The sequence below is a fragment of the Curtobacterium sp. SGAir0471 genome (assembly GCF_005490985.1).
In the GTDB taxonomy this organism is placed as follows: Bacteria; Actinomycetota; Actinomycetes; order Actinomycetales; family Microbacteriaceae; genus Curtobacterium.
Window position 1 is genome coordinate 2967282 of record NZ_CP027869.1, and the last position, 56130, is coordinate 3023411.

The 56130-nt window shown below is 70.8% G+C and carries 54 protein-coding genes and 2 pseudogenes (2 of these 56 running past the window's edge); 27 read left to right on the top strand and 29 right to left on the bottom strand.

The genetic code is table 11. The features are described from left to right. Both C1N91_RS13765 and C1N91_RS13770 read left to right on the top strand, forming a co-directional pair. On the top strand, positions 1 to 1431 hold the 3' portion of the coding sequence (locus tag C1N91_RS13765) for an ABC transporter ATP-binding protein (protein ID WP_137768183.1). Its footprint begins 483 nt before the window's first position; only the last 1431 of its 1914 coding nucleotides appear in the window; the start codon falls outside the window, past its left edge; it ends in the stop codon at positions 1429 to 1431. Between the two features lie 98 nt (positions 1432 to 1529). Next, complete coding sequence (locus C1N91_RS13770) at positions 1530 to 2297, top strand: SDR family NAD(P)-dependent oxidoreductase (RefSeq protein ID WP_137768184.1); 768 nt, start codon at positions 1530 to 1532, stop codon at positions 2295 to 2297. Positions 2298 to 2310: 13 nt separating this feature from the next. On the opposite strand, the gene C1N91_RS13775 is transcribed toward C1N91_RS13770, so the two are convergent. Beyond that, the gene (locus C1N91_RS13775) at positions 2311 to 3276 is read right to left on the bottom strand and encodes a hypothetical protein (protein ID WP_137768185.1); all 966 of its coding nucleotides are present in this window, start codon (positions 3274 to 3276) and stop codon (positions 2311 to 2313) included. Between the two features lie 308 nt (positions 3277 to 3584). Here C1N91_RS13775 and C1N91_RS13780 point away from each other — a divergent pair, with 308 nt between their 5' ends. Next, a complete protein-coding gene (locus C1N91_RS13780) occupies positions 3585 to 4781 on the top strand; it encodes an FAD-binding domain-containing protein (protein ID WP_137768186.1) in 1197 nt (398 codons plus the stop codon). Between the two features lie 123 nt (positions 4782 to 4904). Here C1N91_RS13780 and C1N91_RS13785 read toward each other — a convergent pair whose 3' ends face one another. From C1N91_RS13785 to C1N91_RS13805, 5 genes are all read right to left on the bottom strand, one after another. Further along, the gene (locus tag C1N91_RS13785) at positions 4905 to 7004 is read right to left on the bottom strand and encodes a beta-galactosidase (RefSeq protein WP_137768187.1); all 2100 of its coding nucleotides are present in this window, start codon (positions 7002 to 7004) and stop codon (positions 4905 to 4907) included. A 77-nt stretch (positions 7005 to 7081) separates the two neighbouring features. Continuing rightward, positions 7082 to 7981, bottom strand: a complete 900-nt coding sequence (locus C1N91_RS13790) for a carbohydrate ABC transporter permease (RefSeq protein ID WP_137768188.1) — start codon at positions 7979 to 7981, stop codon at positions 7082 to 7084. Continuing rightward, the gene (locus tag C1N91_RS13795) at positions 7978 to 8928 is read right to left on the bottom strand and encodes a carbohydrate ABC transporter permease (RefSeq protein WP_254678263.1); all 951 of its coding nucleotides are present in this window, start codon (positions 8926 to 8928) and stop codon (positions 7978 to 7980) included. Before C1N91_RS13795 ends, C1N91_RS13790 begins: the two co-directional genes overlap by 4 nt. Positions 8929 to 8939: 11 nt before the next feature. Then, positions 8940 to 10289, bottom strand: a complete 1350-nt coding sequence (locus C1N91_RS13800; protein ID WP_137768189.1) for an ABC transporter substrate-binding protein — start codon at positions 10287 to 10289, stop codon at positions 8940 to 8942. 145 nt (positions 10290 to 10434) lie between these two features. Further along, entirely contained in the window at positions 10435 to 11496 is a 1062-nt protein-coding gene (locus C1N91_RS13805; RefSeq protein WP_137768190.1) for a LacI family DNA-binding transcriptional regulator, read from the bottom strand. Between the two features lie 189 nt (positions 11497 to 11685). Here C1N91_RS13805 and C1N91_RS13810 point away from each other — a divergent pair, with 189 nt between their 5' ends. Continuing rightward, positions 11686 to 11898 carry a hypothetical protein gene (locus C1N91_RS13810; RefSeq protein ID WP_137768191.1) on the top strand — a complete coding sequence of 71 codons (213 nt, stop codon included), beginning with the start codon at positions 11686 to 11688 and terminating at the stop codon, positions 11896 to 11898. Between the two features lie 19 nt (positions 11899 to 11917). Here the strand turns inward: C1N91_RS13810 and C1N91_RS13815 are convergent, their stop codons facing one another. Beyond that, complete coding sequence (locus tag C1N91_RS13815; RefSeq protein WP_137768192.1) at positions 11918 to 12859, bottom strand: LysR family transcriptional regulator; 942 nt, start codon at positions 12857 to 12859, stop codon at positions 11918 to 11920. 119 nt (positions 12860 to 12978) lie between these two features. Between C1N91_RS13815 and C1N91_RS13820 the strand changes: the two genes are divergently transcribed. Together C1N91_RS13820 and C1N91_RS13825 are read left to right on the top strand one after the other, a co-directional pair. Further along, positions 12979 to 13974 carry a putative oxygenase MesX gene (locus C1N91_RS13820; protein WP_137768193.1) on the top strand — a complete coding sequence of 332 codons (996 nt, stop codon included), beginning with the start codon at positions 12979 to 12981 and terminating at the stop codon, positions 13972 to 13974. A gap of 20 nt (positions 13975 to 13994) precedes the next feature. Next, the gene (locus C1N91_RS13825) at positions 13995 to 15044 is read left to right on the top strand and encodes a methionine synthase (RefSeq protein ID WP_137768194.1); all 1050 of its coding nucleotides are present in this window, start codon (positions 13995 to 13997) and stop codon (positions 15042 to 15044) included. A gap of 112 nt (positions 15045 to 15156) precedes the next feature. On the opposite strand, the gene C1N91_RS13830 is transcribed toward C1N91_RS13825, so the two are convergent. Then, positions 15157 to 15654 (bottom strand): hypothetical protein, encoded by a 498-nt coding sequence (locus C1N91_RS13830; protein ID WP_137768195.1) that lies wholly within the window; start codon positions 15652 to 15654, stop codon positions 15157 to 15159. A gap of 90 nt (positions 15655 to 15744) precedes the next feature. Between C1N91_RS13830 and C1N91_RS13835 the strand changes: the two genes are divergently transcribed. From C1N91_RS13835 to C1N91_RS13870, 8 genes and pseudogenes are all read left to right on the top strand, one after another. Continuing rightward, positions 15745 to 16173 carry a hypothetical protein gene (locus tag C1N91_RS13835; RefSeq protein WP_137768196.1) on the top strand — a complete coding sequence of 143 codons (429 nt, stop codon included), beginning with the start codon at positions 15745 to 15747 and terminating at the stop codon, positions 16171 to 16173. Positions 16174 to 16532: 359 nt separating this feature from the next. After that, the gene (locus C1N91_RS13840) at positions 16533 to 16691 is read left to right on the top strand and encodes a hypothetical protein (protein WP_368074223.1); all 159 of its coding nucleotides are present in this window, start codon (positions 16533 to 16535) and stop codon (positions 16689 to 16691) included. A 132-nt stretch (positions 16692 to 16823) separates the two neighbouring features. Next, positions 16824 to 17351 (top strand): hypothetical protein, encoded by a 528-nt coding sequence (locus C1N91_RS13845; protein ID WP_137768197.1) that lies wholly within the window; start codon positions 16824 to 16826, stop codon positions 17349 to 17351. Between the two features lie 385 nt (positions 17352 to 17736). Beyond that, positions 17737 to 18264, top strand: a complete 528-nt coding sequence (locus C1N91_RS13850) for a histidine phosphatase family protein (protein ID WP_217496438.1) — start codon at positions 17737 to 17739, stop codon at positions 18262 to 18264. Positions 18265 to 18346: 82 nt separating this feature from the next. Continuing rightward, positions 18347 to 18673, top strand: coding sequence for a hypothetical protein (locus tag C1N91_RS13855; protein WP_137768199.1), 327 nt, complete (start codon positions 18347 to 18349; stop codon positions 18671 to 18673). A gap of 12 nt (positions 18674 to 18685) precedes the next feature. Next, positions 18686 to 19036, top strand: coding sequence for a hypothetical protein (locus C1N91_RS13860; RefSeq protein WP_137768200.1), 351 nt, complete (start codon positions 18686 to 18688; stop codon positions 19034 to 19036). 177 nt (positions 19037 to 19213) lie between these two features. Beyond that, positions 19214 to 19528: pseudogene (locus C1N91_RS13865) on the top strand (DUF1345 domain-containing protein); the annotation flags it as partial. 124 nt (positions 19529 to 19652) lie between these two features. After that, positions 19653 to 19748, top strand: a pseudogene (locus tag C1N91_RS13870) (SDR family oxidoreductase); the annotation flags it as partial. Between the two features lie 31 nt (positions 19749 to 19779). On the opposite strand, the gene C1N91_RS13875 reads toward C1N91_RS13870, so the two are convergent. Continuing rightward, complete coding sequence (locus tag C1N91_RS13875) at positions 19780 to 20949, bottom strand: hypothetical protein (protein WP_137768202.1); 1170 nt, start codon at positions 20947 to 20949, stop codon at positions 19780 to 19782. 79 nt (positions 20950 to 21028) lie between these two features. Between C1N91_RS13875 and C1N91_RS13880 the strand changes: the two genes are divergently transcribed. Beyond that, positions 21029 to 21469 carry a hypothetical protein gene (locus C1N91_RS13880; protein ID WP_137768203.1) on the top strand — a complete coding sequence of 147 codons (441 nt, stop codon included), beginning with the start codon at positions 21029 to 21031 and terminating at the stop codon, positions 21467 to 21469. A 184-nt stretch (positions 21470 to 21653) separates the two neighbouring features. Here C1N91_RS13880 and C1N91_RS13885 read toward each other — a convergent pair whose 3' ends face one another. Further along, positions 21654 to 22031: a hypothetical protein gene (locus tag C1N91_RS13885; protein ID WP_137768204.1), complete on the bottom strand. Its 378-nt coding sequence runs from the start codon at positions 22029 to 22031 to the stop codon at positions 21654 to 21656. Positions 22032 to 22077: 46 nt separating this feature from the next. On the opposite strand from C1N91_RS13885, the gene C1N91_RS13890 reads away from it, so the two are divergent. Next, the gene (locus C1N91_RS13890) at positions 22078 to 22485 is read left to right on the top strand and encodes a hypothetical protein (RefSeq protein ID WP_137768205.1); all 408 of its coding nucleotides are present in this window, start codon (positions 22078 to 22080) and stop codon (positions 22483 to 22485) included. Positions 22486 to 22547: 62 nt separating this feature from the next. Here the strand turns inward: C1N91_RS13890 and C1N91_RS13895 are convergent, their stop codons facing one another. From C1N91_RS13895 to nrdH, 5 genes are all read right to left on the bottom strand, one after another. Next, entirely contained in the window at positions 22548 to 23372 is an 825-nt protein-coding gene (locus C1N91_RS13895; RefSeq protein ID WP_137768206.1) for a hypothetical protein, read from the bottom strand. Positions 23373 to 23690: 318 nt separating this feature from the next. After that, positions 23691 to 24692 (bottom strand): class 1b ribonucleoside-diphosphate reductase subunit beta, encoded by a 1002-nt coding sequence (gene nrdF / locus C1N91_RS13900; RefSeq protein WP_058727722.1) that lies wholly within the window; start codon positions 24690 to 24692, stop codon positions 23691 to 23693. Between the two features lie 97 nt (positions 24693 to 24789). Then, positions 24790 to 26895, bottom strand: coding sequence for a class 1b ribonucleoside-diphosphate reductase subunit alpha (nrdE, locus tag C1N91_RS13905; RefSeq protein ID WP_137768207.1), 2106 nt, complete (start codon positions 26893 to 26895; stop codon positions 24790 to 24792). Between the two features lie 17 nt (positions 26896 to 26912). Then, positions 26913 to 27329 carry a class Ib ribonucleoside-diphosphate reductase assembly flavoprotein NrdI gene (gene nrdI / locus C1N91_RS13910; protein WP_137768208.1) on the bottom strand — a complete coding sequence of 139 codons (417 nt, stop codon included), beginning with the start codon at positions 27327 to 27329 and terminating at the stop codon, positions 26913 to 26915. Between the two features lie 110 nt (positions 27330 to 27439). Further along, entirely contained in the window at positions 27440 to 27673 is a 234-nt protein-coding gene (nrdH, locus tag C1N91_RS13915) for a glutaredoxin-like protein NrdH (protein ID WP_058727719.1), read from the bottom strand. Between the two features lie 412 nt (positions 27674 to 28085). Between nrdH and C1N91_RS13920 the strand changes: the two genes are divergently transcribed. Beyond that, positions 28086 to 29291: an MFS transporter gene (locus C1N91_RS13920; RefSeq protein WP_137768209.1), complete on the top strand. Its 1206-nt coding sequence runs from the start codon at positions 28086 to 28088 to the stop codon at positions 29289 to 29291. A 55-nt stretch (positions 29292 to 29346) separates the two neighbouring features. Here the strand turns inward: C1N91_RS13920 and C1N91_RS13925 are convergent, their stop codons facing one another. Then, a complete protein-coding gene (locus C1N91_RS13925) occupies positions 29347 to 29790 on the bottom strand; it encodes a hypothetical protein (RefSeq protein WP_137768210.1) in 444 nt (147 codons plus the stop codon). 139 nt (positions 29791 to 29929) lie between these two features. Between C1N91_RS13925 and C1N91_RS13930 the strand changes: the two genes are divergently transcribed. Together C1N91_RS13930 and C1N91_RS17130 are read left to right on the top strand one after the other, a co-directional pair. After that, positions 29930 to 30748, top strand: coding sequence for an aldo/keto reductase (locus C1N91_RS13930; RefSeq protein WP_137768211.1), 819 nt, complete (start codon positions 29930 to 29932; stop codon positions 30746 to 30748). Positions 30749 to 30865: 117 nt separating this feature from the next. After that, positions 30866 to 33265 carry a hypothetical protein gene (locus tag C1N91_RS17130; protein ID WP_217496439.1) on the top strand — a complete coding sequence of 800 codons (2400 nt, stop codon included), beginning with the start codon at positions 30866 to 30868 and terminating at the stop codon, positions 33263 to 33265. Between the two features lie 58 nt (positions 33266 to 33323). Here the strand turns inward: C1N91_RS17130 and C1N91_RS13940 are convergent, their stop codons facing one another. Continuing rightward, a complete protein-coding gene (locus C1N91_RS13940; protein WP_137768212.1) occupies positions 33324 to 33662 on the bottom strand; it encodes a hypothetical protein in 339 nt (112 codons plus the stop codon). Positions 33663 to 33762: 100 nt separating this feature from the next. Here C1N91_RS13940 and C1N91_RS13945 point away from each other — a divergent pair, with 100 nt between their 5' ends. Both C1N91_RS13945 and C1N91_RS13950 read left to right on the top strand, forming a co-directional pair. Then, the gene (locus C1N91_RS13945) at positions 33763 to 34626 is read left to right on the top strand and encodes a LysM peptidoglycan-binding domain-containing protein (RefSeq protein ID WP_137768213.1); all 864 of its coding nucleotides are present in this window, start codon (positions 33763 to 33765) and stop codon (positions 34624 to 34626) included. A gap of 66 nt (positions 34627 to 34692) precedes the next feature. Beyond that, the gene (locus C1N91_RS13950; RefSeq protein WP_137768214.1) at positions 34693 to 35214 is read left to right on the top strand and encodes a ribonuclease H family protein; all 522 of its coding nucleotides are present in this window, start codon (positions 34693 to 34695) and stop codon (positions 35212 to 35214) included. A gap of 118 nt (positions 35215 to 35332) precedes the next feature. On the opposite strand, the gene C1N91_RS13955 is transcribed toward C1N91_RS13950, so the two are convergent. Together C1N91_RS13955 and C1N91_RS13960 are read right to left on the bottom strand one after the other, a co-directional pair. Further along, the gene (locus C1N91_RS13955; protein ID WP_058727711.1) at positions 35333 to 35584 is read right to left on the bottom strand and encodes a DUF6458 family protein; all 252 of its coding nucleotides are present in this window, start codon (positions 35582 to 35584) and stop codon (positions 35333 to 35335) included. Between the two features lie 199 nt (positions 35585 to 35783). Continuing rightward, the gene (locus tag C1N91_RS13960) at positions 35784 to 38360 is read right to left on the bottom strand and encodes a DEAD/DEAH box helicase (protein WP_137768215.1); all 2577 of its coding nucleotides are present in this window, start codon (positions 38358 to 38360) and stop codon (positions 35784 to 35786) included. Between the two features lie 172 nt (positions 38361 to 38532). On the opposite strand from C1N91_RS13960, the gene C1N91_RS13965 reads away from it, so the two are divergent. Then, positions 38533 to 39555, top strand: coding sequence for an LLM class flavin-dependent oxidoreductase (locus C1N91_RS13965; RefSeq protein ID WP_137768216.1), 1023 nt, complete (start codon positions 38533 to 38535; stop codon positions 39553 to 39555). Positions 39556 to 40003: 448 nt separating this feature from the next. On the opposite strand, the gene C1N91_RS13970 is transcribed toward C1N91_RS13965, so the two are convergent. Beyond that, positions 40004 to 42490, bottom strand: coding sequence for a beta-glucosidase family protein (locus C1N91_RS13970; RefSeq protein WP_137768217.1), 2487 nt, complete (start codon positions 42488 to 42490; stop codon positions 40004 to 40006). 139 nt (positions 42491 to 42629) lie between these two features. Here C1N91_RS13970 and C1N91_RS13975 point away from each other — a divergent pair, with 139 nt between their 5' ends. Continuing rightward, positions 42630 to 43232 (top strand): TetR/AcrR family transcriptional regulator, encoded by a 603-nt coding sequence (locus C1N91_RS13975; protein ID WP_137768218.1) that lies wholly within the window; start codon positions 42630 to 42632, stop codon positions 43230 to 43232. 137 nt (positions 43233 to 43369) lie between these two features. Further along, the gene (locus tag C1N91_RS13980; protein ID WP_137768219.1) at positions 43370 to 44236 is read left to right on the top strand and encodes an NAD-dependent epimerase/dehydratase family protein; all 867 of its coding nucleotides are present in this window, start codon (positions 43370 to 43372) and stop codon (positions 44234 to 44236) included. Positions 44237 to 44255: 19 nt separating this feature from the next. Here the strand turns inward: C1N91_RS13980 and C1N91_RS13985 are convergent, their stop codons facing one another. Further along, positions 44256 to 45899: a DUF7059 domain-containing protein gene (locus C1N91_RS13985; RefSeq protein WP_254678265.1), complete on the bottom strand. Its 1644-nt coding sequence runs from the start codon at positions 45897 to 45899 to the stop codon at positions 44256 to 44258. Beyond that, positions 45896 to 46273: an ArsR/SmtB family transcription factor gene (locus C1N91_RS13990; RefSeq protein ID WP_137768220.1), complete on the bottom strand. Its 378-nt coding sequence runs from the start codon at positions 46271 to 46273 to the stop codon at positions 45896 to 45898. The genes C1N91_RS13985 and C1N91_RS13990 overlap by 4 nt, the downstream gene beginning before the upstream one ends. 105 nt (positions 46274 to 46378) lie before the next feature. On the opposite strand from C1N91_RS13990, the gene C1N91_RS13995 reads away from it, so the two are divergent. After that, positions 46379 to 47629 (top strand): MFS transporter, encoded by a 1251-nt coding sequence (locus C1N91_RS13995; protein ID WP_137768221.1) that lies wholly within the window; start codon positions 46379 to 46381, stop codon positions 47627 to 47629. A gap of 27 nt (positions 47630 to 47656) precedes the next feature. On the opposite strand, the gene C1N91_RS14000 is transcribed toward C1N91_RS13995, so the two are convergent. Both C1N91_RS14000 and C1N91_RS14005 read right to left on the bottom strand, forming a co-directional pair. Beyond that, entirely contained in the window at positions 47657 to 48124 is a 468-nt protein-coding gene (locus C1N91_RS14000; protein ID WP_137768222.1) for a TIGR02611 family protein, read from the bottom strand. 239 nt (positions 48125 to 48363) lie between these two features. Further along, positions 48364 to 48696 carry a TraR/DksA family transcriptional regulator gene (locus C1N91_RS14005; RefSeq protein ID WP_137768223.1) on the bottom strand — a complete coding sequence of 111 codons (333 nt, stop codon included), beginning with the start codon at positions 48694 to 48696 and terminating at the stop codon, positions 48364 to 48366. 50 nt (positions 48697 to 48746) lie between these two features. Here C1N91_RS14005 and C1N91_RS14010 point away from each other — a divergent pair, with 50 nt between their 5' ends. Further along, the gene (locus C1N91_RS14010) at positions 48747 to 49784 is read left to right on the top strand and encodes an LLM class flavin-dependent oxidoreductase (protein ID WP_137768224.1); all 1038 of its coding nucleotides are present in this window, start codon (positions 48747 to 48749) and stop codon (positions 49782 to 49784) included. 15 nt (positions 49785 to 49799) lie between these two features. Here the strand turns inward: C1N91_RS14010 and C1N91_RS14015 are convergent, their stop codons facing one another. Next, entirely contained in the window at positions 49800 to 50279 is a 480-nt protein-coding gene (locus C1N91_RS14015) for an ASCH domain-containing protein (RefSeq protein WP_254678425.1), read from the bottom strand. Positions 50280 to 50406: 127 nt separating this feature from the next. On the opposite strand from C1N91_RS14015, the gene C1N91_RS14020 reads away from it, so the two are divergent. Further along, a complete protein-coding gene (locus C1N91_RS14020) occupies positions 50407 to 50850 on the top strand; it encodes a DUF2510 domain-containing protein (protein WP_175416037.1) in 444 nt (147 codons plus the stop codon). 16 nt (positions 50851 to 50866) lie between these two features. Here C1N91_RS14020 and C1N91_RS14025 read toward each other — a convergent pair whose 3' ends face one another. From C1N91_RS14025 to recN, 4 genes are all read right to left on the bottom strand, one after another. Then, on the bottom strand, positions 50867 to 51862 hold the full coding sequence (locus tag C1N91_RS14025; protein ID WP_137768227.1) for a site-specific tyrosine recombinase XerD: 996 nt from the start codon (positions 51860 to 51862) through the stop codon (positions 50867 to 50869). Between the two features lie 26 nt (positions 51863 to 51888). Beyond that, positions 51889 to 52518: an NUDIX domain-containing protein gene (locus tag C1N91_RS14030; protein WP_137768228.1), complete on the bottom strand. Its 630-nt coding sequence runs from the start codon at positions 52516 to 52518 to the stop codon at positions 51889 to 51891. A gap of 166 nt (positions 52519 to 52684) precedes the next feature. Beyond that, on the bottom strand, positions 52685 to 54406 hold the full coding sequence (locus C1N91_RS14035) for a CTP synthase (protein ID WP_137768229.1): 1722 nt from the start codon (positions 54404 to 54406) through the stop codon (positions 52685 to 52687). 256 nt (positions 54407 to 54662) lie between these two features. Next, positions 54663 to 56130, bottom strand: the 3' portion of a protein-coding gene (recN, locus tag C1N91_RS14040; RefSeq protein ID WP_137768230.1) for a DNA repair protein RecN. The gene runs 227 nt beyond the window's last position; the window shows 1468 of its 1695 coding nt (coding positions 228-1695); its start codon lies off the right edge, out of view — the gene reads right to left on this strand; its stop codon occupies positions 54663 to 54665.

The following is a 56130-nucleotide window of genomic DNA, read 5'->3' on the forward strand; positions in this document are numbered from 1 at the left end:
GTCGTCACGAACATCGTCGCGCTCGTGCTGACGCTGGTCGTCATGCTCAGCACCTCGTGGCTGGTGACGGTCATCGCCGTCGTCATGCTGCCGGTCTTCCTCGTCCCCGCGCGCCGGATGGGCAGCCGTCTCGCCGCCCTCCGCCGCGAGGCCGCCGACCACAACTCCGCGATGAGCACGCAGATGACCGAGCGGTTCTCCGCGCCGGGCGCCACGCTCGTCAAGCTGTTCGGCCGCCCCGACGACGAGGCCGAGGAGTTCCGGATCCGCGCCGCCCGCGTGCGTGACATCGGCGTCCGCACGGCGATGCTGCAGTTCGTCTTCGTCACCGCGCTCATGCTCGTCTCGGCGCTCGCCCTCGCACTCGTCTACGGCCTCGGCGGCACGCTCGCCCTCGGCGGGCAGCTGAACACCGGTGACGTCGTGACCCTCGCGCTCCTGCTCACCCGCCTCTACGCGCCGCTCACCAGCCTGGCGAACGCCCGGGTGGAGATCATGAGCGCCGTCGTGAGCTTCGAGCGCGTCTTCGAGGTGCTCGACCTGCGACCGCTCATCCAGGAGAAGCCGGACGCGGTCACCCTGCCCGACGGCCCCGTCGCGGTCGAGTTCGACGACGTCCGGTTCGCGTACCCGTCCGCCGACAAGGTCTCGCTGGCCTCGTTGGAAGAGGTCTCCACGCTCGACACCCGCGGTGGCGACGAGGTGCTGCACGGTGTCTCGTTCCGGATCGAGCCCGGGCAGACCGTGGCCCTGGTCGGGTCCTCCGGCGCCGGCAAGTCCACGATCGCGCAGCTGCTCTCCCGCCTGTACGACGTCGACAGCGGTGCGGTCCGTCTCGCGGGCACGGACGTCCGCGACGTCACCTTCGAGTCGCTCCGGCACACGATGGGCATGGTCACCCAGGACGGGCACCTGTTCCACGAGACGATCGGCGCCAACCTGCGCCTGGCACGGCCCGAGGCCACCGACGACGAGGTCTGGGACGCCGTGCGCCGTGCTCGCCTCGAGCCGCTCATCCGGTCGCTGCCCGACCAGCTCGACACCATGGTCGGTGAGCGCGGCTACCGGCTGTCCGGCGGCGAGCGCCAGCGCATGACGATCGCGCGGCTCCTGCTCGCGCAGCCCCGGGTCGTGATCCTCGACGAGGCGACCGCGGCGCTCGACTCGACGTCCGAGGCCGCCGTGCAGGCCGCGCTGAGCGAGGCGCTCGACGGGCGGACGGCGATGGTGATCGCGCACCGGCTCTCGACCATCCGGAGCGCGGACCTCATCCTGGTGGTCGAGGACGGCTCGGTCGTCGAGCGCGGCACGCACGAGGAGCTCCTCACGGCCGGCGGTCGCTACGAGGAGCTGCACCGGACCCAGTTCGCGGTGCAGGCGGACCAGGCACCCGACCCCGCGCCCCTGCACGGGAGCAGCGTCCCCTCCTGACAGCACTCCGGACACCTGCACGAGGCCTCAGTCGATCCGCCGGACCACCGGAGCGACATCGGAGCACCGTGGGCAGCACCGGACCCACAGGAGGAACCATGCTGCTCGAGGGCAAGACCATCGTCGTCACCGGCGGGAACAGCGGGATCGGTGAGCAGATCTGCCTCGCCGCGGCCGCCGAGGGCGCGAACATCGTCATCGACTACGTCGCGCACCCCAAGGCGACGGACCGGCTGATCCACCGCATCGAGGAGGCCGGCGGGCACGCGGTCGGGGTCGACGCCGACATCACCAGCGCGTCCGACCTGCACGCGATGGTGCAGAAGGCCGTCGACGCGTTCGGCTCGCTCGACGTCCTCGTCAACAACGCCGGGATCGAGGACCGCAAGTCGCTGCTCGAGGAGACCGAGGACGGCTACGACGAGGTCATGGCCGTGAACGTGAAGAGCGCGTTCTTCGGTACCCAGGCGGCAGCGAAGCAGTTCATCGCGCAGGGGAACGGCGGCCTGGTGCTCAACATCTCGAGCGTGCACGAGGACTGGCCGATGCCCGGCAACCTGGCCTACTGCGTCTCGAAGGGCGGGATGCGGATGCTCGCCCGGAGCGGCGGCGTGGAGCTCGGGCCGCACGGGGTCCGGATCGTGAACATCGCTCCCGGCGCGGTCGACACCCCGATCAACACGGCGACGACCTCGGACCCCGACAAGCTGCGACAGCTCGACGACGCGATCCCGCTCGGCCGCCCGGCGAAGCCGCACGAGATCGCCGAGGTCGTCGTGTTCCTGGCGTCGGGCAAGGCCGCCTACATGACGAGCACCACCGTCACGATCGACGGCGGGATCTCGCAGGGCAGCGTCGGGCTCTGAGCCCGGACGTCGATCAGTCCCCGTCGATGTCGTCGTAGCGCTTCGACGGGTCCCAGAAGCGACGCTCGAGGCGTCCGTCCTGTGCTTCGGACGGATGCCGGTAGGCGATCTCGTCGATGAACTCGTCGAGCCCGCCGAGCGGATCCCCGTTCTCGGTGAACCGCCGTCGGACGTCCGCGACGGTCATGCGACACCGCTCGCCGGTGCAGGAGTCGACGACCTCCGCTGCCCGACCGGTCCGGAGGATCCGGAGCGCCTGCGCATCGCCACGGTCGACCGCCACCCAGTGCGTGTCGCGCGGGTCCACGAGACGTCCGAACGCGGGGTGCGGCAGGAGCCCCTGCACCTCGATGGCGTCGAGCACCCGCGCCGCGTCCTGCTGTCGCAGGTGCGTGAACTCGATCTGCCACTCGGGCTCGTCGTCGACCGCCGTCGGCCGGAAGTTCGTTGCTCGCCCGACCCACTCGGGGAACGCGGCCACGAGTGCCGGCGCCCGGTCGGGCGTCGTCCGCACGTGCGCGCCGTCCTCGTCCGCCGTGTAGACCCAGGACGCGCTCTCGGGGAAGACCGTGAAGGACGCCCGGTCGTCCACGGACAACGGGATGACGGCAGCCAGGGCCGGATCGTCGACCGACAGCTCGGTCACGAACGTGTGCTGGAAGTGGGGTTCCTCATCCGGTCCGGCCCAGGTGTCGTCGGGCTCCGAGTGCCACAGCGTCGCCGGGAGGTACCGCTCGACCCACGGGTCGCGCGGCGCCGGAGTCGGCCCCTCCGACCACGACATCGTCGCGACGAACACCCGCTCGGACGGGGTGCTCGCGCTCAGGGCGCGCAGGAGGTGCAGCGCTCGGAAGACGTGCTCCGCGTACTCCACAGCCAGCTCCGCGTGCCGGTGCAGACCAGGAAGGCGCTCGAACTCGAGCAGGACACCAGCACCGAACTCGTGGCTGTCCCGTGCCCCCGGGAGCGCGGGCGTCACAGGGCCTCCCACGCAGCGGCGACGGTTCGGAGGGTCTCGGAGGACGGGCGCTCGGTCACGTGGTCAGCCTAGGAGACCACTCGTCCGGAGATCGCGTCCGTGTCGATCCCGGTACGCGTTCCTCGGCATCAGCGCACCAGGATCGTCATCACGGCGCCGAGACGCGGCCTTTGGCAGACGGGCGCCTGCACAGGGTCGCCTACGAACCGTCGCCAGCACACGGTCGCCGGGATGCGGCCACCGGAGTGCAGGCGACGGTCGGGAGGGGCTCCCGGCTCGCTCGGGGCGACCAGGCGCAGGATGGCGCGGTGTTCATCTCCACGCGCGACGCCGGCCTCGACGCCCTCCACGAGTTCGTGCCGCACGCCGGCGCGGACTACCGGCGCGACCGCAACCACGACCAGGGACCGTCGCGGACGAACGTCTCCGGCCTGTCCCCGTACATCCGGCACCGGCTGGTGACCGAGCAGGAGGTCGTCGACGCCGTCCTCCAGCGCCACAGCCTGCACGCCGCCGAGAAGTTCGTGCAGGAGGTGTTCTGGCGGACCTACTGGAAGGGGTGGCTCGAGCAGCAGCCCGAGGTGTGGCGGCGGTACCGACACGAGGTGCGCGAGATGTTCGCCGGCGACCTGCCCGCCGGGTACACCGACGCGGTCTCCGGCCGGAGCGGCATCGAGGCGATGGACGCCTGGGCCCGGGAGCTGGTCGAGACCGGGTACCTGCACAACCACGTGCGGATGTGGTTCGCGAGCATCTGGGTGTTCACGCTCGGCCTCCCGTGGCAGCTCGGCGCGGACTTCTTCCACCGGCACCTGCTCGACGGGGACGCGGCGTCGAACACCCTGTCCTGGCGGTGGGTCGCCGGGCTGCAGACTCGGGGCAAGACCTACCTGGCGACGACCGAGAACATCGCGCGGTACACGGACGGGCGGTTCGCGCCGACGGGGCTCGCCACGACGGCGCGGGCACTCGACGAGGAGCCGTTCCCGCCTGCGACCCCCGTCGCCCCCGCCGACGACGTCGCCGCTGCGGTCGGGTCCCGCGTAGGACTGCTGCTGCACGAGGAGGACCTCGAGCCGGTGTCGCTGCTCGCGCCGCTCGGTGGAACGATCCCGGCGCTCGTGGCGACCGCGGTGAGCGCCGACGCGGAGTCGCGCTCCCCCGGGGCGGTGTCCCCGCTCGTCGAGGACTTCACCGCCGGAGCCGCGGCGGACGCTGCCGCACGGACGGTCGACGCCGACGGTCGCGCCGCGACGCTGCTCGGCGGCGATCGCGCAGCCGTCGTCGACTGGGCGCTCGGTGAGCGGCTCGACACCGTCCTCGTGCCGGTCGCCCCGGTCGGCCCCGTGCAGGAGCGGCTCGACGCACTCCGGCCTGTGCTCGCCGAGCACGACGTCGCACTGGTGGCTGTCCGACGTCCGTGGGAGAGCAGGGCGTGGCCGCACGCATCGCGCGGGTTCTTCCCGTTCCGGGAGAAGATCCCGCGGCTGCTGCGCGCGCGCTGAGCCCACAGCGGCCGCGGCGGCAGCGACCGCCGAGCCGGGACCACGAGCACGTCAGGACCACGGGACGGACGGGAGGCGCGGCACCAGCCGGCACCGCGCCTCCCGTCCGTCCCGTGGCCGCGTCTACCGGACGGCCACCACCCGCACGTCCCAGGCCCCGAGCGACAGCTGGGATCCCGCCGTGAGCGCCGTGCCGTCGAGGACGTCGTCCGCGTCGACCGGCAGCGTGAACGTGCTGGGTGTCCACGACCAGTTGTGGACGACGTGCACGGTCTCGCCCCGGGCGTTGTCGGCGGTCTGGACCGACTGCGTCTCCGTCTGCGGCAGCCAGGCCGTCGTGCCGTTCCCGTGCTCGACCGCCCAGGTCACGACTGCGGCGGCGAGCGTCGGGTCCGGCACCGTCCCGACGTAGGTCACCCGTCCGGCACCGTGCGCACGGGTGGTCACGGCGGCGAACCGGCCGTGGTGCGGGTGGTCGTAGCCGACGAGCACGTCGGCGTCGTCGACGAGCAGCCCGTCCGCCCAGCGCGTCGCCGTCGCTCCGGTCGGCACCGTGAAGCCGTGGTCAGCGGCGGCGGCACCCGCGGACACCGGCACACGCCGGCCGAGGTTGCTGAACTCGTCGTAGTGCACCCCGGCGGCGATGTCGAGGAAGGCCGGCTTGCGCTCGAGCCGGGCGCGGGCCTCCTCGTCCTCGTACCCGGTGCGGATGCCGACGACGAGGTGTCCGCCGGCCTCGGCGTAGTCCGCGAGCCACCGCAGCTGGGCGTCCGTCGCGATGGTGAACGCCGCTGCCACGAGCACCGGGCGCTCCGCGGCGACCGTGGCGGGATCGCGGTGGAACACCTGCGACGGGTGCACGGTGTTCGCCTGCAGACCGGCCTCGAACACGCCGCGGGCGAACGCGTCGTACACGGTCTGCCACGAGCGGCGGTCGGGCTCCGCACCGTCGCCGAGCGCGGGGTGCTCGTTCAGCGCCCACTTGGACTCGTTCGAGAACAGCAGGGCGACGTCGGCGTGCGGCCGGAGCCCGGCGACCCGGTCTCCAGCGTGCCGGAACTCGGCGCCGATGCGGGCGATCTCCTCGTAGGTGCGCCCCGGCTGCTGCGAGTGCGGCAGGATCCCGCCCCAGTAGGTCTCGACGCCGAAGTGCAGCGTGTGCCAGTGCCAGTACTCGATCATCGATGCGCCGCGTGAGACCAGCGCCCAGGCCGCCTGCCGCCACTGGCCCTCGTAGGCGGGTTCGTTCATCCACGAGAAGCCGATCGCCTGCGCGTTCGTCTCGGTCACCAGGAAGGGGGCCTGCTTCGACCCGTACATCCGGTCACCGGTCGCGACGACCGACCACGCGCCGGAGGACGTCCAGTACTGCGGCGCCTCGTCGGTGTTCGGCAGCTCGAGGGCGTCCTGCATCCGGTAGTACGGGTTGCCCGCCGTGACGTCGAGTGCCCGGGTGAGAGCGTCGTCCTCGACGGTCGGTCGCTCGTACGAGATACAGGTGGTGACGAACTGGTCCTCACGGGCGTACTCGCGCACGATCTCCGCCTGCCACGCGATGAAGTCGGTGGTGAGCGAGGCCTGGAACCGACGCCAGGCCAGGTCGTACTGCGGTTGCACGTTGCCGTCCGGCGTCCAGAGGTCCGCCCAGGTCGACAGGCGGTGGGACCAGTAGGTCAGCCCCCACTCCTCGTTGATCCGCTCGACGCTGCCGTAGGTGTGGCGGAGGTGGTCGACGAAGCGCTGGAACACCTCGGGGTTGGCGATGAGCTCGTTGCCGGGCTCGTTGTCGACCTGGTACCCGATGACGGCCGGGTGCTCGGCGTACCGGGCGGCGATCTTCCGGATGACCCGCTCGGCGTGGAACAGGAAGGCGGGGTGGGCGTGGTCGATCTCCTGGCGAGCGCCCCAACCCATCGGCTCCCCCGCGGTCCGGCGTCGCACGTTCACCTCGGGCACGATGCGGGCGAGCCACATCGGCAGCGCGTAGGTCGGCGTGCCGAGGATCACGCCGATGCCGTGTTCGTGGGCCGCGTCGAGCACGGGCGCGAGCCACTCGAGCTCGAACCGGCCGTTCTCCGGCTCCCAGGTGCTCCAGACGGACTCGCCCACCCGGATCACCGTGAAGCCGGCCTCCTGCATGAGGCGCATGTCCTCGTCGAGCCGAGGGGTGGGCTGGTACTCCTGGTAGTACGCGGCGCCGAAGAGGACGCGGTCGTGCTGCATGGTGCGAGGTGCTCCGTTCGTGGTGGTCGTGCGGTCGGTGGCGGTGCCGTGATCGATCCGTCCGGGCTCGGAGCCGCTCATCCCTTGACCGCCCCCGCGGTCAGGCCGTCGAGCAGCTGCTTCCGGAGGAGCAGGAACACGAGGATGGTCGGCACGCTCGCCAGCACGGCACCGGCGAGCACGAGGTCGTACGACCGGTTCTCGGATGCGAAGATCGCGTTCAGCCCGAGCGGCAGCGTGTACTGGTCGGAGTTCGAGACGAGCACGAGCGGCCAGAGGAACGAGTTGTAGCTCTGCAGGAAGCTCCAGACTGCGAGCGCCCCGAGCGACGGCCGGAGCAGCGGGAGCACCACGCGGCGGAAGGTCCCGAACTCCGAGTTGCCGTCGATGCGGGCGGCCTCGATGATCTCGTCGGGGATCGACTGGGTGATGAACTGCTGCATCATGAAGATCCCGAACGCCGGCGCGACCCACGGCACGATCAGCGAGAACCAGGGGTTCGCGAGCCCCGACTTCACCACGAGGATGAAGAGCGGCACGAGGATGACCGCGAACGGGACCGACAGCGACGAGAACATCACCGCGAACAGGACCCGCTTGCCGCGGAACCGGAACTTCGCGAACCCGTACCCGGCCATCGCGCACACGAAGACCGACACGACGGTGGCGATCACGGCGGTACCGACGCTGATGCCGAACCAGGCCCAGAACGGCTGTGTGGTGAGCAGGTTGACGTAGTTCTCGCCGGTCGCCGGGCTCGGGATGAGCGTGGGCGGTGTCGAGAAGATGTCGCCGCGGCGCTTGAACGAGCCGGACAGCGCCCAGAGCAGCGGGAACACGAACACGAGCAGCAGCACGACGAGCGTGGCGTAGAGCAGGCCGCGGCGGGCGATCCACCCGGGCGTGCGCGGCGGGCCGGACCGGGGGCGTCGTGCGCTGCCCCTGGTGGTCACGGCCTCGGTGACGGTGGCGTTCATGCGTCCCTCCCGATGGCGAGTGCGCGGTTGAGGATCTGGCTGACGCCGAAGACGACGACGAACAGGACGACGCCGGCCGCGGCCGCGTAGCCGAACTGCTGCCGCTCGAATGCGGCGCGGTAGATGAACATGGCGACGGAGAGCGTCGCTTCGCCCGGGCCGCCCTTCGTGAGCAGGTAGGGCTCGTCGAACAGCTGCGCGGCACTGATGAACGACGTCACGACGACGAACGCGGTGACCGGGCGGATCGCCGGCAGGGTGACGTTCGTGAACTTCCGGACGGTGCCGGCCCCGTCGAGCGAGGCAGCCTCGTACTGCTCCGGCGAGACGTTCTGCAGCGCGGCGAGGAAGAAGATCGTCAGGTACCCGACGGTGCGCCAGAGGAGCACGAAGCCGATAGCGACCTTGGCGAGCACGGGGTCGCCCAGCCAATCGGTGTCGGGCAGCCCGAACAGCGCCTTGAGCGTGGCGTTCAGCAGGCCGTAGTTCGTGTCGAACACCAGGCTGTAGATGAGCGCGATGACGATCGGCGACAGCACCATCGGGATGAAGAACGTCACGCGGAACAGGTCACGCGCTCGGAGCCCCTTGGCGTTGAGCGCCTGCGCGACGAGCAGCGAGACGGGCACGATGACGAACACGGCGACGAGCGTGTAGATCAGCGAGTTCACCAGAGCCGTGCCGAAGCTCGTGTCCCGGAACAGGTTCGCGTAGTTCCGGAACCCGATCCAGTTCGGCGTCCCGAGGCCCACCCACTCGGTGAGCGACAGGTACACGGCAGCGAGGACCGGCACGATCATGAACAGGGCGTACAGCACGTAGAACGGCGCGATGAACAGGTACGGGGCACTGCCGCCGTTCGTGTTGAGGCGGCGCCGCCTGCCCGGTGGGTCGGCTGCTGCGGGCGAGGCGGACACCGGGATACCGGTGGCGGTGGATGTGGACAAGGTCGTCCTCCTCAGGCGCGGGTCTGACCGCGGAAGTCGGCCGCAGCGGCGTCGAGCGCCTGCTTCGGGGAGATCTGGCCCTTGTAGGCCTTGATGAGGTAGCCGCTCAGCACGGTCTGCAGGATCGCGGCGTTCGCGCTCTGGTGCTGCGAGGGCACCTCGTCGACGACCGACTTGTAGACGCCGAACAGCTGCTGCCCGCCGAAGTACGGGTCGCTCAGTGCCGCGAGCCTCGGGTCGTCGTACACGGAGCGGAGCGTCGGCAGGTACCCGAGGTCCTCGTACCGCTTCACCTGCTGGTCGGGGTCGAGGTAGGCGGCGAGCACGAGGTCGATGCCGGCCTGCGTGAGGGGCTTGTCGCGGAGCACCGCGAAGCCGGTCCCGCCGCCGACGCTCGTCGTGCTCCCGCCGCCGGCGAACCGCGGCAGGTTGCGGACCCGCCACTTCCCCGCTTGCTCGGGCACGTTCGGCTTGATGCCGTAGCTCGCGTACCAGGAGGGCATGTCGACGGCCAGGATCGTCCCGCCCTTGAGCCCGGACTGCAGGCTCGGCCCGTACATGTCGGCGACCGTGGCGATCGCTCCGGACTGCACGCCGTCGACCAGGAACTGCAGGGTGCGCTCGGCCTCGGGCGTCTGGATCGCGATGTCGCCGGACTCGTCGTACAGGTCGCCGCCGCGCTGGAGCAGCAGGATCTGGTAGCTCTGCAGCGTGCCGCCGGGGTCGGTGACGGCGACCGCGTGCAGCGAGACGCCCTTGCTCTCGTGCAGCTTCGCACCGACCGACATCGTCTCCTCCCACGTCGCAAGGTCGTCGGGGATCCCGAGCTCGCGGAAGCGGTCGGCGCGGTGGTAGTAGACGCACAGCGGGGTGTCCGAGTCGAGTGCGTACAGCCGCCCGTCCTTCGAGAACGGCGTCAGACGGGCGCTGATCAGGTCGTTCCGCTTCGACGCGACCGAGGACGACAGGTCGCTCAGGAGCTCCTTCGCAATGTCGCCGCGGAGCATGCGGCAGAACGCGCCGATCTCGAGGCCGGCCACGTCCGGCGTCCCCGTCCCCGCGACCGCCTGCGCGATGAGCTTCGTCGGGATGTCCGCCGCCGCGATGGTGGTGATGTCGAGGGCGTAGTCAAAGCGGGACCTCCGGTCGGCGACCGGGAGCGCCTGGGTGAAGAACTTCTCGTAGCCGGGGTCGTGGGTCCAGAAGGACAGGTCGGCCCGGCCCGAGCGGACCGCGGCGGTGGACTGCGGTGAGCAGGCGGCGAGCAGCCCGCTCAGTGCGAAGGCACCGCCGGCGGCTGCACCCCAGCGGAGCAGGTCGCGTCGGCTGGGTGCTCGGTGGCCGCCACGGCCGGGAGGCACGGCCTCCGCCGTTCCGGGAGGTCGCGTTGGTACTGGGGTCACGTGTTGACTCCTGACGTCGTCGTCGGGTGGCCGGTGGGTGGGTGGCGAGCGCGTGTGAGCGCTCACGCACGGGACGGACGCGAGCCGCGCCTCCCGTCCGGGGTCAGTCGGTGGGGCGGAGGTGACGCCGCATCGGAGACGGCGGCGCGCTGGTGGCGCGCGTGATCAGCTGTCCCGGGAGCATCCGGTGCCGCTCGGCGGGCGGGTGGCCGTCGAGGGTGCGGAAGAGGCGGTGCATCGCGAGTCGGGTCGACTCGGCGAAGTCCTGACGGATGGTGGTCAGCGGCGTCGGGAGGAACGCGGCGATCGGCATGTCGTCGAAGCCGACGATGCTGACGTCCTGCGGCACCGAGAGACCAGCCTGCTGGATGGCGTGCATCGCGCCGACCGCCATCTGGTCGTTCGCGACGAAGACCGCGGTGACGTCCGGGCGGGTGAGCAGCGCACGCATCGCGTCGTGGCCGCTCTGCGGCGACCAGTCCCCCTCGACGGGCGCGTGCTCGGCGACCCCGGCGTCCCGCAGGGCGGCGCGCCAGCCCTGCTCCCGGCGGACACTCGAGGTCCAGTTCGCCGGGCCGGCGATGTGCCACACGGTCTCGTGCCCGAGCGCCAGCAGGTGGTCCGTCGCGGCGAACGCGGCCCCGCTCTCGTCGAGCCCGACGGCCAGGGTGTTCTCGCGGTCGGCGACGTCGGGCGGGCCGAGCGTCAGGATCGTGGCACCCGGGGGCATCCGGAGCTGGTCCATCTGGTTCTCCACCGGCTCGGAGAGCACGATCGCCTCGACGCCCTGCTCGACGAGGGAGTCGACCGCGGGCTGGAGCTCGGCTGCGGACGCCGTCACCGTGCGCACGATCGACAGGGCGTAGCCGTTCGAGCGGCAGGCGTGCTCGACGCCGGTCAGCATCGCCGTCGGGCCGTAGAGGTCGGTGCCGATCGTGATGAGGCCGACGCGGCGGGAGCGCTGGGACTTCAGTGACCGTGCGGCGGCGTTCGGGCGGAAGCCGAGCTCGGCGATGGCGGCCTCGACCCTGGTGCGGACGGCGTCGGTGACGTGGGGTTCGCCGTTGACCACGCGGGAGACGGTCTTCTGCGAGACGCCGGCGAGGGCAGCGACGTCGGTCATCGACGCGGGGCGGAGGCGGCGCACGGGGGCGGTGTCACTCATGCGCCAGCTCCTTCGCTGCGTCGGGTCGGCACCCGTCGAGCGGGTGTGGGAGCAAGACAACCACGATCGTGACTACGTAGTCAAGAGGCGCTCTGCCTCCGTGCTCGGGGGCACGGCCGGCCGCGGTACGCTCGGCCGACGGGTGACGAACCGAGGACGGAGACCGATCCGATGCGCACGCTCCACGTGGTGAGCACCGCTCTGTTGGCTGGTGGCTTCGTGCTCCTCGTCGTGGGGTCGCACCAGCTGCTCGAGCCGACGCCGGGCGACTTCGACTTCGGCGCCGCAGGGGCGTTCGTCCTCGGGCAGCTGCTCGGGGCCGCGGGGGTGGTGCTGGGCGCGATCGCGTTGGTCGGCCACGTAGTGCGGCGGCGACGACGGTCGAGCCGAGGGGCGCGCTGACCACGCCGGCCGCGCGGGTTCAGCCCAGCGGCTCGACCCCGTAGCTGACGACGACCGCCCGCAACTCCTCCAGGTACGTCTGCGCCTGCTCGGTCAGGGGCACCGACGAATGCGCGATCCACCCGATCTCGATCTGCTCGTCGACGTCGAGCGGGATGGCGACGATCTCCGGGTCGAGGTCGTCGCTGATGAGCCCGGTCGAGATCGTGTACCCGCCCAGACCGATCATCAGGTTGAAGATCGTCGCCCGGTCCGACACCCGGATCTCCCGCTTGCTCGACATCGTCGACAGGATCTCCTCGGCCAGGTAGAAGGAGTTGTTCGCGCCCTGGTCGAACGTCAGCCGCGGCAGCTCGGCGAGGTCGTCGAGCGTCGCCCGATCCTGGGAGGCCAGCGGGTTCCGCCGGGCGACGAAGACGTGCGGCTGCGCGACGAACAGCGGCGTGAACACCACTCCGGCGTCCCGCATCAGCTTGCCGAGGACCTGTCGGTTGAAGTCGTTGCGGTACAGGATCCCGAGCTCGCTCCGCAGCGTCCGGACGTCCTCGATGATGTCCCACGTGCGGGTCTCGCGGAGTGAGAACTCGTACTGGTCGGCGTCGGCGCCCTCGACCATCCGGACGAAGGCCTCGACCGCGAACGAGTAGTGCTGCGCGGACACCCCGAGCAGCCGACGCGACGCCTGCCGTCCGACGTACCGCTGCTCCAACAGCGAGACCTGTTCGACGACCTGCCGGGCGTACCCGAGGAACTCGACCCCGTCGACGGTGAGCACGACCCCACGCGCCGAGCGGGTGAAGAGGGGCCGGCCGATGCGTGCCTCCAGGTCCTTCATCGCGGCCGACATGGTCGGCTGCGAGACGTAGAGCAGATCCGCCGCCGCGCTGATCGACCCTTCGGAGGCGACCTCGATGAAGTACCGCAGCTGCTGCAGGGTGATGTCGTTCGCGACGCGAGCCATAGGTACAGGCTATGCAACTGCATAGCGTCTCGGTATTACCTGATGACCCGCGCCTCCCGTCATGATCGGAGGACTCTTCCCACAGTGCCCGCGGGCGCTCGACGACCGGACTGCGGACCATGGCGAACGACATCACCTTCAGCATCAGCAGGACGCGCTTCGACGAGGACTACTCCCCCGCCGAGAGCTCCCGCCTGACGACGAACTTCGCGAACCTGGCGCGTGGTGAGCACCGCCAGCAGAACCTCCGGAACGCCCTTGCGCTGATCGACGGCCGCTGCAACGACCTCGCCGGAGACCCGGACGGTGACCGCTGGCGGGTCGAGCTCGACATCGTGTCGGTCACGATGCAGTTCGAGGACGGCGGACGGGTCGAGCGCTTCCCGCTGATCGAGGTCCTCGACGTCACGATCGTCGATCAGCACTCCGGCGAGCGCCACCAGGGCATCGTCGGCAACAACTTCTCGTCGTACCTCCGCGACCACGACTTCGCCGTCCGGCTGCCGTCGGCACCCTCGCTCCCCGCTGACTTCGGGGAATTGCACGGGCAGCTCTTCCAGCACTTCCTGCGGTCCGACGCCTTCCGGGCGCAGTTCGACGCGGAACCCGTCGTCTGCATCAGCGTCTCGACGAGCCAGACCTACCGGCAGACCGGCTTCGTCCACCCCGTCCTCGGCGCGGAGTACGCGCACGAGCACTCCTCGCTCACCGACGACTACTTCGGCCGGATGGGCATGCAGGTCCGGTACTTCATGCCGCTCGGGTCGAAGGCACCCCTCGCCTTCTACTCGCGAGGCGACGTCGTGAACGACTACTCGGACCTCCAGCTGGTCGGCACGATCAGCACGATGGAGACGTTCCAGAAGATCTACCGCCCGGAGATCTACAACGCGGACGCGACCGCGTCGAGCACGTTCCGCCCGACGCTCGAGCACGACGACTGGTCGTCGACCGGCATCGCCTACGACCGCGAGGAGCGCAGCCGTCTCGGCGTGACGCAGGGCCGCTGGACCGAGGAGCACCTCGTCACACCGCACCGCGACTTCCTCGACCGCTGGCTCGCCGAGCAGACTGCCTTCGCCGACCAGGCCGCACCCGCCGCCCTCACCCACTGACCGACTGGACCTCCACGCACATGAGCACGCTCCTCCCCACCTCGATCGTCGGCAGCCTGCCGAAGCCCTCCTGGCTCGCCGAGCCCGAGCGACTCTGGTCGCCGTGGCTGCTCGAGGGTGACGCGCTGGTCGAGGGCAAGCAGGACGCCCTCCGCTCCGCCGTCCACGAGCAGGAGCGCCACGGCATCGACATCGTGAGCGACGGCGAGCAGACCCGCCAGCACTTCGTCACGACCTTCATCGAGCACCTCGACGGCATCGACCAGGAGCGCAAGGAGACCGTGCGCATCCGCGACCGCTACGACGCCGCGGTCCCGACCGTCGTCGGCGCGGTGAGCCGCCCGAGGTCGGTGTTCGTCGAGGACGCGAAGTTCCTCCGTGCCCAGACCGATCGGCCGATCAAGTGGGCGCTCCCTGGCCCGATGACCATGATCGACACCCTGTCCGACCAGCACTACAAGAGCCGCGAGAAGCTGGCGTGGGAGTTCGCCACGATCCTCAACCAGGAGGCCCTCGAGCTGCAGGACGCCGGCGTCGACGTCATCCAGTTCGACGAGCCCGCGTTCACCGTCTTCCACGACGAGGTGCAGGACTGGGGCGTCGCCGCACTCGAGCGCGCTGCCGAGGGCCTGCGCGCCGAGACCGTCGTGCACATCTGCTACGGCTACGGCATCGAGGCGAACAACAGGTGGAAGGAGACCCTCGGCGCCGAGTGGCGGCAGTACGAGCAGTCCTTCCCACTCCTGCAGCAGTCGTCGATCGACATCGTCTCCCTCGAGTGCATCCACTCCCACGTGCCGCTCGAGCTCGTCGAGCTCATCCGCGGCAAGAAGGTCATGCTCGGGGCGATCGACGTCGCAACCGAGCAGGTCGAGACGCCGGAGGAGGTCGCCGAGGTGCTGCGCCGGGCGCTCGAGCACGTCGATGCGGACAAGCTCATCCCGAGCACGAACTGCGGCATGGCGCCGCTGGCGCGCGGGGCGGCCCTGCAGAAGCTCGGCGCGCTGTCCGCCGGAGCGGACATCGTGCGGGCCGAGCTCGCGCACGTCGCGGTGCCGGCAGCGCGGTAGACCCCCGCCACGACGGACGGCTCGCCTCGGCCACGGGGCGCGCCGTCCGTCCGGTGCTCATCTCGGTCCGGCCTGGAGGCGCGGGTCGATCCCGGCGATCAGGTCGCCAAAGTCATTCCTGGCCCTCGAGGCTCATCTTGTCGAAGGCACCCGGGACGCACAGCGAGCTGCCGTCGATCGTGTAGCCGCGAGGATCGGCGCGGAAGTCGGACGACTCCACCGGGCCGCCCCTGCCCCGAACGCCGAGGATCGGGTCCTCGCCGCCGGTCTGGTACCGCTCGGTCGTCACCCCGAGGTCTTTCCAGTGCCGCTCCACCACCGCGACGTCGGCCTTTGGATCAGCGCTTGCAGAGCGGACCTTCGCGTAGACGTACTGCACGCCCCCTTGTCCCAGGCCGACTCCGCACTTCCCGAGCCGAGGGCCCTCACCGATCTCCCAGCCGTCCCCCACCACGTCGGTCGACCCCTCGACGAACGTCACGACGGACTGCTTCGCCTGCTCCGGGCTCTTCCCGATGCCGCCACTGCAGCCGGTGAGGACGGCCACAGCGAACAACACCGCTCCTGCCGACCGCAGGACGGTGACGACCTTCCGCCGAGCGAGTCCCATGCGACAGTCCCCCAGATCGATGTCCCGCGACCACCTTCCCACGATCGTCGCTCTCGTGCAGCGCTCCAGAGCGGGGCGTTGACTGCACCCATGATCACCAAGAACAAGATCCACGAGGTCGAGAACGCGACCGTCAAGGACCGCGACGGCGCTACCGCCGGCAAGGTCGCGCAGGTGTTCCCCTCCGCCGAGGACGGCAGTGCTGCGTTCGTCAGCGTCGCGACAGGGCTCCTCGGCAGTCACACCGCGCTCGTTCCGGTCGAGGACGCCACCTTCGACGGCACCGACCTGCACGTCGGCTACACGAAGAGCGCGATCAAGGCGGCGCCCTCCCCCGCCGCGGCGGGGAACTCCTTGACCGCCACCGAGGCGAACGCCGTCCGCAAGCACTTCGGATTGTCACCTGCGGGCAAGGTGACCGGCGACATGGGCGACCCGCACGAGAACCTCGACCAGGCCGGTACCGGCCCTGCCGGTGCGGACGACACCGAGGGCGCGGGAACGACGCCGCCGGCGTGAGCAGCGCCAGGATGTTGTCCTGAGCGACGACCGAGACATCTTCGCGCCGCAGGTGCGCGGCACCTTCTTCCGCGCGGTGGACCCACGCTTCCGCGCGTTCGCCATCACAGGATCACGAGCCGCAGGCCAGTACTCACGCGCGGATGAGCCCACGCTGTACCTCAGCTCGTCCGTCGAAGGCGTGGAGGCAGCGCTGGTGGCGCACTCGGACACGCGCTCAACGGAGCCGGTGATCGTCGAGGTCGACGTAGTGACTTCTCGGATCTTCGGCCTTCGTGACGCGGCCGCTCGTTCGGCGGCCGGGGTCGACCTCGAGGACGCGACGGGCCCCCTGGCAGCAGGTCGTCGCCGACGGCAGTGTGCCGACCTCGTGGCTCGTTCGAGACCGCCTCGTGGCGCTCGGCGCCGACGGACTGATCGACCCGTCGAGGAAGCGCCCGGGCCTCTGGCACCTCGTGCTGTTCCGTTGGAACACCGCGGACGTGCCCCACGGGAACCTCCGTACGGCGGTCAGCTGAGGCCGTTGACGCGTTCGACGTCACGCTCCTGATTCATGACAGATGTCCGGTATACCACGTTTGATCTTCAGAGCCCGGTCGGGCACGCTGATCAGACCTCGGCGAGGGGCGCCGAGGACGAAAGGCAAGACAGTGACGACCTTCACCAACAAGACCACCATCACGCTCTCCCTCACGCTGACGATCGCGGCAGGGCTGTGCGCGACCATGCTCGCTGCGCCTCCGGCGAACGCTACGGAAAAGAGCACGGTCTCGGGAGCAATCACCCGCACGCAGGAACTCGACATCCAGGCAGCCGACCTCGAGCAAGGCCTCGCCCTGATCGAGCAGATCCCAGATTCCGTCCTTGCCGCAGGGGACGCGGCGACCCACGAGTGGCTCCGCGAGAACCACCCCGAACTACTCTCCGGCAGTCGTGCGGACATCCTCGGCTGCGCCGGAGCCATCGCGTGGCTGATCGCGTCGACTGCGATCCCCGCGGCCAAGATCCTCAAGATCAAGCGACTGATCAACAGCCTCGGCGGCGTCTCCAAGGCAGTGCAGTTGTTCTGGGGAGCAACCTTCAAGTGGGAGAAGATCCAGGCACTCGGAGGTGCCGCGGCTGCACTCGGAGCCGAGCTCCTCGGAATCGCCGCTGTGAAGCAGAAGTGCTTCTCATGACGACGAGGACCCGCGCTCTCGTGACCGTCGCAGGAGTACTTGCGGCACTGGGTGCCTTCGCGATGTTCGGCGTCGCCACAGCTGGAATGCTGGCGCTTGCAACTTTGTGGTTCGCAGCGTCCGGTCCCAGCACCCTCGGCGCCGTCTCCGTCGACCTCCGCGGCGTTGACCTCGATGCGCGCGACGTTCGTCGGTATCGCGAGGACCACCCGGGTGCGACCATCATCGAGGGCGCGTCGGCAGTCGCTCGGCGCTGATGATCTGATGGTTCGGTGGCTCCGGCGGCGGAGTCACCGAACCACCCTTGGCTCCCCGATGCGTGTCCGACCACCAAGGGTGTCGGTACGGTCGAACGATGCTGTGCACGTGGGTGTCCCATCCCGAGGTGACCGTCGAACCGGCCGTCCGCATCCAGGACTGGGGTCTGTCGGCGGTCGGACGTGGCCGTGCGGCTCGCATCGCGGCGCTGCTCCCCCAGCCCCTCCGCGTCGTCAGCAGCAGCGAGCGGAAGGCCCTGGACACCGCGGAGGTCATCGCCGGGCAGTGGAGCACGGCGTACGAGGTCGACGAGGACCTCGGCGAGATGGACCGCAGCGCGACCGGCTACCTCGACCCGAGCGAGTTCGAACCGACCGTCGATGCGTTCTTCGCCGAACCGCATCGGTCGATCCGTGGCTGGGAACGAGCGGTCGATGCCCAGAGCCGCGTCGAGCGCGCGGTCCGACGCATCGCGGCAGAGACCCCCGATCGGAGCGTCGCGTTCATCGCCCACGGCGGGGTCGGCGCCCTCCTGCTGGCGAGCCTCCAAGGCGAGCGCATCAGCCGCGCACTCGATCAACCCGCGATGGGGAGTTCCTTCACCTTCGACCCACAGGACTGGACGGCGCTGTCGTCGTGGGAGCACGTCCGCTGAAGCGAGCGCTCGATGGAGCAGCACGGACCGGACAGTGGTTCGTCCGCTCGGCGACGGTAGCCTGATCTGCAGGGGGAACCAGATGAGCGACGACGTTCGGGAACGATCGACGGCTTGGCAGCTGGGGTGGCTCGCCGTGTCCGGACCAGCCACGATCGTCGTCAGCGTGGCCCTGTACGTCCTGCTGCAGGCCGCTTTCATGGCGTACGTGGCGCTGATGCTGCAGCTATGGGTCCTCGCCGCCGTCGTCTTCGCCATCTGCGCCGTCGTCACCGGCGTCCGTGACCGGAAGCGACAGCGGCGGGATGCCACGAGCGGTGCCGCGATAGGCATCGCCGGTGCCGTCCTGAGCGTCGCCGAACTCGTCGCCTTCGGCTCCCTCGTCGCCCTCCTCACCGGGCAGTACTGACCGAGGACATCCATGGACGACCAGCGCACCATCGCCCAGATGAACAGCCCCCGGAAGGCCTTCCGCATCGTCGCGAGGACCGGCTTCGTCGTCGCACCGGCGATGTTCCTCCTCTCGCTTGCCGAAGCACTGCTCGTCGGAGGGTGGAACTTCCTCCCGATCGTCAGCATGACGGCAGCATGGGCCGTGCTGGTGTCTGCGTCGTCGTTCGCCGCGATGGCAGCCACGAAGCCGGGCGGACACCCCTGGGTGCACCAGCTGTGGGCTGTCCCCGTCGCGATCATCGCGATGGTCCCCGGCGCCGTGATCGCACTCCTGCTGTACGGGTGGCTCGCGTCGGCGGCCCACCACGCGACCACCTGACGGGCGGGCGCCGTCGCGCCCGCGGGATGCGCGCCTCCAGACCCGGAGTGGAGGCGCGGCCGCCGCCCGTCCCACCGCTCGCGTCGTCGCGGGGTCACCCCGGTACATCGGCCGGACTGTGGGACAGACTTCCGTCCCACGTCGACCACGCCTCCTCCCCGGCTCTCGACGGCGGCAGCGATCCTCGCGGTCGTCGGGGTCGTGGGCGCCTGGGCACTCGTCAACACGGTCTACGCCTTCGAGTACGCGCGGATGTACTACCTCGACGACCGGCACCGTTTCGACTTCGACCAGGACGAGGACCCCGCGTCCAGCGACTTCGCGTTCACGGCCTTCTCCATCGGGATGTCCTACAGCGCGAGCAGCATCACGAAGTCTTCGACCCCCTCGCGTCGCGTCGCGATGGGGCACGCGCTGCTGTCCTACTTCTTCGGCACCTTCGTGGTCGCGGTGGCCATCAACCTGGTCACGAGCCTGACCCAGTGCGGGTGAGGCTCCAGGAGCAACCGGGGACGCGCGCCACAGCCGTCGTTCGGTCTGCACGGGGCAACGCGAAGGCGACGATCGCGGAGCTGATCCGAGCGCGGGCGGCCGAGCTCGCTCCGCGCGGCATCCGGAGGAGGTCGCCGTAACGGTGCTCTTCCTCGTGCCCGACCAGAGCTCGGGGATGACCGGCAGCGAGCTCCTCGTCGACGGCGGCAGCATCGTCTGATCCACGCGTCGGCCTGGCTTGGTGTCGACGGTCAGGACGACGACGGATTCGCCACGTCTTCGGTCAGTCCGATGTACTCGACGGCGATTCGCTCGATCGCTCGACGAAACGACGGACCGACCGCGATGTGTCGATGGTCGAGCTCGTCGAGCTCGTCGAGCTCGTCGTCGACCAGTGCGAGCTGTTGTGCCGCCTCAGGCCCTTCGTGGCCGATCTCGCGGTGCACCCAGGACGAGAAGGTGCGGAGCGTCCAGTACCCGAGGAGGAAGCGGTGACACGCGACACGCAGCGCGAGGAGCGGCACCTCGTTACCCGTGAGGCCCACTGGCCGCACACCGGCTTCGACGAGTGCCGCCCGACCGAGGTCGAGGGCGTCGGCAGTGGCGGCCCCGGAGTACAGGGAAGCGAGTGCGACGAGCGACTCACCGTCGTGTCCCGCTGCCAGGAGCTCGGCCGCGAGTGCACTCACCTCGTCGGTCGAGACCATCCCGAACGCGAGGGCTGCACTCGCTTCCCGCAGGCTCGAGATCGTCGGACGGAAGAACCCGCCGGTGCTCGACGCCACGGACCCTCCCCGATCGACCGGCGGTCCGTCGCTCAGAGAGGTCCGCGCGGACGCTGACCGAGGCTCGACCAGTGCGCGAGGGACCCGCGCGAAGCAGACCGTCGCACCCGGGGGCGTCTGCCCGTGGTCGTGCTCGTACGCGCACTCGCTGCACATCGTCAGCGATTCGTCCGGGTCGATCGAGTGTTCGGACCACGGGTGCCCGCACTCCGGACAGGTCGTGGTCCGCAGCCGCTCGACGACGGCCCGGTGGTCGAGGACCACCGGTGCGCCCGTCTCCCAGGACCGCCAGCGCCCCCAGCGACGCACCGCGATCGGTGTCGACCCCACCTCGAGCAGCGCCTGGCTCTGCACCGACGTCGTCACGACGACCCGGGCGGGGACGACGCCGACGAGCGTCACGGTCGTCGGGGTCACCTCGACGCGGTCGAGCACGAGGTCCCCGGTGCCGCCCGCGAGGTCCACGGTGACGTCGACCGCGTCGGGGACCGTGAGCGTGACGGGCAGACGGGCCGTCCCGACGCTCGTGCCGCGTTCGACCACCGACCCGTGCAGGACGACGCACCCGTCGGTCACCCGCACGTCGGAGATGTCGAACGTCGCGTCGTCGAGCATCGCGAGATCACGGAGGGGCACGGCGCGATCCTCCCATCCCGGAGCCGGTCTCAACAGGCCGATGACGCGTACGCCTCCAGCCGGCGGCTACGGTGTGCGCATGGTGTTCCGGCCGCACAAGGAGTCCCCGCCTCCGCTGCCGACGCGCGTCGAAGCGGGTCTCTACCTGCTGCACCTGCCGGATCACCCGGGCGATCTCGCGGGGTACCTGTCCGTCCGCCCCGACCACGCGTACGACGTGGAGGGGCCGTGGTGGAACCAGCGCTGGGTCCGTCCCCGTCTCGTCGGCGAGTGGCACGTCGACTTCTGGGACTTCGACACGCTGCGGGCCTGGCCCGACGGCTCGCTCTCGTACGGCATCAGCGACGGGATGCCGTTCGGAGCCGAGACGTTCGACGAGCTCACGGCGGGGACGTTCCTGCTGCACGGGGTCGTGTTCGCCGTCGAGCGGGTCGACCCGACGGATCGTCCGAACGAGTTCGGCGCGCACTTCCACTTCCTGGACGGAGCGGCTTGGAGGCGCAGCAGGAGCCGCAGGTAGTCGTCTGACCCGCTCACCCGCTCGGAGCCGGGGCACCGGCGGGGGCGACACGACGTGCTCGATCCGGCGGCACGGGACGCGACCTCAGGAACGACGGGAGCCGTCGAACCCGCGGGTTGCGAGCCTCCAGGCCGGTCTGGAGGCGCGGCAGCGGCCCGCCCCGCAGCCAGCGGTGGCGCGGTCCTCACCGCCGGCCGGTCAGCGCTCCCCACGCACGAGCAAACGCGTTCTTCCGACGCTGCCAGCCGTGATCGGCGAGGACCCGCTTCATCGGGTCGGCCACCCATGAGGAACGGAACGTGGCGTAGCCACCACCTTCCGGCCAGTTCTTCGAACTCATCGACGCCTTGTACAGGCCTCCGTCGAGGAGCGTGACGTGCCAGTTCCAGGTCGCGTTGCCGAGGAGGGTGATGCCGCCGTCGCCGGTGGGTTGCCCGGACAGGTTCATCGACCAGGTACCGGTGATGCGGTCGCCCTCTGCGGTGACGACGATGGGGTGCTCCCCCTTCCCGGTCAGGTCGAGGAGCGCTGCGGTGACGACGGCTTTCGGCGTGGGCTGCACGGAGCCCAATCTGCTCGCGCCCACCAGCAGAGCCTAGGATTGACACATGCTCACCAGGGTCGGGAAGCTCGCGATCGCGGCGGCGCTCGGCGTCGGGGCCTCAGTGCTCGCGGGCTGCTCGATCACGCCGGACTCGGTCTGCGCTGACTACGACCAGCCGAACGCCGTCTCGATCCACGTCCCGGAGTCGTCCGGCGAGGTGCACGCCGTCGCACTGTGCTCGGGGGTTGCATGCACCCCAACGTTCGGCGCATCGACGAGGACGCGGAGCGGTGATTCCTGGGTGGCGGAACTCGACGGCACACCCGACGGTCCGGGACGGGTCGCGCTGTTCGACGCAGCCGGGATCCGGCTGCACGAAGAACCCGTCGACCTGCAGTGGACCGACGTCCGCTTCGGAGCCGATCTGCAGTGCCGGTCCGGAGGGCGTGCGGACGTGTGGGTGGAGGGCTGACCCCTGCGACACGGCAGCGCCCGCGAGCAGGGCGCTGGCCGAGCGTGCGGTCAAGGCTCCGGCTAGGGCTTCGCCCCGTTCCCGAACGACCCGTGCAGCGTCGTCTCGGCGAACGCGGTCTCGTCGATCACACCGTGCACCCGCGCGAGCGTGGCGCCGTCCGCCGGGGAGACCCCGATCGTCAGCGAGCCGTAGTCGACGCGCATCGTCTGCGGGATGCTCGCCTCGAGTCCGGTGACGCCCGGCGTGGCGGCGAGCGTGGCCAGTCCGGACGCGACACCGAGGGCGGTCTCGTCAGGGATCCACTGGTCGAAGGTGCCCGAGTAGGTGACGGTGGAGCGGACATGTTCCGGCCCCGCCGGCACCTGCAGCGTGAGGGTGACCCCGGTCCAGGCGATCTGCTCCGCCATCGCGACCGGGACGGCCGCCGCTTCTGACGGGGTTGCGTCCGCGTCCATCATGACCACGAAGGCGCTCGAGAACGAGTGTGACTCGGTCGCGCCGGCCGGCGGTGCGGGACGAGCCGAGGGCGTGGGCATCGGAGGGACCGCGGGGTCGTCCGGAGAGACAGCGCCGATCGGGGGCGGCGCGGCCGGCCCGGCGTCGCGGTTGTTCCACGCGTCGAGCCCAGGGGGTGTGACGTCCGTCCCGTCCAGGGCGGTGTAGCGCTGGTGCAGCTCGATCCGGTTCGTCGCGCTCGCGACACCGGGGCTCGCCCGCACGATGCGGAGCGCGTCGTCGAGCGTGGACGCGACCTGCGGGTCCAGCTGCGGGACCGCCGCCGTATCGGCGGAGGAGGCTGCGCCTCCCGGCCCGGCCGCACACCCGGTGACCGAGACGAGCGTGATCAGGAGGGCCGCGGTGACGACGGCGGTTCGCTGGAGCATCTCCCGACCGTACGGGGCGACGACGTTCCGGTGCATCGACCGTTCGGCACAGTCCCGCGAGGCCATGCCTGACGACCACGCATCGCCTTGATCGACGATCGGCTACCGGGACGGCGTCGATGGGCGCCTCGAAGTACTCAGCGCGACGCTCACCGCCAGTCGCGCTCCGTCGGGCACGAGATGTACCCCGTCGAGGGCGGTGACGGCGACCCAGCTGGGGTCGTACTCGTTGGAGTCCGATGCCCGGTGGAGCCGTCGACGAACGAGAACGCCCCGCGGGCCGGAGCCAGCGGGGCGTTCCCGTGAGTCAGACCAGGATCAGAAGTCCCAGTCCTCGTCCTCCGTCACGACGGCCTTGCCGATGACGTACGACGAGCCCGACCCCGAGAAGAAGTCGTGGTTCTCGTCCGCGTTCGGCGACAGTGCCGACAGGATCGCCGGGTTCACGTCCGTCGTCTCCTTGGGGAACATGGGCTCGTAGCCCAGGTTCATCAGCGCCTTGTTGGCGTTGTAGTGCAGGAACTTCTTGACGTCCTCGGTCAGCCCGACACCGTCGTAGAGGTCCTGCGTGTACTGCACCTCGTTCTCGTAGAGCTCGAACAGGAGCGAGAACGTGTAGTCCTTGATCTCCTGCTTGCGCTCCTCGGAAGCGCCCTCGAGGCCCTTCTGGAACTTGTAGCCGATGTAGTACCCGTGGACGGCTTCGTCGCGGATGATCAGACGGATCAGGTCGGCGGTGTTGGTGAGCTTGGCGCGCGAGGACCAGTACATCGGCAGGTAGAAGCCGGAGTAGAACAGGAACGACTCGAGCAGCGTCGAGGCAACCTTGCGCTTCAGGGGGTCGTCACCCGTGTAGTAGTCGAGGACGATCTGAGCCTTCTTCTGCAGGTTCGGGTTCTCCGTGGACCAGCGGAAGGCGTCGTCGATCTCGGGCGTCGAGGCGAGCGTCGAGAAGATCGACGAGTAGCTCTTCGCGTGCACCGACTCCATGAACGCGATGTTCGTGTAGACGGCCTCTTCGTGCGGGGTGATCGCGTCGGGGATCAGGCTGATCGCGCCGACGGTGCCCTGGATGGTGTCGAGCAGCGTCAGGCCGGTGAACACCCGCATGGTGAGCTGCTGCTCCTCCGGCGTCAGCGTGTTCCACGACTGCACGTCGTTCGACAGCGGCACCTTCTCGGGCAGCCAGAAGTTGTTGACCAGACGGTTCCAGACCTCGACGTCCTTGTCGTCCTGGATGCGGTTCCAGTTGATGGCACTGACCGCGCTGATCAGCGGGATGGACTTGCCCGTGGCGTGGACCGGGTCGGTGAGGGTCATGGCTTTCTTCCGGGTGGTGGTGGTGGACAGGACGATCGATCGGACTGGAGGCGCGGGGCGGGGTTCGCCCCGCGCCTCCAGGAAGCGAGCAGCAGCTCTACAGCATGCAGCTGACGCAGCCCTCGACCTCGGTGCCCTCGAGGGCGAGCTGGCGCAGACGGATGTAGTAGATCGTCTTGATGCCCTTGCGCCATGCGTAGATCTGAGCCTTGTTGATGTCGCGCGTGGTCGCGGTGTCCTTGAAGAACAGCGTGAGCGACAGACCCTGGTCGACGTGCTGCGTGGCCGCGGCGTAGGTGTCGATGATCTTCTCGGCACCGACCTCGTACGCGTCCTGGTAGTAGTCCAGGTTGTCGTTCGTCATGAACGGCGCCGGGTAGTAGACGCGGCCGAGCTTGCCTTCCTTGCGGATCTCGATCTTCGACGCGATCGGGTGGATCGACGACGTCGAGTGGTTGATGTACGAGATAGATCCGGTCGGCGGGACGGCCTGCAGGTTCTGGTTGTAGATGCCGTACTGCTGGATGGACGCCTTCAGCGCCTTCCAGTCGTCCTGCGTCGGGATCGCGATGTTCGCGTCGGCGAACAGCTGCGCGACGCGGGCGGTCGCCGGTACCCAGGCCTGGTCGGTGTACTTGTCGAAGAACTCGCCCGACGCGTACTTCGAGTCACGGAAGCCGTCGAACGTCTCCCCCGTCTCGATCGCGATGGTGTTCGAGGCGCGCAGGGCGTGGAACAGCACCGTGTAGAAGTAGATGTTCGTGAAGTCGATGCCCTCTTCGGAGCCGTAGAAGACGCGCTCACGAGCGAGGTACCCGTGCAGGTTCATCTGGCCGAGACCGATGGCGTGCGACTTGTCGTTGCCGTCCTCGACCGAGCGGACCGACGAGATGTGCGACATCTGCGAGACCGAGGTCAGGCCGCGGATCGCGGTCTCGATGGTCTTGCCGAAGTCCGGCGAGTCCATCGTCAGCGCGATGTTCAGCGAGCCGAGGTTGCAGGAGATGTCCTTGCCGATCTCCTTGTAGGACAGGTCCTCGTTGAAGGTCGTCGGGGTGTTGACCTGCAGGATCTCCGAGCACAGGTTGGACATGTTGATCCGACCCTTGATCGGGTTGGCCTTGTTCACCGTGTCCTCGAACACGATGTACGGGTAGCCCGACTCGAACTGGATCTCGGCGATGGTCGTGAAGAAGTCACGCGCCTTGATCTTCGTCTTCTTGATGCGCGAGTCGTCGACCATCGCGCGGTAGTTCTCGGAGATCGGCACGTCGCCGAAGGGCATCCCGTAGACCTTCTCGACGTCGTACGGCGAGAACAGGTACATGTCCTCGTTGTTCTTCGCGAGCTCGAACGTGATGTCCGGCACGACGACGCCGAGCGACAGCGTCTTGATGCGGATCTTCTCGTCGGCGTTCTCGCGCTTGGTGTCGAGGAACTTCATGATGTCGGGGTGGTGGGCCGACAGGTAGACGGCACCTGCACCCTGACGCGCGCCGAGCTGGTTCGCGTACGAGAAGGAGTCCTCCAGCAGCTTCATCACGGGGATGATGCCCGAGGACTGGTTCTCGATCTGCTTGATCGGGGCGCCGGCCTCGCGGATGTTGGAGAGCAGCAGGGCCACGCCGCCGCCGCGCTTCGAGAGCTGCAGCGAGGAGTTGATGCCGCGCGAGATCGACTCCATGTTGTCCTCGATGCGGAGGAGGAAGCAGGAGACGAGCTCGCCGCGCTGGGCCTTCGCGGTGTTGAGGAACGTCGGGGTCGCGGGCTGGAAGCGGCCGGCGATGATCTCCTCGACGAGGTCGATCGCGAGCTGCTCGTTGCCCTGCGCCAGGCCGAGGGCGGTCATCACGACGCGGTCCTCGAAGCGCTCGAGGTAGCGCTTGCCGTCGAACGTCTTGAGCGTGTAGCTCGTGTAGTACTTGAACGCACCGAGGAACGTCTGGAACCGGAACTTCTTCGAGTACGCCAGGTCGTTGAGCCGCTGGATGAACTCGAGCGAGTACTGCTCGATCGTCGCAGCCTCGTAGTACTCGTTCTCGACCAGGTAGTCGAGCCGCTCCTTGAGGTTGTGGAAGAAGACGGTGTTCTGGTTGACGTGCTGCAGGAAGAACTGCTTCGCGGCCTCACGATCCTTGTCGAACTGGATGTTCCCGTCCGCGTCGTAGAGGTTGAGCATCGCGTTGAGGGAGTGGTAGTCCATCCCCGTCTGCGGCGACGTCAGATCGACGTCTGCAACTGCTGCGTCCAAAATGCATCCAATCCTGAGTTGACCGCCTGCACGTCGTCAGGCGTTCCGAAGAGTTCGAAGCGGTACAAGAGCGGGACGCCGCACTTCTGCGCGATGACGTCCCCGGCGAGCCCGTAGGCCTCGCCGAAGTTCGTGTTCCCCCCGACGATCACGCCGCGGATGAGCGAGCGGTTGCGTTCGTCGTTGAGGAACTTGATGACCTGCTTGGGCACCGCGCCCTGGCCGTTGCCGCCACCGTAGGTGGGCAGCACGAGCACGTACGGCTCGTCCACGTGGAGGAACGGGTCGTTCGGGAAGAGCGGGATGCGGTCCGCGTCACGGCCGAGCTTCTCGATGAAGCGGGCCGTGTAGCCGGACACGCTCGAGAAGTAGACGAGGCGACTCATGTGCGCGCTCCTTGTGAGAGGTGCGGACAGCAGATCGGGAGTGGCCCGACGGAGGCTGTGTGCCTCCGGGCCGGCGGAGGCGCGGGTCCCGGTGACGGGACCCGCGCGGCTCACGCGAGTTCGGCGCTGAGCGTCGCGATCTTGTCGGGACGGAAGCCCGACCAGTGGTCGTCGTCGGTCACGACGACGGGAGCCTGCATGTAGCCGAGCGACTTGACGTGCTCGAGCGCTGCTTCGTCGGCGGAGACGTCGAGCACCTCGTACTGGATGCCCTTGTTGTCGAGCGCGCGGTACGTCGCGGTGCACTGGACGCAGGACGGCTTGGTGTAGACGGTGACGGCCATGATCTCCCCTGGTTCTTGCTGGTGTCGTGCTTGCTGTGGAGTGGTGCTGGTGCCAGGTGTTGCGGGTGGTGCAAGTGGCTCCGCAGACGTGTCCGGGAAGGGGCCGCTGCGATGTCTCCACACTACATCTAGTGGCTGACTGCCGCACCGACCACTAGAGGAAGTGTTACAGCCGTGTAGTTCTCCACAGGGCCCTCCACAGTGTGAACAGTTCGGCGAAGCCCGTGATTCCGCCAGTGTGCGCCCCACCACCGACACTTCCCCACACCCGTGGACAGCCCCGATCCACATGTGTGGAATCGGCGCGTCGGCGTGTCGCGGAACCGTCCACAGGGCACCGCGAGCAGCCACTCCGTCCACAGCACCCCCGGACGGGTGACGGCACGATCCGTCCGGTCGGTACGCTCGATCCGTGAGCGCCTACGGACCCCTGCTGAAGACCCCCGGAGTCGGTCGCGTCATCGCAGCGCAGCTCACCGCACGCTTCCCGTTCGGCATGCTCTCGCTCGCCTACCTGCTGCACGTCGAGCACGTGTTCCACTCGTACGGCGCCGCCGGACTCGTCCTCGCGACGACGAGCATCGGCCAGGCGATCGCCGGACCGCTCACCAGCCGGTGGATGGGCAGCTGGGGCATGCGACCGGTGCTCATCCTGACGAGCGCGGTCGCCCTGACGAGCATGGTCGTGATCGCGTTCGCCACGATGCCGCTCTGGGGCTACGTCGCCGTCGGGTTCCTCGGCGGCCTGGCGGTCCCGCCGGTGCAGCCGGCGGTGCGCACCATCTACCCCAAGATGGTGACCTCGTCGCAGCTCACCCCGCTGTTCTCGCTCGACGCCAGCGCGCAGGAGCTCATCTGGGTCGCCGGCCCGGTCATCACCACGTTCGTCGCGACGCAGGTCGGCACCGTCCAGGCGATCGTCGTCGCCATGGTGTTCCTGGTGGTGGGCGGCGTGTGGTTCATCGCCTCCCCCGAGCTCGGCCGCGTCCGCATCCCCCGCTCGAAGCGCGCGTTCGGCGTCGTCCTGAAGCGCCCGTCGGTGATCGTCGCCACGCTGACCGGCCTGCTGCTCATCGGCGCGTGCTCCGCGGTCGAGGCCAGCGTCACGAGCGTGTTCGGCGAGGGCAGCCCGAACGCCGGCATCGTCCTCGCGGTGTTCGCGATCGGATCACTGGCGGGCGGTCTCGTGCTCGGGCACCGGCCGATCTCGAGGAACACGCTCTGGGCCCGCATGTCGATCGTCTTCGTCGGCCTCGCACTGGCGGTCGGCGGCACCGACTTCTGGTGGCTCTGCCTGGCGCTCGTGATCGCCGGCGCAGGCATCGCACCCGCCCTCGCGGTCATGTTCGGCTCGGTGTCGGCGACGGTGAAGTTCTCCGACACAGCCGAGGCGTACGGCTGGATGGGCACCGGTCAGCTCATCGGTGCCGCCGGTGGTTCGGCCGTCGCCGGGTTCCTCATCGACGCGAACGGCCCGACCGGCGGCATGACCGTCGGTGCGGTGATGGCAGCGGCGGGGGTCGTCCTGCCGCTCGTGACGAAGCGCTGGCTGCCCGACCTGCGAGGCCGCGACGCGAGCCCGCTTCCCGACACCGAGCCGGTGACACTCCCCAGCTGACACGCGAGCGGGGTGGGACCGACCGTCCCCACCCCGCTCACGCGCCGCAGCGGCCTCAGACGCGGACCGCGTACCAGCCGAAGTCGTTCACGCTCGCCGCGGTCGGCACCACGTTCGCGCCGAGCTTGCGTCCGAACTGCAGGGTGTAGTCCTGCACGTCGAAGTCGCCGCGGCTCGGGATGCGGATCTCGAACTCCCCGTTCGCGTCGACGGCAGCGATCGTCCTGTACCCGTTCCCGGCGGCGGCGCGGACGCCGTTGACGAGCGGCAGGCCGGTCAGCTTGCCCGCGACGACGATCTCGTCGCCCTCGACGACGCTCTTGGTGATCGACACACCGCGCCACGACGTCGTCGGCCCGACGGGGGCGATGGACTGCGAGGCAGTGGTGGACGCGTCGGTCGTCGGCGTGACGGCGTTCGCGGGCACGGCCGCGAGCAGCGTGCCACCCAGCGCGAGCGCGATGCCGGCGGCGGTCGCGATCCCGGTCGTCTTCTTCATGGGGTCTCCTTCGTTCCGACCCGGCGTCCGCCGGGCGGCGACCATCGTCTGCCAGCCCCTCTGTGAACATCTGATGTGACATGCGAAGGTTCGGCCTGGAGGCGCGACACACCGCCGCCGCGCTGGGCAGGATGGGTACATGGTCACCTCGATCCCCCTCCGCGACGGCAACGCGATCCCCGCCGTCGGTCTCGGCGTCTACAAGGTCGACGACACGGCGGCCGAGGCCGCCGTCGCCGTCGCCCTCGATGCCGGGTACCGCCACGTCGACACGGCCGAGATGTACGGCAACGAACGCGGCGTCGGGAAGGCGATCCGTGCCTCCCGGCTGGACCGCGACGACGTCTTCGTGACCACGAAGGTGTGGAACGAGCACCAGGGTCGCGATGCGACCCTGCGCGCGTTCGACGCGAGTCTCGAACGGCTCGGGCTCGACGCGGTCGACCTCTACCTGATCCACTGGCCGGCGGCGGCGAACGATCGCTACGTCGAGACGTGGCGGACGCTCGTCGAGCTCCGCGAGCAGGGCCGCGCGCGGAGCGTGGGCGTCTCGAACTTCCAGGTGCCGCACCTGCAGCGGCTGCTCGACGAGACGGGCGAGGTGCCGGCCGTCAACCAGGTCGAGCGACACCCGTGGCTGCCGCAGCGCGAGCTGATCGCGTTCCACGAGCAGCACGACATCGTGACCGAGGCCTGGTCGCCGCTCGGCCGCGGTCGCCTGGTCGACGAGCCGGTGCTCACCCGCATCGCGGCGTCGCACGGCGTGAGCGTCGCCCAGGTGCTCGTGCGGTGGAACGTGCAGCAGGGGGTCGTCGTGCTGCCGAAGTCCGTGACACCCTCGCGCATCCGGTCCAACCTCGACGTGGAGGGCTTCGCGCTGACGGACGACGATCTCGCGGCGATCGCCAGGCTCGAGACCGGCGAACGGACCGGGTCGCACCCCGACCGCGTGTCCTGACGACCGCCCGTACTCGCCGACGATCGCCTACCACATAGAATCAATTCAGGATACGGAATATCGCAGCGTCATGCTTGTCGTCGCGGTCCACCAGGGGCCGCGGACAAGGAGAACAACGTGGTGGACAAGCAGCGCCGACGACGCGGCGCAGCCAAGCTCGTGCTCGGGTCGGCACTCGTCGGTACCGCGGTGCTCGCGTCGTGCAACGTCGCGAACGCATCGCTCTGGTACCCGCACGACCCGTACATCTACACGGCGAACAACAGCACCCTCGCGTACAGCGAAGGTGGGACGGACTACTTCCAGGTCGACGAGTGGAACGTGTCCTTCTCGGTCAACACCGATCCGGGTGACCTGCGCATCCTCGACGCCGAGACCCACGAGGTCCTGTGCGAGGTGCCGGCGTACGTCTTCGCGGACAGCGGCGGGTGCAACGCCTGGCTGGCGCCGGGCGAGCACCGCGTCGTCGCGTCGGTGACCTCGGACGGCGAGACGAAGACCTCGGCACCGGCCGTGGTGCAGTCGTTCGCCGAGGAGGACCCGGACGACGGCAAGGCCCCGCAGCCGCTGACCGTGGCCGACACCGCCCCGGGTGCGCGGCACAACCGCACCGCGGTGACCTTCGCCGGGCAGCCGGGCGACCGGTACGTGCTGCGCAACGCGAAGAACCAGGTCGACTGGTCGGGCACGGTCCCGGAGTCGGGTCGCTTCACGCACGAGCTCCGCACGGGCTACGACACGATTTCCGAGCAGGTGCAGACCGAGCGATCCGGCAAGCGGACCGTGGAGACGCTGCAGATCGTCGGCAACCCGCGTCCGCCGGTGGACGCGAAGCCGCTCGAGCTCGTCTCGTCGAAGAAGGTCGGCGACGGCTTCGACTACGTGGTGCGGGGGACCCCGGACGCGTCCTACTCGCTCGAGGGCAACAACTACCAGGACGACATCAAGGGCGACGTCCCGGCCGACGGGCTCATCCGCGGGCACGTTCGCTCGCTGTTCGACCGACAGACGGTGTACTGGACGACCGACGGCGACGGGGAACACGGCATCCACGGCTCCTTCGTCCTGACCGACCAGGCGACCGACCCGGAGGAGCCGGGCAACCCCGACGAGCCCGGCGACCCGGGCGAGCCGGGTGAGCCCGGCGACCCGGGCGACCCGGGTGAGCCCGGCGACCCGGGCGACCCCGGCGACGAGACGGCGGAGCCCGTCGTGGCGAACCCGAACCCCGGCGAGACCGACCCCGGCTTCACCGGCCCGGCACCGCAGCCCATCGTCGCCAACCCGAACCCCGGCGAGACCGACCCCGGCTTCACCGGCCCGGCACCCCAGCCCATCGTCGCCAACCCGAACCCCGGACTCGTCGACCCGGGCTTCGGGGTGCAGCAGCCGGTGCGGGTCGTCGAGACCACCCCGGGCCGCTCCGCAGGCACGACCGTCGTGACGCTTGCCGGCACCCCCGGCCTGACCTGGTCGCTGGGCGCCGAGGACGGCAGCTTCGGGGCGCACGGGCGCTTCGACGACGCCGGCCGCTCCACCTTCGAGGTCCACGACCTGCAGGAGGGCGAGGAGCGCGCCGCCCAGGTGCGCGTCTTCGACGGTCTGCGGGAGCAGACCTCGACCGTCACGGTCACGGGCAACCCGCGCAAGGCGATCGTGGCGGAGGACATCGAGCTCGTCGACGCGAAGACCGACGCGTCGGGCACCGAGGTCACGGTGAAGGGCACCCCGGGTGCGTTCTACAGCCTGCACCAGCACAACTCGCTCCACCAGACCTCGGGGACCGTCCCCGACGACGGCCTGGTGCACTGGAAGCTCCAGCCGGTGTCCTCCGGTCAGGCTCCGGCGTTCTCGTGGCAGACGCGTGGTGACGACTTCAACACGCTCTTCGGCAACATCACCGTCCAGCAGCCGGTCGTCGCGAACCCCAACCCCGGCGAGACCGACCCCGGCTTCACCGGCCCAGCACCCCAGCCGGTCGTCGCGAACCCCAACCCCGGCGAGACCGACCCCGGGTTCACCGGCCCGGCACCCCAGCCGGTCGTGGCGAACCCGAACCCCGGCGAGACCGACCCAGGCTTCACCGGCCCGGCCCCCCAGCCGATCGTCGCGAACCCCAACCCCGGCGAGACCGACCCCGGCTTCACCGCGCCCGAGCCCGAGCAGCCGGTCGAGGACGTCACGGCCGACCCGGTGTCCGACCGGGTCCCGCCGGTCGACAACGGCTTCAGCGCACCGTCCACGCCGGGCTTCGGCTCACTCGACGTGCAGGTCGACCTCGTGTCGCCGATCGCCGTGAAGCTGCGGTTCAGCGACCCGAAGGTGACCGGGTACTCCGGGTCCTACGACGCCCTGGTGTTCGTGGACGGGAAGTTCAAGGACGGCCACCGCGTCACGAGCGGCTCCACGACCGAGTTCTTCTACGGCCTCGGCCCGGGTGACCACACGTTCGAGTTCAAGGTCCGCGGTCCCGGTGGACTGACGCTGATCAAGACGATGACCGTGCACGTGGACTAGTCGCACGGAGCACGACCTGCGCCGGGGCGGGGACCGACCGGTCCCCGCCCCGGCGTCGTCATGCCCGGCGGTCCTCCTCGGACTGCCACGGCAGGTGCAGGTCGCCCGGTTCGGGCTCGACGTCACCCGCGTCGTCGGCACCGCCGGTCCCGGGGGCTGCGACCACCCTCGACGGGTCGATGCCGTCCGCCTCCAGGTCCGCGTCGTCACGCTGCTGGGTCTGCGACGCGACCGTCTCCCGCTCGCTCGACGGGCTGTAGGACGTGTCGGCGGCGCGCTGCTCGCGCTCCGTCACACCGTCGACGTCGTCGCTGTGCGCCGCGTCGCGCAGTTCGTCGCTCCGGGCACGGTCGTCGGACTCGTCCGGACCGGGCACGTTCGGGATGCTGTCGCTCATGCCCCGCACAGTAGGCCGCGTCCCCTGGTACCGGTTCGGTCACGACGCCCCTGATCCGGTTCCCGCTCGGGTACGGTCGTCCCGACGGAGGGGGCCGAGGATGGGTCGGACGAGGGTACGCGCTGCGGCGGTCGTCGCACTGGTGGGGACGAGCGCACTGCTGCTGACGGGCTGTTCGCTGTTCGGCGACGACGCCCCGCTGCCGAAGCCGTCCGGGCACGCCGCGCCGAGCGCCTCCGCGACCCCGGGCCCCGTCGGCGGATCGGGTACGACGGACGACACCGCGCAGCCCGTCGCGGCACCGCAGGCGGTCCCCGCCGGCACGGTCGTCGCGGAGACGGACGCGGTGTCGAAGTCCGGCGACACGTCGATCCACGTCCGGATCGTCGCGAACGACCACGGCACCTTCGACGCGCAGCTGTCGGACTACCGCACGACGAACCCGCAGCCGATGAGCGTGGAGTTCCGACGCACGGCGCAGTTCGGCGACGGCTCGGACGACCGTGCCGTGGCGACCACCCGATGGGGCGCGAACGGCCAGCCCCCTGCCAGTGTCAGCCTGTCGGAGGCCGGGACCGATCCGGACTGGCTGCGCACCGCGGTCCTCGTACCGGACCAGTCCGACGGTGACGACAGCGACCGCCCCTGGAGGTTCAAGGTGCTGGCGATCGGGACGCTCTCCTGGTCGATCCCCGATCCCGAACCCGACCTGCACGTCACCCTCGGCGCAGCTCGGCCGGGTGCGTACGGGTACGCGTTCGACGCCGACGACCAGACCCTCCGTGGGACGACCGGCACCCCGGTCGCCTACCGGGTCAACGAGGGTGACGACCAGACGACGATCGCGGAGCGCTTCGGCATCACGGTCGAACAGCTGCGGTGGCTGAACCCGCAGATGCAGACGACCGGCAAGGACTGGGTCCTCGCCGGGTCCTGGCTGAACCTCGACCCGGCCACGCGCTGACCTCGGGGCGGTCTGCCGGTCGGTTACGCTCGACCAGCACCCCGCACCACCCCAGGAGGCCACATCGTGACCATCGTCGCCGCCGCAGACGGCTCCGCACTCGGCAACCCCGGCCCCGCAGGTTGGGCCTGGTACGTCGACGACGACCGCTGGGCCGCCGGCGGGTGGCCGCGGGCGACGAACAACATCGGAGAGCTCACAGCCGTGCTGCAGCTCCTCCGAGCGACGAAGGACACCGACGAGCCGCTGCACATCCTGTGCGACAGCCAGTACGCCATCAAGGCCTGCACCGAGTGGCTCGCCGGGTGGAAGCGGAAGGGCTGGCGGAAGGCCGACGGCAAGCCGGTCCTCAACGTCGAGATCATCAAGGAGCTCGACGCCGAGCTCCAGGGCCGCAAGGTCACCTTCGAGTGGGTCCGCGGGCACGTCGGACACGAGATGAACGAGGCCGCGGACGTCCGGGCACGGGGTGCAGCAACGGCGTACCAGAACCACACCGAGGTCCCGACGGGCCCGGGTTGGCCGGACACCGTCGTCCCGCCCGCTCCGCAGCCGGCCCAGGTCGAGCCGCCCGCCACCCTGTTCTGACGAGCCGGACGACCGGCGGAACGGCACCGGCGGAACGGCACCGGCCCAACGGCAGAGACCGGCGGAACGACGACGGGCCCGGGCGGTCACTCCGCCCGGGCCCGTCGTGATCGCCGGATCAGTACGTGCCGTCGCGGCGGTCCTGCCGCGTGATCTGCTCGCCGGAGGCCGGGTCGATGCCCGACCGGGTGGTGGTCGTGGTCCGACGCCCGCCGAACCCGACCGCCAGGCTGATGATGAGCAGCACGACGCCGGCGGCCATCAGGATGTAGCCGATCAGGCGCAGGTCGATGCCCGCGACCTGGTAGTCGACCGCGAAGGCGATGATCGCTCCGATGACGATCAGGGCGATGCTCGATCCGATGCGCATGACGGGTCCTTCCGTGGGCGCCCCGTCCCGGGTGTCCGGGGCTGGCGTCGAAGGTACCCGGACCGCGGCCGACTCGTTCCGCTCGACCGCAGACCGCGGGCCGACGTCCGCGGCCGACACGTTCCGCTCGACCGCAGACCGCGGGCCGACGTCCGCGGCCGACACGTTCCGTGCGACCGCAGACCGCGGGTCGACGTCCTCAGTCGACGTCCACCTCGGCCCAGCCGTCGAACCGTCCGATCTCGGTGACGCGCACGACCGCCTCCCCCGACTCGTCCGAGGCGTCGAGGTCGATCGTCGCCGAGAACCCGAAGTCCTTGTCCCCCTCGGGGTCGGCGAAGATCTGCCGTGCCCGCCAGGTCCGTCCCGGCCCCTGCTCGTCGAGCACCAGGTACGCCATCGACCGCGCATCCCCGTCCGTCCCGATGGCGTCGTGCTCCTCGTAGTACTCCTCGAGCACGGCATCCCACGCCGAGCGGTCGAACCCGCTGGTCGCATCGAGCTCGCCGAGCCCCGCGGGATCGTCCGCGGCCGCGAGCAGCACCCGCTGGAACAGGGCGTTCCGCACGAGCACCCGGAACGCCCGCGGGTTGCCGGTGAGGCGGGCGGGCTGCGGCGGAGCGATCTCGCCAGCGGAGGAGGACACTGCTTCGGCGGCGGCCTCCGTCACGGAACCGTTGACCAGCGCCTCCCACTCGTCGACGAGCGACGAGTCGGTCTGCCGGACGACCTCGCCGAGCCACTCGATCAGGTCGTCGAGCTCGGGGGTCCGCTGTTCCTCCGAGATGGTCTGGCGCATCGTCCGGTAGGCGTCGGACAGGTAGCGGAGCACGAGACCCTCGGAGCGGGTGAGCTGGTAGAACCGCACGAAGTCGCCGAAGGTCATCGCCCGCTCGTACATGTCGCGGACCACGGCCTTCGGTGAGAGCGTGAAGTCGAGCACCCACGGCTGCTCGGCCGCGTAGGCCTCGTACGCAGCGGTGAGCAGTTCGTCGAGCGGCTTGGGCCAGGTCACTGCCTCGAGCAGCTCCATCCGCTCCTCGTACTCGATGCCCTCGCGCTTCATGCGGGCGACCTCTTCGCCGCGCTCCTTGAACTGCTGCTGCACGAGGATGGCGCGCGGGTCGTCGAGGGTCGCCTCGACGATCGACACCATGTCCAGCGCGTACGTGGGTGAGGACGGGTCGAGCAGCTCGAACGCCGCGAGCGCGAACGGTGACAGCGGCTGGTTGAGCGCGAAGTTCACGGGTAGGTCGACGGTCATGCGGTACTGCCCGTCGACCTGCTCGATCACGCGGGCGTTGATCAGCGTGCGGGCGATCGACAGGGCGCGCCGGGCCATCGCGAGCTGCCGGGAGCGCGGCTCGTGGTTCTCGAACACGAGCGACCGGACGTCGGCGAAGGCGTCTCCCCCGCGGGCGACGACGGCGAGCACCATCGCGTGCGTGATCCGCATCCGGGACACCATCGGCTCGGGCTCGGCGGCGATGAGGCGGTCGAACGACGCCGGCCCCCAGGAGACGAAGCCCTCGGGCGCCTTCTTCTTCTTGACCTTGTTCTTCTTCTTGGGGTCGTCCCCGGCCTTGGCGACGGCGCGGGCGTTCTCGATCTCGTGCTCGGGCGCCTCGGCGACCACGTCGCCCTCGGTGTCGTACCCGGCACGTCCGGCGCGGCCGGCGATCTGGTGGAACTCGCGAGCGGACAGCTGCCGCATCCGGGAACCGTCGAACTTCGTCAGGCCGGTCAGCAGCACGGACCGGATCGGGACGTTGATGCCGACCCCCAGGGTGTCAGTGCCGCAGATCACCGGCAGGAGACCCCGCTGGGCGAGCTGCTCGACGAGCCGTCGGTACTTCGGCAGCATGCCCGCGTGGTGCACGCCGATGCCCGCTCGGATCAGCCGTGACAGGGTCTGCCCGAACCCGGCGCTGAACCGGAACCCGGCGATCGCGGCGGCGATCTCGTCCCGCCGCTCGCGCGACGCCACCTTCACGGACATCAGCGCCTGCGCCCGCTCGAGCGCCGCTGCCTGGGCGAAGTGCACGATGTAGACCGGTGCCTTCCCCTCCTCGAGCAGCCGCTCGACGGTCTCCTGCACGGGGGTCAGCACGTACTCGTAGGACAGCGGCACCGGTCGCGAGACACCGGTCACGCGGGCGGTGGGGCGCCCCGTGCGGCGGGAGAGGTCGTCGGCGATGGTCGTGACGTCGCCGAGGGTCGCGGACATGAGCAGGAACTGCGCGCGCTCGAGCACGAGCAGCGGCACCTGCCACGCCCACCCGCGGTCGGGATCGCCGTAGAAGTGGAACTCGTCCATCACGACGACGTCGACCTCGGCGTCGGCGCCCTGACGGAGCGCCGTGTTCGCCAGGATCTCGGCCGTGCAGCAGATGATCGGGGCATCGGCGTTGACGCTCGAGTCGCCCGTCACCATGCCGACGTTCTGCGCACCGAACAGGTCGACGAGCTGGAAGAACTTCTCGGAGACGAGCGCCTTGATCGGCGCCGTGTACCAGCTCCGCTTGCCCTCGGCGAGCGCGGCGAAGTGCGCGCCGGCCGCGACGAGGGACTTGCCGGTGCCCGTCGGCGTGCTCAGGACGACGTTCGCACCGGACACGAGCTCGATGAGCGCTTCGTCCTGCGCCGGGTACAGCGGCCGCCCGCCGGCCTCGGCCCATTCGGCGAACGCCTGGTAGACCGCGTCCGGGTCGACGACGCCGTCGACCGCCGCCGGCAGGGCGGCGAGGAGCGGCGGGGTGGTGGTGACGTCGGTCATGCGTCCATCCTCCCAGGTGGGTGGCGACCGGGAGACGGACGGGAGGCCCGGTGCCGGCCCGCCACGCGCCTCCCGTCCGGAACAGGCGGACCGCAGCGTGCGTCGCGGTCGTGCCAGGATCCTCCCGTCCGACACCCTGCCGCAGTTGGATGCACGCGCATAGACTCGATGCGTGCGCGAACTCGGCTTCCTCTCCTTCGTCCCCAACCACGGCGGCACCGCCGGCGCAGCAGCCGCGCTGGAGGACGGCCTGCGCCTGTTCGAGACGGCCGAGTCACTCGGCTACGGCACCGGGTGGGTGCGCGGCAGACACTTCGAGCCGTTCCTGACCAGCCCGATGACGTTCTTCGCGGCGGCCGCCCAGCGCACCAGCACGATCGGCTTCGGCACCGCCGTCCTCGGGATGCGCTACGAGGACCCGATCCGCCTCGCCGAGGACGCCAGCACGGTCGACCTCCTCAGCGGCGGCCGGGTGCAGCTCGGCATCAGCACCGGGATCGCCGGGTACGGGCCGATCCTCGACCCGGTGTTCGGCGGCTCGGAGCGCAGCTTCCGCGACGAGGCCGAGGCCCGTGCGGCGCGGCTGCTCGAGGTCCTGCAGGGCGAGCCGCTCGGCACGGCCGGGAAGGGCTACGAGAGCATCCCCGCCGGCGCGGACCTGACGCTGCAGCCGCTCTCGCCCGGGCTGCGCGGCCGTGTGTGGTGGGGCGGCGGCAGCACGGGCACGGCGGTCCGCACGGCCGAGAAGGGCCTGCTCCTGCACTGCTCGACGCTCAACACCGAGGACACCGGCGCCCCCTTCGCGCAGGCGCAGGCCGATCAGCTCACCGCGTACCGGGAGCGGTTCGCGGAGCTCCAGGCGGCCGGCGAGCACCCGGGCCGCACGCCGCGGGTCGCGGTGGGCAGGATCGTCGTCCCGCTGCTCGACGACCACGACCGCCGGGTGCACGAGGAGTTCCTCACCGGCTACGCGAGCGGCATGGACGACGAGGGCCGCCCGCTGAGCGGGCCGCCCTTCCGCTTCAGCAGGATCGTGTCGGGTGGCGTGGACGAGATCGTCGACGCGCTGGCCGCCGACCCGGCCGTGCAGTCGACCGACGAGCTCGTGATCACCCTGCCGGCGAACGGCGACGCTGCGGCGCACGAACGCATCCTGCGGATCGTCGCCGAGGAGATCGCCCCGCGGCTCAGCTGACGACCGCGGCTGGGCTGACCGTGGTCCGGGCCGACGACGGGGGCATCCGGCCGGGGCTCGAGTCGGGGTGGTGAGGTCCGACGAGCCCCGTGCCGGATGACCATCTCGTCCCTGATCCGCACGGGATGGTGTCATCACTCTTTCACTTCTCGAAGGATTTGTCATCATCGTTTCGCGAATGATGACGAACTGTCAGCTGTTCGTGACAATCCCTGGTCAGAGGCGGAAAGGTACGCCCGCGGACCTTTGTCCGCCGAACGACGAATGCGCCCCCGCGCGGACGCGGGGACGCATTCTGGACGCACCGGACTCGAAGGGGTTCCACGACCGGATCAGGAGGCCGCTTCGCTCACACGACGGGCCCTCGGTGGTGCGCGCGCCGACGGTAACCAGCCGACTGGCGCGGGTTCATGCTACTGAACGAACCCGCGCCCGTGCGGAAATCGGCTCACTCCAGTTCGAGGGTCGCCGAGCCGGCCAGGTCGACGACGGACGCGCCGACGTGGAGCTCGAACGTCCCGGGCTCGTAGCGCCAGGCACCGTCCCAGTGCGCGAACGCCCGCGCCGGGACCTCGATCGACACCTCGGTGGACTCCCCCGCACCGAGCCGGACGGGCGCGAACCCGACGAGCCACCGCACCGGACGGTCGGCCGCTGACTGCGCACGCGACGCGTAGACCTGCACGACGTGCTTCCCGGCGCGGTCACCGGTGTTCGCGACGGTCGCGGTGACGATCGCGGCGTCACCCTCGGTCACCGTCGGCGATGCGGAGACGCCGTCGATCGTCCAGGTGGTGTACCCGAGGCCGTGTCCGAAGGGGTAGGCGGGCTCGGTGCCGGCACGCAGCCAGGCCCGGTACCCGACGTGCACGCCCTCGTCGTACGCGACCTTGCCGTCGACCGGTGTGACGTCCTGCACCGGGACGTCGGCGAGGGCGGCCGGCCACGTGGTGGGCAGGCGACCACCGGGCTCCGCGGTGCCGGTCAGCACGTCGGCGAGGGCGTTGCCGTACTCCTGCCCGCCGAACCAGGTGAGGAGCACCGCGGCGACGTCGTCCCGCCACGGCATCTCGACCGGCGAACCGGAGTTCACCACGACGACGGTGTTCGGGTTCACGGCGGAGACGGCACGGACCAGGTCGTCCTGGTGCCCGGGCAGTGCGAGCGACGAGCGGTCGTAGCCCTCGGACTCGACCTTGCTGTTCGTGCCGACGACGACGATCGCCACGTCGGCGTCGCGGGCGGTGGTGACGGCTGCCTCGATGAGCGCTACGGGGTCGGCGTCGCTCGGCTCGGTGCCGAACTGGTAGGCGAGCACACCGCCGAGTGCGTCGTCCTGCACGATGTCGTGCTCGATCCGGATCGCGAGCTGCTGCCCGGCCTCGACCGCCACCGGGACGGAGCGCGCCGGCGGGTTGAGGAACGCCGCGCCGAGCTGGTCGCCCTCGACCGGGACGGTCTCGTCCAGCAGGAGTTCGCCGTCCACCCACATGCGGGAGCGACCCGCGGCGCCGATGCCGAGCCGCACGGTGCCCGTCGTCTCGGCGGTGTACGTGGTCGTGACGTCGAGTCGGTCGGACTCGCGGATCGGGGCGTCGCCGCCGAACCAGAACAGTGCGGTGGCACGGCGGTCCTCGACGAACAGCTCCTCGCCGTCCTTGACGAACGCCACCCGGGCACCGGGCTCGCCGGTCGCGGGGTTCGTGATGCTCGACAGCGGGAACTCCGCGATGCCCTCCTGCACGACGGCGCCGATGGCGTAGTCCACGGTCGCGCCCGGGAAGGCCGCTCGGATGCCCTCGATGGGCGTCACGACGTGCTCCGGCACCACGGTCGCCGAACCGCCGCCCTGCGTGCGGGCCTGGTCGGCGTTGTGGCCCAGGAGCGCGATCCGCGCCACGGCGGGGGCGTCGAGCGGCAGGATGCCGGTGTTCCGGACGAGGACCGTGCCCTCGGCCTCGGCCTCGCGGACGAACGCGACACCGTCCTCGACGTGCACGGGCTCCGCCGCGACGGGCTCGAAGCCCTCGAGGGCACCGACGCGGGCGGCCAGGGTCAGGATCCGGCGGACCTTGCGGTCGATCGCCGCCAGCGGGACCTCGCCCGACTCGACCGCCTGGAGCAGCGGCCCCTCGCTCCACCACGGGTTCGGTCCGGGCATCGCGACGTCCTGCGACGCCTTCGCCGAGTCCACCGAGCGGACACCGGTCCAGTCGGACACGACGATGCCGTCGAAGCCCCACTCCGAGTTGAGCGGGGTCTCCAGCAGGTCGTTCTCCGACGCGGTGACGCCGTTGATCGCGTTGTAGGACGACATGACCGCCCAGGCGTGCGCCTCGGTGACGGCCTTCTCGAACGCGAGCAGGTACAGCTCGCGGAGCGCCCGGTCCGACACCTCGGTCGACGCGGTGAAGCGGTCGGTCTCGTAGTCGTTCGCGACGTAGTGCTTCGGGGTCGCGGCGACGCCGTTCTCCTGCACGCCGTCGACGTACGACGCGGCGAGGTCGCCCGTGAGCACCGGGTCCTCGCTGAACGCCTCGAAGTGCCGTCCGCCCAGGGGCGACCGGTGCAGGTTGATGGTCGGGCCGAGCACGACGTCGACACCCTTCCGGCGGGCCTCCACGGCGGCTGCGGCGCCGTAGCGCTTCGCGATCGCCCGGTCCCAGCTCGCCGACAGCGCGGTGGCGGAGGGCAGGTTGAGCGACGGGTCGCGCTCGTCCCAGACCTCACCGCGGACACCGGACGGGCCGTCGGACATCAGGATGCGGCGGAGACCGATCTTCTCGACCGGCCAGGTCGTCCAGAAGTCGCGGCCGGTCAGCAGCTGGACCTTCTCCGCGGTCGTCAGCTGTCCGAGGAGCGCGTCGATGCGCTCGGCCAGCGGCGACGCGGCGGTCGGCCGGGAGGCGCGGGTGGTGTCGTCCACGGTGGTCACGATGGTCGGTCCCTTCGTTGTGCGACGGGCGCCGGGGCATGACCTCCGCGCGCCTTCGTCGGCGGCTGGCGTCAGCGTAGCAGGCAAAACCTATCGTGAGTAGGTTTCTCGGGTCCGGAACGGGCGGTACGCTCGCGCCATGGCACGACGGGGTTCGTACGCGAAGGGCATCGCGAAGCGCGAGGAGATCCTCACGGTCGCGCTCGACCTCGTCGCACAGCAGGGGTTCCGGCAGACGAGCATCAAGGACATCGCCGACGCGGTCGGGCTCACCCAGGCCGGACTGCTGCACTACTTCGACTCGAAGGACGACCTCTGGGTGGAGATCCTCCGCCGCCGCGACGAGGTCGACCTGGCGCACGACTGGGGGACCACCGCCGAGGACCCGGGCGCGTTCCTCGCCGCGATCGTCCGGCACAACACCGAGGTCCCCGGCCTCGTGCAGATGTTCGTGAACCTGTCCGCCGCCGCCGCGACCGACGCCGGACACCCCGCGCACGAGTACTTCCGCGAGCGCTACGAGCGCAGCCGCGACGACTTCGCCCGGGACTTCCGGACCATGCAGCAGGACGGCCGGCTCCGCACCGACGTGGACGTCGAGCAGCTGGCGAGCGTGCTGCTGGCGATCTCGGACGGCATGCAGATCCAGTGGCTCTACGACCCGTCGCGGGACATGGCCGAGCACGTCGAGCTCGTCGCTCGGCTGGCGGTCGCGCAGTCGGTCACCCCCGCCTCCGCCTGACCGCGCCGCCCCGGGCTCGGCCACCTCGACCTGCGCCGCCCGGACAGGTACCGCCAGTGCCTGGTCCCGGTGCAGGCGCACACGGCAGGATGGGCTACGGCCGACCAGGCCGTCCGACGACGATGTGGAGTGACGCGATGACGCGTGTTGTGGTGACCGGAGGCAGCGGCAAGCTCGGACGGGCGGTCGTCCGCGACCTCGACGAGCACGGGTACGACGTCGTCCTGCTCGACCGGGTGCCCTCCCCCGACAAGCCCGAGCGGGTGCCGTTCGTCCGCATCGACCTGAGCGACTACGGCCAGGTCCTCGGCGCGCTGACCGGCATCGACGACCGCTACGACCGCGTCGACGCCGTCGTGCACCTCGCCGCCGTGCCCGCACCCGGCCAGGTGCCCGACGTGGCGCTCATCACGAACAACGTCACCGCGTCGATCAACGTCTTCCACGCCGCCCGGGTCGCACGCATCAAGAACGTCGTGTGGGCGTCGAGCGAGACCCTGCTCGGGATCCCGATGGGCGAGCACCACCCGCCGTACCTGCCCGTCGACGAGGAGTTCGCGGTCCGCCCGCAGTCGTCGTACTCGCTCGGCAAGGCCGTCGAGGAGGAGATGGCCCGCCACTTCACCCGCTGGGACCCGGAGCTGAAGATGATCGGCCTGCGGTTCTCGAACGTGATGGACGAGACCGACTACCCGTCCTTCCCGTGGGACGCCTCGCCGGAGGCCAAGACGTTCAACCTGTGGTCGTACATCGACTCCCGCGACGGGGCGCAGGCGGTTCGGAGGTCGCTCGAGGCCGAGCTCACCGGGTTCGAGGCGTTCGTCATCGCGAGCCCCGACACCGTGATGGACACTCCGACGATCGAGCTCGTCGAGCGCTTCGTGCCGGACATCGAGCGCCGCACCGACATCGACGGGACGAGCTCGCTGCTGTCGAGCGAGAAGGCCCGCGAGCTCCTCGGCTACGCCCCCGAGCACTCCTGGCGGGACCACCGCTCCCGCTGACCGGACGCCAGGCGCAGCCTCAGGACGTCGGTGCGAGCAGCAGGCCGTCCAGCACCAGGTCGCGCACACGCGGCAGCAGGTCCGCCGTGAGCGCGCCCTCGTCGACGCCGGTGATCTGCGCGAGGGCGCCGACGATCGCCGCGACCGACAGGTCCCCGTCGCAGGCACCCACGAACGCGGCGAGCGCCGTGTCCGCGTCCTCCCGCCGGCCGAACCCGCCACCCTGCACGAGGGTGATCACCGTCGGGTCGTCGTTCCCGGGCCAGTAGTGCCGCTCCTCGGTGACGTCCCCGGCGACCCGCAGGTGTGCGGCGGCGAGGGCCCGGTCGTCGCTCGCCGCGAGCCACTCGGCAGCGTCGAGCACCCGGGCGACCGTCGCGCCGAGCCCCACGGGGTTGGAGCCGAGCGCCTCGGGGACGCGCTCGGTGCGGCGGAGGCGAGCCGCGCCTCCCGGCCGCCCGGCGTCCGTCGCGGACGTGCGCCGGACGACCACGTACCCGAAGCCGACCCCGGTGACCCGTCGGGTGGCGAAGTCGTCGAGCCAGGCGTCCACGAGCCGGTCGAACGCCTCGGTGCCGGGCTTCGTCCCGCCGTCGCGGATCCAGGTCTCGGCGTAGGCGGGCGGGTCCTCGCGCTCCCGTTCGACGACCCACAGGTCGAGGTCCTCGGCGTCCGCGAACCACGAGCGCACCCGGTCGAGCCCGTCGACGCCCCAGCGGTACTCCCAGTTGCCGAGCAGCTGCGCGGTCCCGCCGGGCTCGAGGTGGTCGGCGAGGCCGCGGAGCACGGTCTCGACGAGCGCATCGCCGACCATGCCGCCGTCGCGGTACTCGTAGGACGGCACGTCGTCGCGCCGCGGGGTGATGACGAACGGCGGGTTCGACACGATGCGGTCGAAACGCTCCCCCGCGACCGGCTCGTACAGCGAGCCGAGCCGGAACTCGATGCCGTCGATGCCGTTGAGCGCGGCGTTGAACCGGGCGATGTCGAGCGCCCGGCGGGAGATGTCCGTGGCGACGACCTGCTCGGCGAAGCGCCGCGCGTGCATGGCCTGGATGCCGCACCCGGTCCCGAGGTCGAGCACCCGTCGGACCGGCACCGGGACCTGCAGCCCGGAGAGCGTGGTGGTCGCGCCGCCGATGCCGAGCACGTGCTCCTCGCCCAGCGCGGTGCCGAGTGCGAGCTCTCCGAGGTCGGAGACGATCCACCAGCTGCCGGCGCCCTGGTCGTCGACGAAGGCGTAGGGCCGCAGGTCGACGGTCGGGTGCACCCGTCGGTGCTCGGTGTCCGGCAGCCCGGAGTCGTCGATCTCGTCGCGGCCCGAGCCGTCGTCGCTGCGCAGGAGCCCGGCGGCCGTGACCCGGTCGAGTCCGGCCGTCGGGAACGCCCGCTCGGCGTCGGCCCGGTCGACCGGCAGGCCGAGCACGAACAGCGTCGCGAGGGTGGTCAGCGGAGTGGTCTCCCGCGCGGCGAGTGCCCGCAGCGCGGCGACCCGCGAGCCGCGGTGCAGCGACGCGGCAGCCTCGTGGCCCCAGAGCGCGTCGATGCGCTCGACGGTGAAGCCCGCGGCGTCGAGGTCCGCGGCGAGCGCCGTCGTCACGGCGGGGTCGGTCGTGATGGTCGGCAGCTCGTGTGCCGCTGCTGCCCGCGCCCGCTGGGTCACGCGGGGACCTCCGTGCGCATGACTGACGCGGGCACCTGCCACGCAGCCACCAGGTCGAGCAGCCCGGGGAAGCGCTGCTGCACGTCCTCGGTGCGGACCCGGCTCGACCGCGTCAGGCCCTCCTGGTGCTGCTCGAGCAGGCCGGCCTCGCGCAGCACGCGGAAGTGGTGCGTCAGCGTCGACTTCGGCCGGTCGACCCCGACCCACCCGCAGCTGCGCACCCCGCCGGCGGCGTCGACCAGGTAGCGGTGCAGGATCGTGAGCCGGATCGGGTCGCTCAGCGCGTCGAGCACGACCGGCAGGTCCATCTCGGCGACGGTCGGCTGCGGCAGGCGTTCTGGCGTGACGGCGGAGTCCACGGGCGCGGCAGGCATGCCACGACGGTAGCACCGCCGACCAGACAGTACGACTTGCGTCGTACAGGTACCTGCTGTACGAATGTGCTCGTACAGCAGTCGATCCGTCGGGAAGGTGCCACCATGCAGTCAGCACGCGGAGTCGCGGGCTTCTGGATCCTCGCCGCCATGCTCTTCGTGGCGATGGCGTCGTCCTCGGTGCCCTCGCCGATCTACCCCGTCTACGCCGCCGAGTGGGACCTCACGCCGCTCATGCTCACGGGGGTGTTCGCGATCTACGTCGCCGGGCTCCTCGTCACGATGCTCGTCGCCGGGCGGCTCTCCGACCACGTCGGCCGGAAGCCCGTGCTCGTCGCCGGCGGCCTGCTGCTCGTCGTCTCGCTCGTGCTGTTCACCGGCGCCGACGGCTTCGGGGCGCTCGTGCTCGACCGCATCGTGCAGGGCGTCGCCGTCGGGCTGCTCATCGGTGCCCTCGGCGCGGCGCTCATCGACAACTCGCTCGAGCGCTTCCCGTCCCTCGCCGGCGTCCTGAACGGTGCCGTCCCGCCCTTCGCCCTGGCCACCGGCGCGGTGTCGAGCGGCGCCCTGGTCGAGTGGGGTCCGGCACCGGAGCAGCTCGTCTACGTGCTCTTCGGCGCGCTCCTGCTGCTCCTCGTCGCCGCCCTGGTCGTCGTCCCCGAGCGGGTCACCCGCCGACCGGGCGCGCTCCGCTCCCTCCGCCCGACGGTGTCCGTCCCCCGGGCGTCGCGAGCGCTCTTCCGAGGCGTCGCCGGCGCCCTCGTCGCCAGCTGGGCGCTGGGCGGGCTGTTCCTGTCGCTCGTCCCGTCGGCGCTCGGTGCGGTGTTCGGCATCCACGACCACTTCGCGGCCGGGGCCCTCATCGCCGTCGTCACCGGTGTCGGCGGGCTCACGGGACTCGCGATCCAGCGCCTCGACACGCGTCGGAGCCTGTTCCTCGGACTCGTCGCACTCATCGTCGGCCCGGTCGTCACCGTGTCGTTCGTGTTCGCGCACTCGCTGCCCGGACTCGTCGTCGGGAGCGCGATCGCGGGCGTCGGCTTCGGCGCGGGGTTCCAGGCGCCGCTGCGGATGCTGCTCGCGACCGCCGCCCCCACGCACCGCGCCGGGCTGCTGTCGTCGGTCTACATCGTCAGCTACCTGGCCTTCGGGGTGCCCGCCGTCGTCGCAGGGTTGGTCGAACCGGCGTTCGGCTTCGTGCCCGTGCTCGCCGGCTACGGCGCCTTCATCGTCCTCGCGGCGACGACCGCCCTCGTGCTGCAGGTCACCTCCCGCAGCGCGGCCGGTGTCGAGGAACGCGCCGCCGAGACCGTCGAGCGCACGGCGACGGGCTCCGTCCGGACCGTCGCCGAGTAGCCCCGGCCCGACCGACGCGAACGGCGGTCAGTGCCCCGGTCGCGCCCGGTTCGGCCGCTGCGCCCGGACGCCCGTGCTGCGGTGTGCATCGGCATGGGCCGCGTCGACGTCGGCCTTGCCCCGGTCCGCAGCCTTCCGCAGCCACTGCGGCCCGTGCGCCTTCGCCCAGTCCCAGAAGCGGTGCAGCTGCGCGCGCAGCCACGTGATGATGCGGTGGAAGAAGTGGAACTCGCTGGCCAGGATCGTCAGACCGATGAACACCACGAGCCAGCCCGGCCCGGGCAGCGGCACGAGGATCAGCCCGATCACCACGACGAGCCCGCCGACGATCCCGACGAGCACCTTGTAGAAGAGGTGCACGCCCGGTCGCGCGTGGATCCACGCGCGCAGCCGACGGAACCACCGGAAGCGGGGGTGCCGGTCGTCGGCGTCGGTCTCGGGAGCCGTGGTGTCGGCACGCACGACCGCGTCGGGTCGCTCGTGGGTGTCGTCCATGGCGGCAACCTAGGGCGCGCGGCTGGGAAACGGCGGCGCAACCGGTCCACGCGACGTGGGTGGCGGGGCGGGCGTGCACCGCGCCTCCCGGCCGCCCGTTCCGTCGAGACGTCGCCGCCTCGTCGAGACGGCCCCGGAGGCGGCGGGGTCTCATGCACTAGGCGGCGTCCCGTGCAGACGTGCGCGTCTCAGTCCGGCCGCGAGACCGTCAGCAGCACACCCACCGGCCTGGAGGCTCGTCACGCGTGTGCGACGCACGTCGCGGCCCACGGGACCGCGTCCAGACGGGCCGCCGGGATCGGTTCGCCGCCGACGGCGCACCGCCCGTAGGTGCCGGCCTCGAGCCGCGCGAGCGCGGCGTCGACCAGTCGGATCCTGTTCCGCGCGTCGTCGCGCACCGCGCCGAGCGAGCCGCGCTCCCAGGCGAGCGTCGCGCCCTCGGGGTCGTGCTCGTCGTCCGAGTTGGCGTCCTGGCGTGCGTCGCTGACGTCCCGCATGCTGCGCTCGACGTCGGCGAGCAGCCGCTCGTTGCGACGCCGTTCCGCGGTCAGCGCGGTGCGTGGGTCGTCCATGGCGACGACGGTAGTCGTGTCGGAATGCGATCGCAGTAGCATGCGTTCGCATGGGCATGACGAAGATCGGGTTCCTGTCCTTCGGGCACTGGCGCGACGTGCCGGGCTCACGTGTCCGCAGCGGCCGCGAGGCCCTCGTGCAGGCGATCGACCTCGCCGTCGCGGCCGAGGAGGCGGGCGTCGACGGCGCGTACTTCCGCGTGCACCACTTCGCCCCGCAGCAGGCGGCACCGTTCCCGCTGCTCTCCGCGATCGCCGCTCGGACCAGTCGCATCGAGATCGGCACCGGCGTGATCGACATGCGGTACGAGAACCCGCTCTACATGGCCGAGGAAGCCGCTGCCACCGACCTCATCTCCGGCGGCCGACTGCAGCTCGGCGTCTCGCGGGGGTCACCCGAGACCGCTCTCGCCGGCTACCAGCAGTTCGGCTACGTCCCCGAGGCGCACGACACCAACGGTGGCGACATGGCGCGCTCGCACACCGACGTGTTCCGCCGGGCGATCGCCGGGGAGCCGATGGCCCACGCGAACCCGCAGATGACCGGGTCGGCCGGGTCCCTGGCGGTGTCCCCGCTGTCGGACACGCTGCCCGACCGGATCTGGTGGGGTGCCGGCAGCCGCGCGACCGCCGAGTGGACGGCCGAGCAGGGCATGAACCTCATGTCGTCGACCCTGCTCACCGAGGACACCGGCGTGCCGTTCGACCAGCTGCAGGCCGAGCAGATCGAGCGCTTCCGGGCCACCTGGGCCGAGATGGGCTGGGAGCGGACGCCGCGGGTCTCGGTGTCGCGCAGCATCATCCCGATCACCGACGACGAGTCGCGGCACTACTTCGGCGTGCGGGCGCAGGTCGAGGGGCAGGACCAGGTCGGGCACCTCGACGGCGGCCTCGCCCGGTTCGGTCGCTCGTACATCGGGGAGCCGGAGCAGCTCGTCGCCGAGCTCGTTTCCGACGCCGCGGTCCGGGCCGCCGACACCGTGCTCGTCACGGTGCCGAACCAGCTCGGGGTCGACTTCAACGCCCGGCTGCTCGCGGCGACGAAGGCCGTCATGGACGAGGTCGACGCGGCGGCCGTCCCGGCGTAGTCCGCGGCTCTCGACTCAGGCCTCGGCGGGTGCCTCCGGCCAGAGCAACCGGAAGCGCTCGCACAGCACCGGCATGTCCGGCTCGTACCCGCGCGGGTTCTCGGAGTGCTCGCGCCAGTAGCGCTCGTGCACCGCGCGCCAGTGCGCGAGGGTGCGGTCGCCCTCGCCCTCGGCGCGGGCGTGCTCCTCGCCGACCTGGTCGAACGGCACGACCCGCAGGTCCGTCGTCTCGATCACGGCGCGGGGTTCGCCCCGACCGTCGAGGATGACGCTGAGCTCGCCGACCTCGGGCAGCGGGTCGCCCGTCGCCTCGTAGTCCCACATCGACGACGCCGTGCCGTCCTTGATCCCGCGGAGCACCAGGTCGAGCAGACCGTCGGCGTGGTCCGGCGTGGCGCCGAACGCCCACGCCTCGGGCACGGCCTCGGGGAGCTCCGGTGCCTCGTCACGGCGGGCGGACCAGAAGGCGGACAGGGTCTGGGCGTCGGCGGTGATCACCCGCCCGACCGTAGCGCACCGACTGGTCCCCCTTGTTGCCGACACCCGCTGTGGGACTGTGGGCGTGCCTCCCGGCTGCGTAGCGTCGAGGTGCACCATCCACCGCACCCTCGAGGAGCACCCCGTGACGCTGCCGGCCGCAGGCTGGTTCCCGGACCCCCAGGACGCCCACCGCCTGCGGTGGTGGGACGGTCACGCGTGGGGCGGGGCGACGCGGGTGCTCCCGGCCCGGCAGGAACCCGTCGCGCCGGTCGTCGTCGCGCCGGCCGGGCCGTCGTTCTCGGTCGAGGGCGGAGCGCTCCGGACCGGCTCGTGGGCCTCCGGCGGCTCCGTGCAGCGGGTCGGGGCGGCGGCGCTCGTCGCGGTCCTGCTCGCGGTCGTGTCGGTCGTGTGGAACCCGGTCGGGGTGGCGAGCACGCTCGCCGTCGTCGTCGGAGTCGTCGCGATCGTCCGTCCCGGTGCGACCGGCGGCTGGCGGGTGCTGTGGCGGAGCGCTGCGACGAGCGCCCTCGTGGTCGCCGTCGCCACGGGCGTGGTCGCCGCGTCCGCGCAGTGGCACGTGCTCTGAGGGACGGCTCCGGCCGCTACCGCCGCGCCCGCGGGTGCGCCGTCTGGTACACGTCACGCAGCATGTCGGCCGTGACGAGCGTGTAGATCTGCGTCGTCGCGACGCTCGCGTGCCCGAGCAGTTCCTGCACCACGCGCACGTCGGCACCGCCCTCGAGCAGGTGGGTCGCGAACGAGTGCCGGAACGTGTGCGGTGACACGTGCGCCGACAGTCCGGCGCGCTCCGCCGCGGCCTGGATGACGAGCCAGGCGCTCTGCCGCGACAGCCGCGCGCCGCGAGCGCCGAGGAACAGCGCCGGGGTCGACGGTCCCCGGGCCGCGAAGACCGGTCGAGCGCGCACCAGGTAGGCGTCGACCGCGGCCCGCGCGAAGCTGCCAAGCGGCACGATGCGCTGCTTGTTGCCCTTGCCGGTGACCTTGACGACCGCGAGCCCGTCGCCCTCGTCGTCCTCGGGGTCGGACAGCGTCGTGACGTCGTCCACGGACAGCTCCACTGCCTCGGAGATGCGCGCGCCCGTGGCGTAGAGCAGCTCCAGCAGTGCCCGGTCCCGGAGCTGCACGGGGTCGTCGTCCGCCGAGCCCGCGGCGCCGAGCAGCCGCTCCATGTCGTGCACCGAGATCGCCTTCGGCAGCCGCGACGGTGCCTTCGGCGGGCGGACGGCCGTCCCGGGGTCGAGCGGGAGCCAGCCCTCGGCGGCGGCGAACGCGGTGAAGGACCGCACCGAGCTCAGCATCCGGGCCACGGACCGTGGGGCGAGCGGCTGCTCCGGTCGCGAGGTCAGGTGTGCGACGAACCCGGCGACGTCCGCACGGGTCAGACGCGCGACGTCGGTCAGGGCCGCCGCTCCCCCGGCCCGGTCCGCGCCTGCCGACTCCACTGCCGGCGTCGAGGCGAGCCACTCCGCGAAGACCGCGAGGTCCCGTCGGTAGGCCGAGACCGTGTGCTGCGACAGCCCTCGCTCGACGGCGACGTGCCGCAGGTAGGTCTCGGTGGCGCGGTCGAGCGGGGTCACCTCTCGACGCTAGCCCCGCGCGGTGGTCATGCCGTCGCGCCGCGCTCGATCGCGCTCCGCTCGGTCGCGCTCCGCTCGATCGCGCTCCGCTCGATCGCGTCGACCGCCAGGGTCGCCACGACGAGCGCGGAGTTCTGCAGCCGGCCGGCGAGGATGCCCTCGACCAGTTCGGCGCGCGGCACCCACCGTGTCACGATGTCGGCCTCCTCCGCCTCCCGCTCGAACGCCGAGGCCGTCGCGCGGACGCCGCGGGCCCGGTAGACCTGGATGAACTCGTCGCTGCCGCCGGACGAGGTGTTGTACCGGACCAGGGGCTCCCAGTGGTCCGCCTCGAGGTCCGCCTCCTCGCCGAGCTCCCGCTGCGCGGCGGTCAGGTGGTCCTCGCCCTCGTGGTCGAGGAGTCCGGCCGGCAGCTCCCAGTCGCGCAGCTGCACGGGGTGCCGGTACTGCTGGATGACGAGCACGCGCCCCTCGTCGTCCTCCGCGAAGACGGCCACGGCGCCGGTGTGGTCGATGTACTCGCGGACCATGTCGTGCCCGTCGTAGTCGACGTGGTCACGGCGCACGTCCCAGACCGCGCCCTCGTACACGACGGTGGACTCGGTGACCTCGTACGAGGCGTGTTCGTCGGCGATCGGTGCGGCAGCGTCAGTCACGTCTCCATCCTGGCACTCCCCTCCTCGGGAACCAGGTTCCGGGCACGACACCGCGCTCTTCTGTGGTTCCGTGTCCGGAACCAGGTTCCGTCCGGGACGCTCCCCGCAACGGACGGGAGGCGCGGTGCCAGCTGGCACCGCGCCTCCCGTCATCCGTCCGGTCGCGTCAGGCGACGACCTCCGCCGACTCCTCGGCCGGGTCGAACAGGCTGGACGCCTCGTGCCGCGCGATCGCCGCGTCCACCAGCCCGGCGAAGAGCGGGTGGGTCTTGGTCGGGCGCGAGCGCAGCTCCGGGTGCGCCTGCGTGGCGATGTAGAACGGGTGCACGTCGCGCGGCAGCTCGACGTACTCGACGAGGGTGCCGTCGGGCGAGGTGCCCGAGAACACCAGGCCGGCGTCCGCGATCTGCTGACGGTAGGCGTTGTTCACCTCGTAGCGGTGACGGTGGCGCTCGGAGGCCTCCGGCGCACCGTACAGCGACGCGGCGAGCGACCCGTCCGCGAACTTCGCGGGGTAGAGGCCGAGGCGCATCGTGCCGCCCATGTCGCCACCGGCGATGATGTCGACCTGCTCGGCCATCGTCGCGATCACCGGCGTCGAGGTCTCCGGGTCGAACTCGGTGCTCGACGCGTCGGTCAGGCCGGCCTCGTGCCGGGCGTACTCGATGACCATGCACTGCAGGCCGAGGCACAGGCCGAGCGTCGGGATGCCCTGTTCGCGGGCGAAGCGGAGCGCACCGAGCTTGCCCTCGATGCCGCGCACGCCGAAGCCGCCGGGGACGCAGATGCCGTCGACGTCGCCGAGCTGCTTCGCGGCACCCTCGGGCGTCGTGCAGTCGTCGGACACGACCCACTTCAGCGTGACCTTGGCGTTGTGGGCGAAGCCGCCCGCCCGCAGGGCCTCGGTGACGGACAGGTACGCGTCCGGCAGGTCGATGTACTTGCCGACCAGGGCGATCGTAACGTGCTTCTTCGGCTCGTGCACCGCGTCGAGGACCGGGTTCCACGCCGACCAGTCGACGTCGTGCGCGTCGAGCTTCAGCGCGTCGATGATGACCTGGTCGAGGCCCTGGTCGTGCAGCAGCGTCGGGAGGTCGTAGATCGACGGCACGTCCACCGCGTTCACCACGGCGTCCTCGTCGACGTCGCACATCAGGGCGATCTTGCGCTTGTTCGCGTCCGACACCGGGCGGTCCGAGCGGAGCACGAGGGCGTCCGGCTGGATGCCGATGGACCGGAGCGCGGCGACCGAGTGCTGCGTCGGCTTGGTCTTCTGCTCGCCCGAGGCGCTCATGAACGGCACGAGCGACACGTGCACGAAGAACACGTTGTTGCGGCCGAGCTCGTGGCGGACCTGGCGTGCGGACTCGATGAAGGGCTGGGACTCGATGTCACCGACCGTGCCGCCGACCTCGGTGATGATGACGTCGGGCTGCGGGTCGTTCTCGGCCTGCTCGCGCATCCGACGCTTGATCTCGTCGGTGATGTGCGGGATGACCTGGACCGTGTCGCCGAGGTACTCGCCGCGACGCTCCTTGGCGATGACGCTCGAGTACACCTGGCCGGTCGTGACGTTCGCGGCCTGCGACAGGTCGATGTCGAGGAAGCGCTCGTAGTGCCCGATGTCGAGGTCCGTCTCGGCGCCGTCGTCGGTCACGAAGACCTCGCCGTGCTGGAACGGGTTCATCGTGCCCGGGTCCACGTTGAGGTACGGGTCGAGCTTCTGCATGACGACCTTGAGGCCGCGTGCCGTGAGCAGGTTGCCGAGGCTGGCCGCCGTCAGGCCCTTGCCGAGGGACGAGACGACCCCGCCGGTCACGAAGATCTGCTTCGTGACCTTCGGGGTCGAGGTCGAAGAATTGGTTCCGCCGCTGAGAGTGTCCGCCACGGGGTTCCATCGTACGTCAGAACTGCCGGGAGGCGCGACTCGCGTTCGCCGCGGGCGTTGCGCCCGCCGGTGGTCGCTCCCACCGAGACGCCTCGGCCCGCGCGAGACACCTCGGCCCGCGCGAGACACCTCGGCCCGCGCGAGACACCGCAGGTTCCGACGGCGTCTCGCGTTGACGCCGGTGTCTCGCGCCGACCACGGGGTGGGCGCGAGCCGTGGGGCGGAGGTGGGGCGAGCCTCCAGGCCGACCGGGCGGCTACGCGCGCTGGCCGGCGACGTCGAGGAGCTCGCGGGCGTGCTCGATGCCGCTCGCGCTGTCACCCAGGCCGGAGAGCAGGCGCGCCATCTCCTGGAGCCGTTCCTCGCCCTCGAGCCGCCGCACGCTCGACGAGGTCACGGCGCCACTGGCGTCCTTGACGACGTTGAGGTGGTTGTTCGCGAACGCCGCGACCTGCGCGAGGTGCGTGACGACGATGACCTGCGTGCGCTCGGCGAGCTTCGCGAGCCGCCGGCCGATCTCGATCGCCGCGGCACCGCCGACACCGGCGTCCACCTCGTCGAAGACGAAGGTCGGCACGGTCGTGCTGCCGGCCATGACGACCTCGATCGCGAGCATGACGCGCGAGAGCTCGCCGCCGGACGCACCCCTGCCGATCGGGCGCGGGTCCGTGCCGGAGTGCGGCTGGAGCAGGATCGCCACCTGGTCGCGGCCGTGCCGGCGGTACTCGCCCCCGTCGGTGACCTCGACGACGAGCGTCGCGCCGGCCATCGCCAGCGTCCGCAGCTCGGCGGTCACCCGCTTCGCCAGGTCGCCTGCCGCCTTCGTCCGGGCCGCCGTGAGCGCGGCGGCCGTCTGCTCGAGGGCCTGCTCGTCCTGCTCGACCGCCTGCTGCAGCGCGACGATGCGGTCGTCGTCGCCGTCGAGCTCGAGGAGCCGGTCACTCGCCCGCTGTCCGTAGGCGATCACGTCGTCGACGGTCTCGCCGTACTTGCGCGTCAGGTTCGCCAGGAGCGCCCGGCGCTCGTTGACGAGCTCGAGGTCGTGGCCGGCGTCGGGCTCGAGCGACCCGAGGTAGCTGGACAGACCGGCGGAGGCGTCCGATGCCTGGATCCCGAGTTCGGTGAGCTGCTCGAGCACGGGCTGCAGGGCCGGGTCCGAGCCGGCGACGCGCTCGACGGCGCGTCGCGCTGCCTCGACCAGTCCGACCACGTCCGCGACGCCGTCGAGGGACTCGCTCGACAGGGCCTCGTGGGCGGTGCCGGCCGCCAGGCGGAGCTCCTCGAGGTTGCCGAGGCGTTCGGCGCGCTCCGCGAGCTCGACGTCCTCGCCGGGCTGCGGGTCGACCGACTCGATCTCGTCCGACGCCGCACGGATCCGCTCGGCCTCGGCGACGCGGTCGTCGCGGTCCCGCACGAGCGTCTCCAGGTCATCGGCGTGCGCCTGCCAGGTGTCGTAGGCGGCGACGTAGGCGTCCAGCGCCCGCTGCACGGCCCTGCCGCCGAAGCCGTCGAGGGCTGCGCGCTGCGCCGACGCCGAGGTCAGACGGATCTGGTCCGACTGCCCGTGCACGGTCACCAGCTGGTCGGCGAGTTCACCGAGCACCGCGACCGGGGCGCTGCGGCCGCCGACGGTCGCGCGGCTGCGGCCCTCGGCGGAGACCGTGCGGGTGAGGATGAGCTCGCCGTCCTCGACCGTGCCGCCGGCGTCCTCGACACGCTCGGCG

Bases quoted from the DNA above. Each gene is read 5' to 3' on its own strand.
- C1N91_RS13855 (WP_137768199.1), top strand. From the start codon at position 18,347: ATGAGCGACGACGTTCGGGAACGATCGACGGCTTGGCAGCTGGGGTGG.
- C1N91_RS13925 (WP_137768210.1), bottom strand. From the start codon at position 29,790: ATGAAGAAGACGACCGGGATCGCGACCGCCGCCGGCATCGCGCTCGCG.
- C1N91_RS14005 (WP_137768223.1), bottom strand. From the start codon at position 48,696: ATGGACGACCCACGCACCGCGCTGACCGCGGAACGGCGTCGCAACGAG.
- C1N91_RS13860 (WP_137768200.1), top strand. From the start codon at position 18,686: ATGGACGACCAGCGCACCATCGCCCAGATGAACAGCCCCCGGAAGGCC.
- C1N91_RS14010 (WP_137768224.1), top strand. From the start codon at position 48,747: ATGGGCATGACGAAGATCGGGTTCCTGTCCTTCGGGCACTGGCGCGAC.
- C1N91_RS13790 (WP_137768188.1), bottom strand. From the start codon at position 7,981: ATGAACGCCACCGTCACCGAGGCCGTGACCACCAGGGGCAGCGCACGA.
- C1N91_RS13785 (WP_137768187.1), bottom strand. From the start codon at position 7,004: ATGCAGCACGACCGCGTCCTCTTCGGCGCCGCGTACTACCAGGAGTAC.
- C1N91_RS13930 (WP_137768211.1), top strand. From the start codon at position 29,930: ATGGTCACCTCGATCCCCCTCCGCGACGGCAACGCGATCCCCGCCGTC.
- C1N91_RS13820 (WP_137768193.1), top strand. From the start codon at position 12,979: ATGGCGAACGACATCACCTTCAGCATCAGCAGGACGCGCTTCGACGAG.
- C1N91_RS13940 (WP_137768212.1), bottom strand. From the start codon at position 33,662: ATGAGCGACAGCATCCCGAACGTGCCCGGTCCGGACGAGTCCGACGAC.
- C1N91_RS13770 (WP_137768184.1), top strand. From the start codon at position 1,530: ATGCTGCTCGAGGGCAAGACCATCGTCGTCACCGGCGGGAACAGCGGG.
- C1N91_RS13895 (WP_137768206.1), bottom strand. From the start codon at position 23,372: ATGCTCCAGCGAACCGCCGTCGTCACCGCGGCCCTCCTGATCACGCTC.
- C1N91_RS13995 (WP_137768221.1), top strand. From the start codon at position 46,379: ATGCAGTCAGCACGCGGAGTCGCGGGCTTCTGGATCCTCGCCGCCATG.
- nrdH (WP_058727719.1), bottom strand. From the start codon at position 27,673: ATGGCCGTCACCGTCTACACCAAGCCGTCCTGCGTCCAGTGCACCGCG.
- C1N91_RS13990 (WP_137768220.1), bottom strand. From the start codon at position 46,273: ATGCCTGCCGCGCCCGTGGACTCCGCCGTCACGCCAGAACGCCTGCCG.
- nrdI (WP_137768208.1), bottom strand. From the start codon at position 27,329: ATGAGTCGCCTCGTCTACTTCTCGAGCGTGTCCGGCTACACGGCCCGC.
- C1N91_RS13945 (WP_137768213.1), top strand. From the start codon at position 33,763: ATGGGTCGGACGAGGGTACGCGCTGCGGCGGTCGTCGCACTGGTGGGG.
- C1N91_RS13975 (WP_137768218.1), top strand. From the start codon at position 42,630: ATGGCACGACGGGGTTCGTACGCGAAGGGCATCGCGAAGCGCGAGGAG.
- C1N91_RS14000 (WP_137768222.1), bottom strand. From the start codon at position 48,124: ATGGACGACACCCACGAGCGACCCGACGCGGTCGTGCGTGCCGACACC.
- nrdE (WP_137768207.1), bottom strand. From the start codon at position 26,895: ATGGACTACCACTCCCTCAACGCGATGCTCAACCTCTACGACGCGGAC.
- C1N91_RS13805 (WP_137768190.1), bottom strand. From the start codon at position 11,496: ATGAGTGACACCGCCCCCGTGCGCCGCCTCCGCCCCGCGTCGATGACC.
- C1N91_RS13815 (WP_137768192.1), bottom strand. From the start codon at position 12,859: ATGGCTCGCGTCGCGAACGACATCACCCTGCAGCAGCTGCGGTACTTC.
- C1N91_RS13825 (WP_137768194.1), top strand. From the start codon at position 13,995: ATGAGCACGCTCCTCCCCACCTCGATCGTCGGCAGCCTGCCGAAGCCC.
- nrdF (WP_058727722.1), bottom strand. From the start codon at position 24,692: ATGACCCTCACCGACCCGGTCCACGCCACGGGCAAGTCCATCCCGCTG.
- C1N91_RS13835 (WP_137768196.1), top strand. From the start codon at position 15,745: ATGATCACCAAGAACAAGATCCACGAGGTCGAGAACGCGACCGTCAAG.
- C1N91_RS13830 (WP_137768195.1), bottom strand. From the start codon at position 15,654: ATGGGACTCGCTCGGCGGAAGGTCGTCACCGTCCTGCGGTCGGCAGGA.
- C1N91_RS13960 (WP_137768215.1), bottom strand. From the start codon at position 38,360: ATGACCGACGTCACCACCACCCCGCCGCTCCTCGCCGCCCTGCCGGCG.
- C1N91_RS13880 (WP_137768203.1), top strand. From the start codon at position 21,029: ATGGTGTTCCGGCCGCACAAGGAGTCCCCGCCTCCGCTGCCGACGCGC.
- C1N91_RS13890 (WP_137768205.1), top strand. From the start codon at position 22,078: ATGCTCACCAGGGTCGGGAAGCTCGCGATCGCGGCGGCGCTCGGCGTC.
- C1N91_RS13980 (WP_137768219.1), top strand. From the start codon at position 43,370: ATGACGCGTGTTGTGGTGACCGGAGGCAGCGGCAAGCTCGGACGGGCG.
- C1N91_RS13955 (WP_058727711.1), bottom strand. From the start codon at position 35,584: ATGCGCATCGGATCGAGCATCGCCCTGATCGTCATCGGAGCGATCATC.